This window comes from Micromonospora sp. NPDC004336 (assembly GCF_053602615.1).
Map to the genome: position 1 here is coordinate 1 of NZ_JBSGDY010000009.1, position 56,266 is coordinate 56,266.

52 protein-coding genes, 1 tRNA gene and 2 pseudogenes (1 of these 55 cut by a window edge) are annotated in these 56,266 nt (G+C 75.1%); 36 read left to right on the plus strand and 19 right to left on the minus strand.

All coding sequences use genetic code 11. The features are described 5' to 3' along the window. Both ACWENR_RS03770 and ACWENR_RS03775 read right to left on the minus strand, forming a co-directional pair. Nucleotides 1-797: pseudogene (locus ACWENR_RS03770) on the minus strand (hypothetical protein); the annotation flags it as partial. Next, nucleotides 787-1,965 (minus strand): sensor histidine kinase, encoded by a 1,179-nt coding sequence (locus ACWENR_RS03775; RefSeq protein WP_452275525.1) that lies wholly within the window; start codon nt 1,963-1,965, stop codon nt 787-789. The pseudogene ACWENR_RS03770 and the gene ACWENR_RS03775, both read right to left, overlap by 11 nt. A 267-nt stretch (nt 1,966-2,232) precedes the next feature. Between ACWENR_RS03775 and ACWENR_RS03780 the strand changes: the two genes are divergently transcribed. From ACWENR_RS03780 to ACWENR_RS03795, 4 genes are all read left to right on the plus strand, one after another. Further along, complete coding sequence (locus ACWENR_RS03780; RefSeq protein WP_452275526.1) at nt 2,233-2,856, plus strand: hypothetical protein; 624 nt, start codon at nt 2,233-2,235, stop codon at nt 2,854-2,856. A gap of 116 nt (nt 2,857-2,972) precedes the next feature. Next, nucleotides 2,973-3,302 (plus strand): PadR family transcriptional regulator, encoded by a 330-nt coding sequence (locus ACWENR_RS03785; protein ID WP_452275527.1) that lies wholly within the window; start codon nt 2,973-2,975, stop codon nt 3,300-3,302. Next, nucleotides 3,296-4,291, plus strand: coding sequence for a hypothetical protein (locus ACWENR_RS03790; RefSeq protein WP_452275528.1), 996 nt, complete (start codon nt 3,296-3,298; stop codon nt 4,289-4,291). Before ACWENR_RS03785 ends, ACWENR_RS03790 begins: the two co-directional genes overlap by 7 nt. A gap of 32 nt (nt 4,292-4,323) precedes the next feature. Then, the gene (locus ACWENR_RS03795; protein ID WP_452275529.1) at nt 4,324-5,511 is read left to right on the plus strand and encodes an MFS transporter; all 1,188 of its coding nucleotides are present in this window, start codon (nt 4,324-4,326) and stop codon (nt 5,509-5,511) included. A 124-nt stretch (nt 5,512-5,635) separates the two neighbouring features. Here ACWENR_RS03795 and ACWENR_RS03800 read toward each other — a convergent pair. After that, a tRNA-Arg gene (locus ACWENR_RS03800) sits at nt 5,636-5,708 on the minus strand. Between the two features lie 166 nt (nt 5,709-5,874). On the opposite strand from ACWENR_RS03800, the gene ACWENR_RS03805 reads away from it, so the two are divergent. Beyond that, nucleotides 5,875-6,573: a hypothetical protein gene (locus ACWENR_RS03805; protein WP_452275530.1), complete on the plus strand. Its 699-nt coding sequence runs from the start codon at nt 5,875-5,877 to the stop codon at nt 6,571-6,573. Nucleotides 6,574-6,592: 19 nt separating this feature from the next. Here the strand turns inward: ACWENR_RS03805 and ACWENR_RS03810 are convergent, their stop codons facing one another. Together ACWENR_RS03810 and ACWENR_RS03815 are read right to left on the minus strand one after the other, a co-directional pair. Continuing rightward, the gene (locus ACWENR_RS03810; RefSeq protein WP_452275531.1) at nt 6,593-7,630 is read right to left on the minus strand and encodes an alpha/beta hydrolase; all 1,038 of its coding nucleotides are present in this window, start codon (nt 7,628-7,630) and stop codon (nt 6,593-6,595) included. Nucleotides 7,631-7,830: 200 nt separating this feature from the next. Next, entirely contained in the window at nt 7,831-8,259 is a 429-nt protein-coding gene (locus ACWENR_RS03815) for an HPF/RaiA family ribosome-associated protein (RefSeq protein ID WP_452275532.1), read from the minus strand. Between the two features lie 343 nt (nt 8,260-8,602). On the opposite strand from ACWENR_RS03815, the gene ACWENR_RS03820 reads away from it, so the two are divergent. The 3 genes from ACWENR_RS03820 to ACWENR_RS03830 all read left to right on the plus strand — a co-directional run bounded on the left by ACWENR_RS03820 (nt 8,603) and on the right by ACWENR_RS03830 (nt 12,355). After that, a complete protein-coding gene (locus ACWENR_RS03820) occupies nt 8,603-9,373 on the plus strand; it encodes a single-stranded DNA-binding protein (protein ID WP_452275533.1) in 771 nt (256 codons plus the stop codon). Between the two features lie 439 nt (nt 9,374-9,812). After that, on the plus strand, nt 9,813-10,817 hold the full coding sequence (locus ACWENR_RS03825) for a cobalamin biosynthesis protein (RefSeq protein ID WP_452275534.1): 1,005 nt from the start codon (nt 9,813-9,815) through the stop codon (nt 10,815-10,817). Next, on the plus strand, nt 10,814-12,355 hold the full coding sequence (locus ACWENR_RS03830) for a cobyric acid synthase (RefSeq protein ID WP_452275535.1): 1,542 nt from the start codon (nt 10,814-10,816) through the stop codon (nt 12,353-12,355). The genes ACWENR_RS03825 and ACWENR_RS03830 overlap by 4 nt, the downstream gene beginning before the upstream one ends. A 184-nt stretch (nt 12,356-12,539) precedes the next feature. Here the strand turns inward: ACWENR_RS03830 and ACWENR_RS03835 are convergent, their stop codons facing one another. Then, complete coding sequence (locus ACWENR_RS03835; RefSeq protein ID WP_452275584.1) at nt 12,540-12,941, minus strand: rhodanese-like domain-containing protein; 402 nt, start codon at nt 12,939-12,941, stop codon at nt 12,540-12,542. A gap of 6 nt (nt 12,942-12,947) precedes the next feature. On the opposite strand from ACWENR_RS03835, the pseudogene ACWENR_RS03840 reads away from it, so the two are divergent. From ACWENR_RS03840 to ACWENR_RS03855, 4 genes and pseudogenes are all read left to right on the plus strand, one after another. Next, nucleotides 12,948-13,836, plus strand: a pseudogene (locus tag ACWENR_RS03840) (uridine kinase family protein); the annotation flags it as partial. After that, the gene (locus ACWENR_RS03845; RefSeq protein ID WP_452275585.1) at nt 13,829-15,181 is read left to right on the plus strand and encodes a M20/M25/M40 family metallo-hydrolase; all 1,353 of its coding nucleotides are present in this window, start codon (nt 13,829-13,831) and stop codon (nt 15,179-15,181) included. The pseudogene ACWENR_RS03840 and the gene ACWENR_RS03845, both read left to right, overlap by 8 nt. Before the next feature lie 77 nt (nt 15,182-15,258). Next, nucleotides 15,259-15,465 (plus strand): hypothetical protein, encoded by a 207-nt coding sequence (locus tag ACWENR_RS03850; protein ID WP_452275536.1) that lies wholly within the window; start codon nt 15,259-15,261, stop codon nt 15,463-15,465. Nucleotides 15,466-15,524: 59 nt separating this feature from the next. Next, the gene (locus ACWENR_RS03855) at nt 15,525-17,108 is read left to right on the plus strand and encodes an ATP-dependent DNA ligase (protein WP_452275537.1); all 1,584 of its coding nucleotides are present in this window, start codon (nt 15,525-15,527) and stop codon (nt 17,106-17,108) included. Nucleotides 17,109-17,204: 96 nt separating this feature from the next. On the opposite strand, the gene ACWENR_RS03860 is transcribed toward ACWENR_RS03855, so the two are convergent. Next, a complete protein-coding gene (locus ACWENR_RS03860) occupies nt 17,205-18,005 on the minus strand; it encodes a hypothetical protein (RefSeq protein WP_452275538.1) in 801 nt (266 codons plus the stop codon). Between the two features lie 181 nt (nt 18,006-18,186). Beyond that, entirely contained in the window at nt 18,187-19,008 is an 822-nt protein-coding gene (locus ACWENR_RS03865; protein ID WP_452275539.1) for an SURF1 family cytochrome oxidase biogenesis protein, read from the minus strand. Nucleotides 19,009-19,373: 365 nt separating this feature from the next. Between ACWENR_RS03865 and ACWENR_RS03870 the strand changes: the two genes are divergently transcribed. Both ACWENR_RS03870 and ACWENR_RS03875 read left to right on the plus strand, forming a co-directional pair. After that, nucleotides 19,374-20,765, plus strand: a complete 1,392-nt coding sequence (locus tag ACWENR_RS03870; RefSeq protein ID WP_452275540.1) for a cobyrinate a,c-diamide synthase — start codon at nt 19,374-19,376, stop codon at nt 20,763-20,765. Next, nucleotides 20,762-21,331, plus strand: coding sequence for a GNAT family N-acetyltransferase (locus ACWENR_RS03875; RefSeq protein ID WP_452275541.1), 570 nt, complete (start codon nt 20,762-20,764; stop codon nt 21,329-21,331). The genes ACWENR_RS03870 and ACWENR_RS03875 overlap by 4 nt, the downstream gene beginning before the upstream one ends. A 138-nt stretch (nt 21,332-21,469) precedes the next feature. Here ACWENR_RS03875 and ACWENR_RS03880 read toward each other — a convergent pair whose 3' ends face one another. Further along, nucleotides 21,470-23,602 carry a transglycosylase domain-containing protein gene (locus tag ACWENR_RS03880; protein ID WP_452275542.1) on the minus strand — a complete coding sequence of 711 codons (2,133 nt, stop codon included), beginning with the start codon at nt 23,600-23,602 and terminating at the stop codon, nt 21,470-21,472. Between the two features lie 121 nt (nt 23,603-23,723). Between ACWENR_RS03880 and cobC the strand changes: the two genes are divergently transcribed. From cobC to cobA, 3 genes are all read left to right on the plus strand, one after another. Continuing rightward, nucleotides 23,724-24,920 carry an Rv2231c family pyridoxal phosphate-dependent protein CobC gene (gene cobC, locus ACWENR_RS03885; RefSeq protein ID WP_452275543.1) on the plus strand — a complete coding sequence of 399 codons (1,197 nt, stop codon included), beginning with the start codon at nt 23,724-23,726 and terminating at the stop codon, nt 24,918-24,920. Beyond that, a complete protein-coding gene (cobT, locus tag ACWENR_RS03890; RefSeq protein WP_452275586.1) occupies nt 24,920-26,014 on the plus strand; it encodes a nicotinate-nucleotide--dimethylbenzimidazole phosphoribosyltransferase in 1,095 nt (364 codons plus the stop codon). The genes cobC and cobT overlap by 1 nt, the downstream gene beginning before the upstream one ends. Nucleotides 26,015-26,081: 67 nt before the next feature. Further along, entirely contained in the window at nt 26,082-27,323 is a 1,242-nt protein-coding gene (gene cobA, locus ACWENR_RS03895) for a uroporphyrinogen-III C-methyltransferase (protein ID WP_452275544.1), read from the plus strand. A 174-nt stretch (nt 27,324-27,497) separates the two neighbouring features. On the opposite strand, the gene otsB is transcribed toward cobA, so the two are convergent. Further along, nucleotides 27,498-30,059 carry a trehalose-phosphatase gene (gene otsB, locus ACWENR_RS03900; RefSeq protein WP_452275587.1) on the minus strand — a complete coding sequence of 854 codons (2,562 nt, stop codon included), beginning with the start codon at nt 30,057-30,059 and terminating at the stop codon, nt 27,498-27,500. Nucleotides 30,060-30,097: 38 nt separating this feature from the next. Beyond that, on the minus strand, nt 30,098-31,498 hold the full coding sequence (locus tag ACWENR_RS03905) for a trehalose-6-phosphate synthase (protein WP_436689105.1): 1,401 nt from the start codon (nt 31,496-31,498) through the stop codon (nt 30,098-30,100). Nucleotides 31,499-31,829: 331 nt separating this feature from the next. On the opposite strand from ACWENR_RS03905, the gene ettA reads away from it, so the two are divergent. From ettA to ACWENR_RS03925, 4 genes are all read left to right on the plus strand, one after another. After that, the gene (gene ettA, locus ACWENR_RS03910; protein ID WP_452275545.1) at nt 31,830-33,506 is read left to right on the plus strand and encodes an energy-dependent translational throttle protein EttA; all 1,677 of its coding nucleotides are present in this window, start codon (nt 31,830-31,832) and stop codon (nt 33,504-33,506) included. Between the two features lie 2 nt (nt 33,507-33,508). Next, a complete protein-coding gene (locus ACWENR_RS03915) occupies nt 33,509-33,955 on the plus strand; it encodes an acyl-CoA thioesterase (RefSeq protein WP_452275546.1) in 447 nt (148 codons plus the stop codon). Further along, a complete protein-coding gene (locus tag ACWENR_RS03920) occupies nt 33,952-34,665 on the plus strand; it encodes a hypothetical protein (RefSeq protein WP_452275547.1) in 714 nt (237 codons plus the stop codon). The genes ACWENR_RS03915 and ACWENR_RS03920 overlap by 4 nt, the downstream gene beginning before the upstream one ends. A gap of 149 nt (nt 34,666-34,814) precedes the next feature. Next, on the plus strand, nt 34,815-35,402 hold the full coding sequence (locus tag ACWENR_RS03925) for a YbjN domain-containing protein (RefSeq protein WP_452275548.1): 588 nt from the start codon (nt 34,815-34,817) through the stop codon (nt 35,400-35,402). 19 nt (nt 35,403-35,421) lie between these two features. Here ACWENR_RS03925 and ACWENR_RS03930 read toward each other — a convergent pair whose 3' ends face one another. The 4 genes from ACWENR_RS03930 to ACWENR_RS03945 form a co-directional block, all read right to left on the minus strand. Continuing rightward, nucleotides 35,422-35,811 carry a globin gene (locus tag ACWENR_RS03930; protein WP_452275588.1) on the minus strand — a complete coding sequence of 130 codons (390 nt, stop codon included), beginning with the start codon at nt 35,809-35,811 and terminating at the stop codon, nt 35,422-35,424. Nucleotides 35,812-35,901: 90 nt separating this feature from the next. Further along, nucleotides 35,902-37,317, minus strand: coding sequence for an MFS transporter (locus ACWENR_RS03935; protein ID WP_452275549.1), 1,416 nt, complete (start codon nt 37,315-37,317; stop codon nt 35,902-35,904). Between the two features lie 232 nt (nt 37,318-37,549). Continuing rightward, nucleotides 37,550-38,602, minus strand: coding sequence for a mechanosensitive ion channel family protein (locus tag ACWENR_RS03940; protein ID WP_452275550.1), 1,053 nt, complete (start codon nt 38,600-38,602; stop codon nt 37,550-37,552). A gap of 348 nt (nt 38,603-38,950) precedes the next feature. Further along, on the minus strand, nt 38,951-39,589 hold the full coding sequence (locus tag ACWENR_RS03945; protein ID WP_452275551.1) for a LysE family translocator: 639 nt from the start codon (nt 39,587-39,589) through the stop codon (nt 38,951-38,953). A 304-nt stretch (nt 39,590-39,893) separates the two neighbouring features. On the opposite strand from ACWENR_RS03945, the gene ACWENR_RS03950 reads away from it, so the two are divergent. Next, nucleotides 39,894-40,427 (plus strand): HNH endonuclease, encoded by a 534-nt coding sequence (locus tag ACWENR_RS03950; protein WP_091108032.1) that lies wholly within the window; start codon nt 39,894-39,896, stop codon nt 40,425-40,427. A gap of 28 nt (nt 40,428-40,455) precedes the next feature. Here the strand turns inward: ACWENR_RS03950 and ACWENR_RS03955 are convergent, their stop codons facing one another. The 3 genes from ACWENR_RS03955 to ACWENR_RS03965 form a co-directional block, all read right to left on the minus strand. Beyond that, nucleotides 40,456-41,307 carry a class F sortase gene (locus tag ACWENR_RS03955; RefSeq protein ID WP_452275552.1) on the minus strand — a complete coding sequence of 284 codons (852 nt, stop codon included), beginning with the start codon at nt 41,305-41,307 and terminating at the stop codon, nt 40,456-40,458. A gap of 12 nt (nt 41,308-41,319) precedes the next feature. Then, nucleotides 41,320-41,841, minus strand: a complete 522-nt coding sequence (locus ACWENR_RS03960; RefSeq protein ID WP_452275553.1) for a hypothetical protein — start codon at nt 41,839-41,841, stop codon at nt 41,320-41,322. Between the two features lie 89 nt (nt 41,842-41,930). Continuing rightward, nucleotides 41,931-42,389 (minus strand): Lrp/AsnC family transcriptional regulator, encoded by a 459-nt coding sequence (locus ACWENR_RS03965; protein ID WP_452275554.1) that lies wholly within the window; start codon nt 42,387-42,389, stop codon nt 41,931-41,933. 171 nt (nt 42,390-42,560) lie between these two features. On the opposite strand from ACWENR_RS03965, the gene ACWENR_RS03970 reads away from it, so the two are divergent. The 14 genes from ACWENR_RS03970 (at nt 42,561) to ACWENR_RS04035 (ending at nt 55,699) form a co-directional block, all read left to right on the plus strand. Beyond that, nucleotides 42,561-43,460, plus strand: coding sequence for a tryptophan 2,3-dioxygenase (locus ACWENR_RS03970; protein WP_452275555.1), 900 nt, complete (start codon nt 42,561-42,563; stop codon nt 43,458-43,460). Nucleotides 43,461-43,480: 20 nt separating this feature from the next. Next, nucleotides 43,481-44,788: a kynureninase gene (gene kynU / locus ACWENR_RS03975; protein WP_452275556.1), complete on the plus strand. Its 1,308-nt coding sequence runs from the start codon at nt 43,481-43,483 to the stop codon at nt 44,786-44,788. Beyond that, nucleotides 44,785-46,122, plus strand: coding sequence for an FAD-dependent oxidoreductase (locus ACWENR_RS03980; protein ID WP_452275557.1), 1,338 nt, complete (start codon nt 44,785-44,787; stop codon nt 46,120-46,122). The genes kynU and ACWENR_RS03980 overlap by 4 nt, the downstream gene beginning before the upstream one ends. Before the next feature lie 23 nt (nt 46,123-46,145). Next, nucleotides 46,146-47,627, plus strand: a complete 1,482-nt coding sequence (locus ACWENR_RS03985) for a 2-hydroxymuconic semialdehyde dehydrogenase (protein ID WP_452275589.1) — start codon at nt 46,146-46,148, stop codon at nt 47,625-47,627. A 67-nt stretch (nt 47,628-47,694) separates the two neighbouring features. After that, on the plus strand, nt 47,695-48,489 hold the full coding sequence (locus ACWENR_RS03990) for a 2-keto-4-pentenoate hydratase (RefSeq protein ID WP_452275558.1): 795 nt from the start codon (nt 47,695-47,697) through the stop codon (nt 48,487-48,489). Beyond that, nucleotides 48,486-49,499 carry an acetaldehyde dehydrogenase (acetylating) gene (locus tag ACWENR_RS03995; RefSeq protein ID WP_452275559.1) on the plus strand — a complete coding sequence of 338 codons (1,014 nt, stop codon included), beginning with the start codon at nt 48,486-48,488 and terminating at the stop codon, nt 49,497-49,499. The genes ACWENR_RS03990 and ACWENR_RS03995 overlap by 4 nt, the downstream gene beginning before the upstream one ends. After that, the gene (dmpG, locus tag ACWENR_RS04000; protein ID WP_452275560.1) at nt 49,496-50,551 is read left to right on the plus strand and encodes a 4-hydroxy-2-oxovalerate aldolase; all 1,056 of its coding nucleotides are present in this window, start codon (nt 49,496-49,498) and stop codon (nt 50,549-50,551) included. The genes ACWENR_RS03995 and dmpG overlap by 4 nt, the downstream gene beginning before the upstream one ends. Before the next feature lie 58 nt (nt 50,552-50,609). Continuing rightward, nucleotides 50,610-51,383 (plus strand): 2-keto-4-pentenoate hydratase, encoded by a 774-nt coding sequence (locus ACWENR_RS04005; RefSeq protein WP_452275561.1) that lies wholly within the window; start codon nt 50,610-50,612, stop codon nt 51,381-51,383. After that, nucleotides 51,380-51,811, plus strand: coding sequence for a RidA family protein (locus ACWENR_RS04010; protein ID WP_452275562.1), 432 nt, complete (start codon nt 51,380-51,382; stop codon nt 51,809-51,811). The genes ACWENR_RS04005 and ACWENR_RS04010 overlap by 4 nt, the downstream gene beginning before the upstream one ends. Then, nucleotides 51,808-52,332 (plus strand): 3-hydroxyanthranilate 3,4-dioxygenase, encoded by a 525-nt coding sequence (locus tag ACWENR_RS04015; protein ID WP_452275563.1) that lies wholly within the window; start codon nt 51,808-51,810, stop codon nt 52,330-52,332. Before ACWENR_RS04010 ends, ACWENR_RS04015 begins: the two co-directional genes overlap by 4 nt. Beyond that, entirely contained in the window at nt 52,332-53,360 is a 1,029-nt protein-coding gene (locus ACWENR_RS04020; RefSeq protein ID WP_452275564.1) for an amidohydrolase family protein, read from the plus strand. The genes ACWENR_RS04015 and ACWENR_RS04020 overlap by 1 nt, the downstream gene beginning before the upstream one ends. Nucleotides 53,361-53,480: 120 nt before the next feature. Further along, nucleotides 53,481-54,944 carry an amidase gene (locus ACWENR_RS04025; protein ID WP_452275565.1) on the plus strand — a complete coding sequence of 488 codons (1,464 nt, stop codon included), beginning with the start codon at nt 53,481-53,483 and terminating at the stop codon, nt 54,942-54,944. Nucleotides 54,945-54,999: 55 nt separating this feature from the next. Then, nucleotides 55,000-55,305 (plus strand): aa3-type cytochrome oxidase subunit CtaJ, encoded by a 306-nt coding sequence (ctaJ, locus tag ACWENR_RS04030; RefSeq protein ID WP_452275566.1) that lies wholly within the window; start codon nt 55,000-55,002, stop codon nt 55,303-55,305. After that, on the plus strand, nt 55,292-55,699 hold the full coding sequence (locus ACWENR_RS04035; RefSeq protein WP_452275567.1) for a DUF5130 family protein: 408 nt from the start codon (nt 55,292-55,294) through the stop codon (nt 55,697-55,699). Before ctaJ ends, ACWENR_RS04035 begins: the two co-directional genes overlap by 14 nt. A 191-nt stretch (nt 55,700-55,890) precedes the next feature. On the opposite strand, the gene pepN is transcribed toward ACWENR_RS04035, so the two are convergent. Further along, nucleotides 55,891-56,266, minus strand: the 3' portion of a protein-coding gene (gene pepN / locus ACWENR_RS04040; protein ID WP_452275568.1) for an aminopeptidase N. Its footprint extends 2,174 nt past the window's final position; 376 of the gene's 2,550 nt are visible here — the last part of the coding sequence; its start codon lies beyond the right edge, outside the window; its stop codon occupies nt 55,891-55,893.

Here is a 56,266-nt window from a genome sequence, read left to right on the forward strand (position 1 = left end):
CGCACGGCCCGCCGCTGCACGTCCGCGTCCGCCGGGTCGGCCCGCCCGTCGGCCAGCTCGGCGAGCACCTCCCCGGCGGCCCCGCTGACCAGCGCGAGGCGCTCGCGCCGTTCCCGCCGGGCCAGCTCGGCGGCGTCCCGCTCGGCGGTCGCCGCGTGGGCGGCCGAGGCCGCGGCGGCCCGCTGCCGGGCCAGCGTGGCGATCGTCGTGGCGCCGACGAAGACCGCCACCGGCAGCGTCGCGGTGCCGTAGACGTACATCGCGTACCGGGCCAGGTCGGCGGGGGCCGTCGCGCCGTGGGCGAGCACCGCCGCCAGCGCGATCGCCGAGTGCGCGCCCAGCAGGGCGAGCAGCCCGGCCACCCGCCGGCCCCAGACCGCCAGCACGAAGAACCAGCCGAGCGTGCCCCACACCCAGTTCGCGGCGGCGAAGAGCTGCCGGTCGCCGGCCGCGCCGAAGACCGCCGCGTCGACGGCCAGCAGCAGCGCGGCCACCGGCCAGGCCGGCAGCGGCGCGTCGCGCAGCAGCCGCACGCCGGCCAGCACGCCGACGGCCGCGACGAGCAGCCAGCCGGCGAGGACCACCGCCGGCGCGGCGAACTCCGTCCGGGCCCCCAGTGCCGCGGGCAACGCGATCGCCGCGTGCCACGCCAGCGCGATGACCACCGCGACGACCCGGGCGCCGCGGTCGGAGGCGTCCGCGACGGCCGCCGCCGCGTCCGCCGGGGGTCCGCCGTTTCCGGGGGTACGCGGTGCCGGCACCGCCGTGGCCGGCGGCGCCGTCGTCTCAGTCGCCACCGGGCCACTCCAGCCGGATCCGGGTGCCCGCCCCGGGGCGCGAGCTGACCACCGCCCGCCCGCCCACCGTGGACATCCGGCCGCGTACCGACTCGCGCAGCCCGTACCGGTGCGCCGGGACGCCCGCCGGGTCGAAGCCGGGGCCGTCGTCGGCGACCTCGACCACGACGGCGCCGTCGATCCGGGCCAGCCGCAGCGCGGCGGTCGCGCCGGGCGCGTGCCGGGCCACGTTGGACAGCGCGGCGTAGGCGCTCTCGGCGAGCGCCTCGGCGACCGGCGCCGGCACCGCGCAGGGGGTCAACTCGGCGGCGACGGGCAGCTCGGGCAGGCGTGCCCGCACCGACCGCAGCCGCTCGTCCAGCGGCACCGGCCCGTCGGCGGGCGTCGACCGCGCGTCGGCCAGCGCGGCGAGCGTACGCAGGTCGGCGGCGCACCGCCCGCGCAGCGCCGCGGACGGGCCGGCGACCGCGCCCAGCCCGACCATGGTCAGCGTGGCCAGCACGGTGTCGTGCAGGTCGCGGTTCTGCCGGCGCTCCGCCTCCCGGGCGGTACGCGCGATCAACGCCTCCCGGGTGAGCCGCTGGTCGGCGCCGAAGGCGGCGTCGGCCCGGCCGATCCGCCGGCGCATGATCGCGGTCATCGCCGCCGCGCAGCCGGTCTGCACCAGCAGCGTCGCCGCGTGCGCGGTGGCCTCGTCGGGGTTGCCGGCGGCGTGCGCCCCGACCGCGTACGCGCCGGCCACCAGCAGCCCCGCCGGCACCGACCAGCGCGCCGGGGCGGTGGCCTGCGTGTTGATCACCGTGGTGCTGGCGAGCACCGCGATCCAGCTCGCCTCGCCGGGGAGCACCTCGGGCGCCACCAGCACCGGGATCGCCAGGCACGTGGCCGTGGTGGCCGCCACGTCGCCGGCCACCAGCATGCCACCGACGCCGTGCCGCAGCGCGCGGTACGCGTACCAGACCGACCAGGCGGTCAGCGCCCCGACGGCCGGCAGGAGCAGCGCCGGCTCGACCGGCGGGGTGCGCACCGACAGGGCCACCACCGCGCCGACCAGGCCGCACGTCAGGCGCAGCAGCGCCGGCAGCCGGGTGAAGATGAGGGCGAACGCGCCGCCGGCCGGCGTGTCCAGCGTGGTCGGCGACGTGCTCGGGGCGGCAACGGCCGGCATCGGAAGAGGCGTCCTTCTGCGACAACGACCCGGTCCGGGTCCGCGCGGCGGAGATCGACGCCGGAGAATAACACGAGGGCCGGCTCGGGATCACCCTCGGTGCGCGCCGTGTCGCCGATCGGTCAACGCGGCCGGGTCGCCGACCGGTCGCCCCGGCCAATTCGCCGACCGGTCGCCCCGCCGGTCGCCGGAGAGTGACCGGCACCGTCCGTTTCGACGTCGGTGCTACGTTCACGGCATCGCCGTACTCACCCGCCGGGAGCGACCGTGAAGAGGTACGTGGGTCTGCTGGGTGTCGTCGTGGTGACGGCGGGCCTCGCCGTCGTGGGCGCCCTCGGCGGCGCCTACCTGGCCGACCGCGGCGCGTCCCGGCAGGCCGACTCCACCGCCGTCACCGGCCGCCCCGCGACCGGGTCCGGTGACGCCGGTCCGGGCCCCACCGGGTCGGCGGCCCGGCCGGAGTCGCCGGCCACGTCCGGGGCGCCGACCCCGTCCGAGTCGTCGGGGGAGCGGCGCGCGCCGCGGACGTACCGGCTCGACGAGGTCATCTACGACCGGGCCTCGATGAGCGTCACGCTGGTCAGCGCGGAGACGACCGACGGCAAGCTGCGGCTGAACATCAGGTACCGCAACGATTCGCCGGTGGGGTGGCCGGTGAGCTGCCCGACCGCCGCCGTCGACCTGGTCTCCTCCCAGGTCACCCTGTCGGACGGCCGGGCCGTGCGCCCCGAGCGGACCTGGTGCGCCGCCACCCGGGCCGGCGAGTCCTTCAGCATCAGGCCGGGCGAGCAGGTGGACAGCTGGGCCGTCTACCCGGTGGTCCCGCCGGCCGGATCGTCGTTCGCGCTGACCTGGTACGACTTCCCCGAGCTCGACGTCCGGCTCCGGTGACCGTCCCGCGAGTGTCGTAGCCGTCGCGGCCCGCCCTCGCCGCCGCCGTTCCGGCGTGGCCGCTCGGGTTCACCCTATGTAGACTCTCGGCCCTGGGGCTATGTAGAGTTCCGAGTATGGGAGTGAGAATCACCGTTCCGGTGGCCAAGGTGCTCGCCGTGCTGCTCAACGAGCCGAGCGGCGAGCACTACGGGTTGCGACTGATGCAGCAGACGGGGGTGGCCAGCGGGACGCTCTATCCGGTGCTCGCCCGGCTCCAGGACGCGGGCTGGCTGACCGCCCGGTGGGAGGAGGAGGACCCGGCCGAGGCGGGCCGGCCGGTCCGGCGCTATTACCAGCTGACCGCCGAGGGCGTCACCCACGCCCGGGCGGCGCTGGCCGAGCTGCGCGCCACCACCACCATCGCGGACACCACCGCATCGGCCCAGGCGAGGCCGGCGTGGTGACCGTCGACCCGCTGGCCCACTGGCTGCTCCGCCTCGCGGCGCGGCGGTGGCCGGCGGAGCAGCGCGCCGACCTGATGCGCGAATGGTCCGCCGAGGTCGCCACCATCGCCCGGGACGACACCGCCCGTCCCGTCGTCCGCCACTGGCGCATGCTCGCCTTCAGCGGGAGCCTCGCGGCCGCCCCGGGCACCGTCGCGTACGCGCCGTTCGGCGCGAGACGGATCGTCGCGGTCGCGGCGGCGTTGTCGGCGTACCTGCTCGGCCTCGCCATGATCCAGCGGGCCTGGTACGGCGTCTACCAGGCGCAGGCCGAGGGCGAGCGGCCGATCATCGACGACGGCGGCCTGACCGCCCGGCTCCTCATCGGCGCCGTCGCCCTCGTCCCCGTCGTCGTGGCCGCGCTCGCCGGGTGGCTGGTCGGCCGGCGGTCCACGTCGGCGGTGCGGCCGATGTCGTTGGGCCTGTGCCTGATCGCCGTGGTCGCGGCCTGGGCGGGCGTCGGCTTCCTGCTCGACGCCGTGGGCGGCAGTCATGCCGTGTCCAAGATGGGCTACGAGTTCGGCAGCCAGCCCTACGGCATGGTGGCGAGCTGGGTCGCCTGGCTGCTCTGCTTCGCCGCCGTCGCCGGGCTGCTGCGCGGGGCCGTCCGTCGTCGCCTGGTCCTCGGGTTCCTCGGCGCGGTGACGGTTGCCGCAGTGGCGGTCACCGCCGGCACGTTCGCGCAGTTCGGCTCGGCCACCGCCCCGCGTACCGAGGCGTGGAAGTGGTTCGTTCAGTGGCTGGTGCCGTCCCACCCGTTCGAGACCGCCGTCGACGCGGGAGCGGACAGCTTCCACTCCGCCCGCGGGGTGATCTTCTTCGTCAGCTCCTACCCGCACGTCCTGCTCGCGGTCGCCGCGTTCGGCGTGGCGTTCCTCCTCGCCGGCAGGCGGGCCGGCCACCGGGGCGACGTCCACGGCGTGGGGACCGCCGACCCGCAGCCCGCTTGATCGGTCGTGCGGAAGCCTGCATCCTCGGTGGGATGACGGCCTACTCCGTGTTGTGGCGCAGCCCGGGGGCGGTCACGGTCACCGTCGCGGGCCTCGTGGGTCGGCTGCCGATAGCGATGGTCTCCCTCGGCATCGTCCTGCTGGTGCAGTCCCGGTCGGGATTTGCCGACGCCGGCGTCGTCGCCGGGGCGTACGTCTTCGCGGGCGCGGTGGCGACGCCGGTCCTCGGCCGGGTCATGGACCGGGCCGGCCAGCGCCGCGTCCTGCCGGTCCTGCTGGTCGGCTATCCGGCCGCCCTGGTCTGCCTCGTCCTCGCCGCGGTCGGCGGCGCGCCGGTGGCCGTCCTGATCGGCTGCGCCGCCGTGGCGGGGCTGCTGATGCCGAACGTCGGGGCGATCGTGCGGTCCCGGTGGAGCCACCTGACCACCGGGGCCGTACGCCAGTCGGCGTTCGCCTGGGAGTCGGTGGTCGACGAGTTCATCTACGTCGTGGGGCCGATCGTCGTCACGTCGGTCGCGGCGGCGATCGCGCCATCGGCGGGCGTGCTGATCGCGGCGGCGCTGGCCGCCGCCGGCCTGTCGGTCCTGTGGTCGCACCGGAGTTCCACGCCGCCCGTGGTGCGCCGGGCGACGGGCCAGGCGTCGGCGGACTCCGTGTCGGGGGTGTGGCCGGTGCTGCTCGCCCTCCTCGGCATCGGCGCGCTCCTGGGCGCGGTCGACGTGGCGACCCTCGCGCTGGCCGAGAATGCGGGGCGGGGCGCCTGGGCCGGCCCGCTCCTGGCGGTCCTCGCCTTCGGCAGCCTGATCGCCGGCCTCGGCTACGGTGCACGGTCGTGGCGGGCGCCGGTCGGCCACCGGCTGGTGATCGGAGCGGCCGGGCTCCTCGCGGGCTGCGCGTCCCTGACCGTCCTGCCCTTCCCGGCGCTCGCCGTCGGGCTGCTGGTCACCGGTCTCTTCCTCGCCCCCAGTTTCGCCACCGGCTTCACCCACGCCGCGGACCTGGCTCCCGCGTCGCGTCGCACCGAGGTACTGACCTGGGTGTCGAGCGCGGTCGGTCTCGGCGGCACCATCGGGGTCGCCACGGGAGGCTGGGTGAGCGAGCACCACGGGCCCCGGGTCGCCTTCGCGACGGCGGCGGGCTTCGCGCTGGTCTCGGCCGCCGCGGCGCTGGTCGTAGCCGCCGGTCAGCGCGGCGCACGGGTGGTCGAGGGCGACGGCTGAGCTTCCGGGCCGGGCGGCGCGTGGTCAGACCGTCGGCGCCATGGCTGACCACCAGGGACCACGCGGCGCGTTCAGGCACGCGAGATCGAAGTACGGCCTATCGTTCGGTCGGAAGAGGTGTCTGTGCGCCCGGCAGGATTCGAACCTGCGGCCTTGGGATTAGAAGTCCCCTGCTCTATCCGCTGAGCTACGGGCGCGCGGCGTACGTGTCGCGCCAGAAGGGTACCGCCGCCCACCGGGTGACCGGTGGAACGGGTGGTGGCGTCCCACGTCGACGATCAGGGTCGCACGCACGCCCGCCGGTGGTCACCCCGGTTCCGCCGTCCGCGCGGCCGCCGGACCGGCGGGTCGTACCCTCGGCTGGTGCTGCTTGACCCCGACACCGAGAACGACGTCGCCTACGAGCTGTGCCAGCTCCTCGGCCGCGCGATCCTGCCCATCCGCCGGACCGACGGCGAGGCCGCCGACGGCGGCCGGGACGAGGGCACCGCGTTCCTCTTCAGCGTGCAGGGACGGGAGTACCTGCTGACGGCCGGCGCCCTCACCCACGCCCCGGTGGGGGAGATCGGGCTGCGGGCCAGCGTGACCGAGCCGGCCGGGGTGGCCGGCGACGCCGTGGCGCTGCCCGACTTCGCCGCCCGCTGGCGGCACCGGGCGGACCTCGGCGTCGCGATCATGCCCACCGGCGGCCTGCACGAGTATGCCGACTCGGCGGGCTGGCGCTGGCGTACCCAACAGGTGCCGGATCCGGTCGCGGCCGACCGGGACGCGATCGCCCGCGTCGGCGCGGAGCCGGGTTCCGCCATCGTCCTCGCCCACGGGGTCGGCGCGGGCGGCGCCCGGCCGCTGGAGGTGGCGATCGAGCGGGTCGCGCGGGTGGGCGACGGCGTCCGGATCACCACCGGGCTGCCCCTCGGCTACGTCGGCGCGCCGGTCTTCGGCGTCCAGACCGGCGACGGCGAGGCGGGGCTGCGGTGCCTCGGCCTGGTCCTGCCGGCCCGCGACGGCGGTCACCCGCTGGCCACCTTCGACCGCATCCGCGAGGTCGTCGCCGCCGGCTGAGGCCGCGTCGGCGGGCGGCTCAGCCGCCCTGGGCGGGGGCGCCCGCCGGGTCGACGTCGTCGGCCGGCCGCCGGCTCGCCGGTGGGCGCCCCCCGTCGAGGGTCGTCGGCCCGGCGTCGAAGAACGCGTCGGCCCAGCGCCCGACCTCCTCGAAGACCCTTTCGCGTACGGCGGGGCCGGAGAGCGTGAGGTCGTGCATGCCGCCGTCGAAGCGCGCGACGGTGACGTGCCGACCGAGGCGGGGCGCCCAGCGCACCATGTGCTCGACGTCGAGGACGGCGTCGGCGAGGGCGGCCGACTCGTGCCACCTCGTGCCCTTGAACGACCGGGTCGAGCAGGCGAGCAGGACCGGCACCTGGATGTCCAGCCCGGCGCGGAGCTGTCGCTGGGCGGCGCGGATGGCGTTCAGCCAGCCGGCCCGGACGGGGAACCCGGCGAGCGGCTTCCAGGTCAGGTCGTAGTCCCATTCGCCGTGGTGCTCGGCGTGGATGCTCTGGCTGTAGACGGTGCCGAGCCCGAACGGCAGGACGCGCCGGGGCGCGCGGCGGCCCAGCGGCGCGACGAGGGCGGCGAGCGGCCGGCGGACGGCCCAGGGGGCGTTGATGTCGAAGAAGGGGCTGTTCAGGAAGAGCCCGTCGATGATGCCGGCGTCACGGCGCGCGTGCGCCCAGAGCGGCATGATCAGGCCGCCGGTGGAGTGGCCCATCGCGAGCAGGACGTCGTGCCCGTCGTCCTCGCGGACGATCTTCGCGGCGGCGTCCAGCTCGGGGAAGTAGTCGCTGACGTCGCGGCAGAAGTTCGGGGTCTGGTGGGGCAGCAGGCTGCGGCCGTACTTGCGCAGGTCGAGGGCGTAGAAGTCCCACCCCCGCTCGGCGAAGAAGTGGCCGAGGTGGGCCTGGAAGAAGTAGTCGGTGAAGCCGTGCGTGTAGAGCACGGCCCGCCTGGTCGGGCGGTCCGCCCGGCGACGGACCAGGGTGGCGACCACCGGTCCCTCGTCGTCGGTGCCCAGGTCGATCGTCTGCCGCTCGTACGGCGGGCCCAGCACGTCGGGTTCCACGAACCGACCGTACGCCCGCAAGCTACCGGACGGTAGCCCCGGCGTGTCCGGCTCCTCGCGCCGCCCGGCTCCTCACGCTGCCCGGGCTTCCCTCGCTGCCCGGCCTTCCTTCCCCGGCCTGTCGGCTTTCGGGTGTCCGGCCTGCCGGGTGCCCGGCCCCGCCCGCCCGCACCCGGCGGACGGGGCCTCGGGCGTACGTCTCAGACCGTCTCGGCCTCGGCGCGGGCCGGGTCGGTGTCCGGGTCGGTCCGCGTCTCGGCCTCGGGGGCCGGCGGGCTGACGTCCCGCAGGTGCTTGTTGTGCCGCGGCTCCTGCTTGGTCTTCGCGTCGTTGAGCCGGCGCCGCAGGTCGTCCCGGACGTCGTTGAGCGCGGCGTGCAGGTCCTCCTCGGCGGAGGTGGTGACGATCTTCTGCCGGCCGGCGATCCAGCACTCCAGGGTGACCTTCTGGCCCTTGGCCTCCCGGTCCTTGACCGACACCTCCAGCTCGGTGGCGTCGGCGTGGAACCCGGCGAGCCGGGCGTCCAGCGTGGCGAACTGCTCCGCGATCCAGTTCCGGTCGCCCTGGGAGAACCCGGCGCCGACCCGCAGGCACTCCGCGACGGTGGCCGGGTTGGCGACGGCGCTCATCGCCGCACCTGGCCGAAGACGGATGCGGTTGCGGTGGTGGTCATCATCATGATCGCTGACCCTCTCGTTCGTCGTGCTGTCGGCGGTGCGGTTGATCGAATCCATACCCCGCCGCCTTCCGTCCGGAACGTGACCTCTCCGGCATCCCGATCATGATCCGGTCGCCGTACGCGGCCCAGGGCCGCTCGGCCCTAGCACACCGGGACCTTGATCAGGGGTTTGTCCACAGGCGGTCCGGTTGTCCACAGGTCGGCGGCCGGGGGTGGCGCGGGCTCCGTCGGGGGCCGAGGCTCGGTGCCGAGTCGACTCGCGATGGCAAGCCCGATCTCCCCCTGGAGGGACGATGTTCGACACCTACGTCACGATCGTGGGCAACGTGCTGACCGCCCCGGAGTGGCGCCGCACCACCCAGAGCAACACGCTGGTGGCCAACTTCAAGGTCGCCTCGACGGCCCGCCGGCTCGACCGCGACAGCGGCCGCTGGGTCGACGGCAACAGCCTGCGCGTCCGCGTCAACTGCTGGCGCAAGCTGGCCGAGGGGGTGGCCGCCTCGGTGATGGTCGGCGATCCCGTGGTGGTCTGCGGGCGGCTCTACACCCGCGACTGGACCGACGACGCCGGCAACCACCGCACCCTCTACGAGCTGGAGGCGGTCGCCGTGGGGCACGACCTGTCCCGGGGGCGGAGCCGGTTCGTCCGCAACCGGCCGAGCATGACGACCAGCACCGTGGAGGACGCGGAGGCCGAGCACCGCGTGCACGGCGAGACCACCGAGCCGGTGCCGGACGGCGAGGCGCCCGCCCTGCCCGACGACCGCCCGCTCGACGAGGAGTTCGAGCTGCCCGACTTCGGGGCGTCCCGGCCCGGCCGTGGGCTGCCGACCGACGCCGCGTTCGACGGCTCGCTCGATCCCTTCGACGACCCGGCGGACGGCGCGTCCGACGACCCCGGATCCGACGACTCGGGGTCCGCCGACCCCGGGTCCGACGAAGGCGACCCGACGCCGGCAGAGGAGGTCGACGCGGCGGGCCCGCGTACGGGGCAGACGGAGGCCGGCGCGGCCCCGAACGGGCGCGGTCGCCGGAGCCGGGGCCGGGTGCCACAGCCCGCCTGACCGCCTGACCGCCTCGGCCGAGGGCGACACGACGGGGGCGGGGTGGCGCCGGCCGCGCCGGTCGTCACCCCGCGTGTCTCCCTCGGCCCGCCCCCGGCGCCGACGGTCACCCCACTTCGCGGCTGCCGACGACCGGCGGCCCGCGCGGGGCGGCTCGCGCGGGGCGACCGACGCCGGGCGGCCCGTGCGGAGGGCGGCCCGTGCGGGGCGACCGGTGCTGGGGGACCGGCGGCGGGCGGCCCGTGCGGAGGGTGGCCTGTGCGGAGGGTGGCCTGTGCGGAGGGTGGCCTGTGCGGAGGACGGTCTGTGCGGAGGACGGTCTGTGCGGAGGGCGGCCTGCACGGGGTGGCGCTCGCCGAACGGCTCCCGTCGAACGGGGCGCTCCGGCCGGGGCCGGGGGAGCCGCTCGGCTAGGCTGGCCGGCCGGAGGTGGTGGCGGGTGCGAGAGGCGACGCCGGTGGCGACCGCGGCGGGACTGGTCGCGGGGTACGCCCTCGACGCGTTGCTCGGTGACCCCCGTCGGTATCACCCCGTGGCAGGTTTCGGCCGTGCCGCCGCGGCCCTGGAACGGCGGATCTACCGCCCGGACCGGGGCGCCGGCGCCGCGTTCGCCGCGCTGGCGGTCGGTGCGCCGGTGCTGCTCGGCGCGGCCGCGACCCTCGCCACCCGACGCCGGCCGGTGGCCCGGGCGGTGCTGGTCGCCGCGGGCACCTGGACCGTGCTGGGCGGGCGCACCCTGCGGCACGAGGCCACCGTGATGGGCCGCGCCCTGCGCGACGGCGACCTGCCGGCGGCGCGGCGGCGGCTCGGTCACCTCTGCGGCCGGGACCCGGCCGCGCTCGACGAGCCTGAGCTGGCGCGGGCGACCGTGGAGTCGGTCGCCGAGAACACCTCTGACGCCGTCGTCGCCCCGCTGGTGTGGGGGGCGGTCGCGGGCCTGCCCGGCCTGCTCGGTTACCGGGCGGCGAACACGCTCGACGCGATGGTGGGGCACCGCTCGCCCCGCTACGCGCGGTTCGGCACGCCGGCCGCCCGCCTCGACGACCTGCTCAACCTGGCGCCCGCGCGGCTGACCGGGCTGCTCACCGTCGCGGTCGCGCCGGTCGCGCACGGCGACCGGGACCGGGCCTGGCAGGTGTGGCGCCGGGACCGCAACGACCACCCCAGCCCGAACGCCGGGCAGTGCGAGGCGGCCATGGCGGGCGCCCTCGGCGTGCGGCTCGGCGGGCGCAACGTCTACTTCGGGCGCTCCGAGGTGCGTCCGTTCCTCGGCGACGGCCCCCGCCCCGAGGCGCGGCACCTCAAGCGGGCCGCCCGGATCTCGGGCGCCGTCGGGCTGGCCGCGCTCGGCCTCGCCGCCGCCTACCCGCTGACCGTCGGCCGGGTGGTGAACTCCGTCGTCCGCCGCGCCCTCGCCCCGGGGGCGCGGGTGAGCGGCCGGTGAGCGGCGGGCTGCTGGTCGCCGGTACGACCTCCGACGCCGGCAAGAGCGTGCTCACCGCCGGCATCTGCCGCTGGTTGCACCGGCGCGGCGTCAAGGTGGCGCCGTTCAAGGCCCAGAACATGTCGAACAACTCGGCCGTGGTCGTCGGGGCGGACGGCCGGGGCGGCGAGATCGGTCGGGCCCAGGCGATGCAGGCGGCGGCCTGCGGGCTCGCCCCCGACCTGCGGTTCAACCCGGTGCTGCTCAAGCCCGGAAGCGACCTGGCGAGTCAGGTGGTGCTGCTCGGCGAGGCGGTCGACACCGTCACCGCCGGCAACTTCCGCACACTGCGGCCCCGCCTGGCCGAGACGGCGTACGCGGCGCTCGCCGAGTTGCGGGCGGCGTACGACGTGGTGGTCTGCGAGGGGGCGGGCAGCCCGGCGGAGATCAACCTGCGGGCCGGCGACTACGTGAACATGGGCCTGGCCCGGCACGCCAATCTGCCCACGATCGTCGTCGGTGACATCGACCGGGGCGGCGTGTTCGCCTCGATGTTCGGCACCGTCGCACTGCTGGATCCGGCCGACCAGGCGCTGATCGTCGGCTTCGTGATCAACAAGTTCCGGGGCGACCTCGGGCTGCTCCAGCCGGGGCTGGACATGCTGCGCCAGGTCACCGGGCGGCCGACGTACGGGGTGCTGCCCTGGGCGCTCGACCTCTGGCTCGACGCCGAGGACTCGCTCGCCTACGGGCGCGTGCTCGGCCGGCCGGCCGCCCCGCGCGGCACCGAGTGGCTGGACGTGGCCGTGGTCCGGCTGCCCCGGATCAGCAACGCCACCGACGTCGAGGCGCTCGCCACCGAGCCCGGCGTACGCGTGCGGCTGACCGTCGAGCCGGCGGAACTCGCCGCCGCCGACCTCGTCGTCCTGCCCGGGTCGAAGTCGACGGTGGCCGACCTGGCCTGGCTGCGGGAGACCGGGCTCGCCGACGCCGTGCTGGCACACGCGGCGGCGGGCAGGCCGCTGCTCGGCATCTGCGGCGGCTTCCAGATGCTGGGCCGGGCCATCCACGACCCGGTGGAGAGCCGGCGGGGGAGCGTGCCGGGGCTGGGCCTGCTGCCGATCGAGGTCACCTTCGACCCGCGCAAGACCGTCCGGCAGTCGGTCGGCACCGCCGGCGACGTCCCGGTCCGTGGCTACGAGATCCACCACGGGTACGTCTCGCACGCCGACCCGGCGCTGACCCCGCTGCTGACCCGCGCCGACGGCAGCGGCGAGGGAGCGGTCGTCGGCGCCGTGCACGGCACCCACTGGCACGGGGCCTTCGAGTCCGACGGGTTCCGCCGGCGCTTCCTGACCGAGGCGGCCCGGCTGGCCGGCCGGACCGGCTTCCGGGTCGCGCCGGACACGTCGTTCGCCGCCGCCCGCGAGCGCTCCCTGGACCTGCTCGGCGACCTCGTCGAGGAGCACCTGGACACCGACGCCCTCTGGCGCCTCGTCGAGACCGGCCCGCCGGCCCGCCTCCCCGTCATCCCGCCCGGCGCCCCCGCCCTCCCCTGACCCGGCCCGCACCCGATCCTCGCGGCGGGGCAGGTCCCGCCGGCGCCCACACCGCCCCCTGACCCGGTCCGCACCCGATTCTCGCGGCGGGGCTGGTCTCGCCAGCGCCCGCACCGCCCCCTGACCCGGCCCGCTGCCCGATTCCCGCCGCGGGGCGGGTGGCGGTCGAGGCCGTGGGGTGGGATCAGTGGCGGACGTCGGCCGGCCGGTCCGACATGGGCAGCCCCGCCTCGCGCCACGCCTGCACGCCGCCGATCATGTCCGTCGCGCGGTGCAGGCCGAGCGCCCGCAGGCTCGCCACGGCGAGACTGGAGCTGTAGCCGTGCCGGCAGACCACGACGATCCGCAGGTCGTATCCGGTGGCCTCGGGGATGCGCCAGGCGCTGGCCGGGTCCAGCCGCCATTCCAGCACCGACCGGTCGATCACGATGGCGCCGGGTAGGTCGCCCTGTTCCCGGCGGTGCGCGTCGGTGCGGGTGTCGACCAGCAACGCGCCGGTGCGGACCGCCTCGACGGTCTGGTGCGGGGTCAGCCGGCGTACCCCGGCGCGGGCCTGTTCCAGGAGGGCTTCGACGCCCGGACTCATCACGCTGTGGGACACCAGCCGATCATCCCGCCCGGTCCCGGCCGCCGCCGGCCGAACGCCCCGGCCCGCCCGACGACCGCTCGTTCGGGCGACCCCCGAACGGTGTGCCCGCCCGGCTGTCGCCTCCGACGGGCCAGGACACCGGGCCGGGGCGCCGGGCCGGTCCGGGTCGCCCGCTACCGTCGGCCCGTGGTGGTGGCGGTGGTCGAGGCGTACGACCGGCTGGCCCGGCGGGTGCTCGCCGGCCCGGCGCGGTTGGGGCGGACCCGGCTGGTGGCGGTGGACGGGCCGAGCGGCGCGGGCAAGAGCGTCTTCGCGACCAGGCTCGCGGACGCCCTGGCCGGCCTGCCCGGCGGGGTGTGCCCGCCCGTGGTGCACACCGACGACCTGCTCGACGGGTGGGACGATCAACTCACCTTCTGGCCCCGCCTCGAGGAGTGCGTGCTCGCGCCGCTGCGCGCCGGGCGACCGGGGGCGTACCGCCGGTACAGCTGGGTCCGTCGGGCGTTCCTGCCCCGGCCGGTGCCGGTACCGGTCGCGCCGGTCCTGCTGGTCGAGGGGGTCAGCGCGGCGCGGGCAGCGGCTGCGGCGGACCGTACGATCGCGGTCTTCGTCACCGCCCCGGCGCCGCTGCGGCTCGCCCGGGCCGTGCGGCGCGACGGCCCGGAGATCCTGCCGGAGCTGCGCCGCTGGCACCTCGGGGAGCGGGCGCACTTCGCCGCCGACCGCACCGAGGCCCGGGCCGACGTGGTGGTCGACGGGGCGCCGACGCTGCCGCACGACGCCGACCGGTACTACGTGCGGCGGCCCTAACCAGGATGGGCGCGGCCTCGGGCGGTGCGGTCCGGTAAGGCCGGCATACGATGCCGGTCATGACCACACCGATCATGTCCGAGTCCGAGGTCCGGGCCGCCGTCGAGCGGGAGATGCCCGGCGTCCGGGCCGACCTGGAACGCCTCGTCCGCATCCCCGGCATCGCCTTCGAGGGCTTCGACCACTCGCACGTGGAGCGCTCCGCGGAGGCGGTGGCCGAGCTGCTGCGCGGCTGCGGCCTCGACGTCAAGATCGTGCGCTCCGGCGGTCAGCCGGCGGTCATCGGCAGGAAGCCCGCCCCGCCCGGCGCGCCCACGGTGCTGCTCTACGCCCACCACGACGTCCAGCCGGTCGGCGACCTGTCGCTGTGGGAGTCGGACCCGTTCGAGCCGGTGGAGCGCGACGGCCGCCTCTACGGTCGGGGCGCCGCCGACGACAAGGCCGGCATCATGGCGCACATCGCGGCGCTGCGGGCGTTCGGTGACGCGCTGCCGGTGGGCGTCGTCCTGTTCATCGAGGGCGAGGAGGAGTACGGCTCCGACTCGCTGGAGCGGCTGCTCGCCGAGCACCGCGACGAGATCGCCTCGGACGTCATCGTGATCGCCGACTCCGGCAACTGGGACGTCGGCGTGCCGGCGCTGACCACCTCGCTGCGGGGCATCGTCAACTGCTTCGTGGAGGTGCGCACCCTCGACCACGCCGTGCACAGCGGCATGTTCGGCGGCGCGGTGCCCGACGCGTTGACCGCCCTGGTCCGCCTGCTGGCCACCCTGCACACCGACGCCGGCGACGTGGCCGTCGACGGCCTGGTCGGCCGGGAGGGCGCGAGCGTCGACTACCCGGAGGGCCGGTTCCGGGCCGAGGCCGGGCTGGCCGAGGGCGTGCAGTTCATCGGCACCGGGCGGATCACCGACCGGCTCTGGACCAAGCCGGCCCTCGCCGTGCTCGGCATCGACGCCCCGGCCACCGGCGAGGCGCCGAACGCCCTGGTCCCGGCGGCGAAGGCCAAGCTGAGCGTGCGGCTCGCGCCGGGCGACGACCCCAAGCGGGCGTACGCGGCCCTGCGCGCCCACCTGGAGAAGCACGCGCCGTGGGGCGCGCGGGTGACCGTCACCTTCGAGCACGACGGCGACCCGTGCGTCATCGACGCGTCCGGCCCGATGTTCGACGCCGCCCGTTCGGCGTTCCGGACCGCCTGGGACGGCACCGACCCGGTCGACATCGGCGTCGGCGGCTCGATCCCGTTCATCGCCACCTTCCAGGAGATGTTCCCGCGGGCGGCGATCCTGGTGACCGGCGTCGAGGACCCGAACGCGCGGGCGCACGGCCCGAACGAGAGCCTGCACCTCGGCGAGTTCGCCCGGGTCTGCCTCGCCGAGGCGCTGCTGCTGAAGAAGGTCGCCGAGGCCGCCGCCGACGGGCGTTAGGTGTCGGAACCGTAACTTCCCGACCGATGTGGGAGTTTGCGGTGTGTCGGGCGCGGGCTTGTTATAGCCTCTCGAACATGCGTACGAACGAGGTGATGGGCCGGCTCGAAGCCGCCGTCAGCGCTCTGGGGGACGTCGATGTCTCCGCGTGGTCCGAGGACACGCTCAAGGAACAGCTCGGCGAGCTCTCCGCCGCCCTGGTCGCGCTCGACACGGTGCTCTCCCGGGTCGCCGATGAGGTCCGCGCCCGCGGGCTCCGCATCGAGGAACCGGTCTCGGCCTGACACCACCCGGGCACGGCAATGCCCGGGTGGTGTCGGGGGTGGCTGGCAGGATGGGGTCCGTGCGGTTCCTCGATCTGGCAGCCACCTCCGCCGCCGTCGGCGCCACCCGTGCCCGCCGGGCCAAGGTGGAGCTGCTGGCCGAGGCGCTGCGGGCGCTCGACCCCGACGAGGTTCCCGCCGGCGCGGGGTGGCTGGCCGGCGAGCTGCGCCAGCGGCAGACCGGGGTGGGCTGGGCCAGCCTGCGTGACCTGCCGCCGCCGGCGGCCGAGCCGACCCTGACCGTGGCCGCTGTCGACGCGGCCATCGACGAGATCGCGGCCGTGCGTGGGCCGGGTTCGCAGGCGCGCCGCCGGGAGTTGCTCGGCGCGCTCTACGCCGCAGCCACCGCCGACGAGCAGCGGCTGCTGACCGGCCTGTTCAGCGGCGAGCTGCGGCAGGGCGCCCAGGCGGGGCTGCTCGCCGACGCGGTGGCCCGGGCGGCCGACGTGCCGGTCGCCGCCGTACGCCGGGCCCTGCTGCTCGCCGGCGACCTGCGGGCGGTCGCGGTCGCCGCGCTCGACGGCGGCGCGTCGGCGCTGGCCGCCTTCGGTCTCCAGGTCGGCCGCCCGCTCGCGCCGATGCTGGCCCAGAGCGCGCCCTCGGTCGACGAGGCGCTGGCGGCCACCGGCACGCCCGCCGTGGTCGACGTCAAGCTCGACGGCATCCGGATCCAGGTGCACCGCTCCGGCCACGACATCGCCGTCTTCACCCGCAGCCTCGACGACATCACCGCCCGGGTGCCCGAGGTGGTCGCCGCCGTGCGCGCGCTGCCCGCCCGTGAGCTGGTGCTCGACGGCGAGGCGATCGGGCTGGACGCGACGGGCCGGCCGCTGCCGTTCCAGGAGACGTCGAGCCGGGCGGCCCGGCGCACCACGCCGAGCACCACCGGCCGCGCCCCGGTCGCCCCGGCCGTGCTCGCCGCCGCCGAGACCACCGGCGAGCCGGTGCTGACGCCCTACTTCTTCGACCTGCTGCACGTCGACGGCGACGACCTGATCGACCTGCCCGGCCGGGAGCGCTGGGCGGCGCTCGCCGCGGCGGTCGACCCGCCGCTGCTGGTCGGCCGGATGGAGGTCGACGGCCCGGAGCGGGCCGGCGAGGCGTTCGCCGCCGCGATCGACGCCGGCCAGGAGGGGGTCGTGGTGAAGGCGCCCGACGCTCCCTACGACGCCGGCCGCCGGGGCGCCGCCTGGGTGAAGGTCAAGCCCCGGCACACCCTCGACCTGGTGGTGCTCGCGGTCGAGTGGGGCAGCGGCCGGCGCCAGGGCTGGCTGTCCAACCTGCATCTGGGCGCGCGCGACCCGCGCACCGGCGACTTCGTCATGCTCGGCAAGACGTTCAAGGGCCTCACCGACGAGGTGCTGCGCTGGCAGACCGAGCGGTTCCTCTCCCTCGCCGTCGAGCGCGGCGACTGGGTGGTGCGGGTCCGTCCCGAGCAGGTCGTCGAGATCGCGTTCGACGGGGTGCAGACCAGCTCCCGCTACCCGGGCGGGGTGGCGCTGCGCTTCGCCCGGGTGGTGCGCTACCGCGACGACAAGACGGCGGCCGAGGCCGACACCATCGACGCCGTACGCGCCATCCACGCCGGCCGGGTCACGGGCTGACCACCGGCCGCCCCGTCACGCGCCGCTCCGGCCGCGCCTCCCCGGTGGCGGGCCCCGGCCACGCCGGCCGGGAGCGTGACGGGGCCGGCCGCCGGGTCACATGGTCGACAGCGAACGGGCGTAGTTGACCTGGTTGTTGATGTGCTGCACCTGCGCCTGGTCGGTGACCGGGATCCGCGCCACGTACTGCTGGGCGCCGTTCATCACGCTGACCTGGACCGTGCCGTGGTGCCGGGTCTCCTTGATCAGCAGGAAGAGCAGGCTGAAGATCGTCAGGCAGAAGAAGCCGACGATCGCGCAGACGATGGCCCACTGCGCGGTCTTCTCCTCCTTCTGCCAGTAGTCGGTGACGTGCCAGGACGCACCGGCGAGCGGCAGCACGCCGGCCGGCGTACGGATCACCGGTGGGCTCACCAGGATCTCGCCGATCTGCACCGCCACCGCGCCCTGCGGCGGCGGATAGCCGCCCGGCAGCGCCGGCACGGGCGCCATCACCGGCGGGTGCGGCCCGGGCCGGGCGAGCGCTGCGCCGGGCGGGGCGGAGTAGGGCGCGCCGGGCGGGGCGGAGTAAGGCGCGCCGGGCGGCGCGGAGTAGGGCGCGCCGGGCGGGGCCGAGTAGGGCGCGGTGACCGGCGGGGCGGAGTACGGCGGCGCGGGGAACTCCGCGGTGGCCGGCGGGGCGGAGGGCTGACCGGTGGCCGGCGGCGCGAAGGGCTGACCGGTGGCCGGCGGTGCGGGGAACTCCGCGGTGGCGGGCGGCGCGGGACGGTGCGCCGGCGGCTCCGCGTAGGTGGGCGGGGGCGGGGCGGCCACCCAGGGGTCGGTCGAGGGGACCGGCTGCGTCACCGGCTCCGGCGGCGGCATCGTGGAGTCGGGGGTCACCGCGACCCCCCACACGCGTTGATCATGTGGCGGACCCTACAACCTCGACCGGCCCGACCGATGCCCCGCAGACCGTCCGGATCCGGATCGGAACGTCCCGGGCGGGGCGTCCGGAAGAACGGACCGCCGACCGTCAACCACCCGGCCGCCGGCCGCCGATCGCAGACCGCCCGGGCGGGTGCCGGCCGCGACGGGGTCAGGCGGTGGCGTGCGAGGCGGGCTCGGCGGCGCGGTCGGTGGGGCGCTCGGACCCCACGCCCGCCAGCCGGCGGGCCTCCCGCCGGGCCACCCAGCCGTAGCCGAAGAGGGTCATCACGGCGAAGATCCACCACTGCACGACGTAGCCGAGGTTCTGCCAGTTGTTCGCGTGACCGACCGGCACGTCCTTGAAGACCGGATCGGCCGCCGGGGCCTGCTCGTCCAGCAGCAGGTACGCCCCGTGCACGGGGTAGGGCAGCTCACGCGCCAGCCGGGGCACGCCGATCCGCCGGGTCTCCAGCTTGCCCTCGCGCCGCGAGACGCCGACCGAGCCGCTCTCGCTCAGGTGCACCCGGCCGGTCACGGTGACCTCGCCGGTCGGGGTGGCCGGCACCTCCGGCTGGACGGTGGCGTCGCCGCCGCGGGCCGGCGGGATCCAGCCGCGGTCCACCAGCACCGCCGTGCCGTCGGCCAGGACGAGCGGGGTCACCACCTCGAAGCCGACCTTGCGGTCCACCGAGCGGCCCCGGACCAGGACGATGTTCGCCGGGTCGTAGCGGCCGGTCACGGTGACCCTGGTCCACGACCTCTCCTCGGCGGGCGCGGGACCGGCCGTGCCGCTGCCGCCGGTCGGGGCGGGCAGCACGTCGCGCAGCGGCACCGGGTCCATCCGCAGGCCGGCGTCGATCCGCTCGTTGATCTCCGTACGCCCGTGGTAGCGGTCCAGCTGCCAGTTGCCGAGCAGCACCATCACGGCCGAGGCGACCAGGGTCAGCGCGAGGATGCCCAGCCAGCGCGGCGTCAGCAGGAACCGGTACACGACAACGAGGCTACCCCTGTGCTCCGGGCCACTGGCCTCGACGGCCCCGGTAGGCGCCGAACCGACGATCGGAGCGACCGGCCCACGCCGGCCGGTCCGGCGCGAGGCGGGGCGGTCGGGTCGGCGGCTGCGCCGGTCCGGCGGGCGCGAGGGGCGAGGGCTGCGCGGGTCCGGCTGGCGCGAGGGTCGGCGGCTGCGCGGGTCCAGCGCGGGCGCGAGGGGCGGGGTCGGTCGGGTCGGCGGCTGCGCCGACAGGCCCGCTCGGTGGCGGCCACCCAGCCTCGGGTTGGGCTATCGTCACGCGGGCGGACCGCGCGGTCGGCCCACCGCAGGGTTTCCCCCCGTCGCCCCGCAGGGAGTCGATGATGACCGACGTGCCGCGCCTGGTGCTCAGCGCGCCGTCCTCCGGCCACGGCAAGAACGCGCTGGCGATCGGGCTGCTCGCGGCGCTCGCGGACCGGGGCGTCGACGTCGCCGGATTCAAGGTCGGTCCGGACCACGTCGACGCCGCGTACCTCGGGCTGGCCGCCGGCCGCCCCGGCCGCACCCTCGATCCCCGGCTGGTCGGCGCCGACCGGGTCGCCCCGCTGGTCGCCCACGGGGCGCGCGGCGCCGGGCTCGCGCTCGTGCAGGGCAGCATGGGGCTGTACGACAGCCTCTCCGGCCGGCCGGAGAGCGAGTCGACGGCCGCCGTGGCGACCGCGCTGCGCAGCCCCGTCGTGCTGGTCGTCGACGTCGCCGCGATGGGGCAGTCGGTGGCCGCCCTGGTGCACGGCTTCCGGGCGTACGACGAGCAGCTCTGGCTCGGCGGGGTGATCCTCAACCGGGTGGCGTCGGCGCGGCACGAGGAGCTGCTGCGCGCGGCGCTCGACGACATCGGCGTGCCGGTCTACGGGGTGCTGCGCCGTCACGACCTGCCGGCGGTGCTGCCGTCGCGCCGGCACGGGGCGGCGCCCGCGCTCGCCCGCACCGGGGAGGCCACCCGCGCGGTCCGCCGGCTCGGCGAGGCGGTCGCCGCCGCAGTCGACCTGGACCGGCTGCTGGGGCTGGCCCGCTCCGCCCCGCCGCTGCCGGTGACCCCGTGGACGCCCGAGGCCGACCGGCCCGCCGCCGACCCGCGCCCGGTCGTCGCGGTCGCCGGGGCGGCGGGCGGCAGCTACGGCCACGTCGAGGCCACGGAGCTGCTCCGGGCGGCCGGCGCGGAGGTGGTGACGGTCGATCCGCTGCACGACGAGGCGCTGCCCGCCGGCGTCGGCGCGCTGGTCGTCGGCGGCGGGCTCCCCGAGGCGTACGCCGAGCAGCTCTCCGCCAACCGCCGGCTCTGCATCGCCGTCGCCGAGCTGGCCCGCACCGGACGGCCGGTCGTCGCCGAGGGGGCCGGCCTGCTCTGGCTGGCCCGGGAGCTGGACGGGCTGCCCATGTGCGGGGTGCTCGACGCGGTGGGGACCAGCCGCGACGGCCTGGTCGTCGGCTACCGGGAGGCGACGGCGCTGACCGACAGCGTGGTGGCGTCGGCGGGCGCGGTCGTGACCGGGCACAAGGAGCACCGCGCCGTGCTCACCCCGCGTGCCGGGGCGCGGCCGGCCTGGAGCTGGGCCGGCGGCGCGCCCGAGGGCTTCGTCTGGCGGGGCGTGCACGCCTCCCAGCTCACCGTGCACTGGGCGGCGTACCCGCAGCTCGCCGCCCGGCTGGTCGACGCGGCGGCGCGGGCGGCGGCCGACCCCGAGACCGTCCGGCCGGGCGGGGTGCCCGCGTGATCGGTCAGGTGGCGGTGCGCCGCTTCCCGTCGCTGACGGTCTCCACGCCGCGCATCGAGGTGCGCGCGCTGACCGCCGCCGACGCGAAGGCGGCCGACGAGGTCTTCGCCGACCGGCAGACCCAGCGGTGGCTGCCGCTGGTCGACACGTCCGGCCAGATCGACGGGCTGGCCTGGTGCACCGACCTGGCGCGGCAGCGGCGCGACAGCGGCGACGGCGACCACTACGCGGTGGTGCGCCGGGAGGACGACCGGGTGGTCGGCTGCCTGTGGACCCGGCGCACCGACTGGGGCGCCCGGTGCACCGAGGTCTCGTACGCGATGGCGCCGCACGCCCGGGGCTTCGGCCTGGCGGTGGAGGCGGTCGACGCGCTCGCCATCGCGCTGATCCTCGAACACGACTTCCAGCGCGTGGAGCTGCGCGTCGCCCCCGGCAACCTGGCGTCCCGGCGGGTCGCCGAGAAGGCCGGCTTCAGCTACGAGGGGCTGCTGCGCAACGCCGGCTTCGTCCGGGGCGGCCGGGTCGACCTGGAGGTCTGGTCCTTCGTCGCCGCCGACCTCCGCTGAGACGGCTCCGGCGGGTCGGTCGGATCCGACGGCGTTCGGCGGAAGCCGGCGGCGCTCGGCGGGTCGGCCGGATCCGACGGCGCGGGGGCGCCGGTGCGGCCGGCCCCCACCCCGGCACGGGGGCGGGGGCGGGTGGCGTCAGCCGACCATGCGGTCCGACGGCGGGGTGAACTGCCGGGTGGGTTGGCCCTTGAGGGCGTCCCGCAGCGTCTGGGCCACCGCCTGGATCGGAATCTGTGACTGGCCGTCGCCGACGGCGTTGAACGGGTTGTCCGGGTCGGAGATGAAGCTGGCCGCCGCCAGTTCCGGGGTGTAGCCGACGAACCAGGCCGACCGGGTGCTGTCGGTGGTGCCCGTCTTGCCCGCGACCGGCCGGCCGACCGTCCCCCGGACGCTGTCGGCGGTCGACCAGCCGCCGCAGCCGCCCCGGGCCGGGGTGTCGCCGGTCGGGCACCGGGCGGCGTCGGTGGCGGCCCGGGCGGCGTCGGCGTTCACCACCTGCCGGCAGCGCGGCTTGGCGACCTCGCGTTCGATGCCGGAGGCGGTCTTCCAGGTGGTCGGCGTGCCGTCCCGGTTGTAGATCGCCTGCACCGGGATCGCCTCGCAGTACCGGCCGTCGGCGGCGATGGCCGCGTACGCGTTGGCCATCTCCAGCGGCGTGGCGTCGGAGACGCCGAGGGTGAACGCGCCCCACTTCTTCACCTTGGACGGGGACGCCTGTTCCTTGTCGACGTCCGTGCGCCAGCGCAGCCCGAGCTGCTCGGCGAGGTGGACCGCCTTGTCCGCGCCGACCTGCTCCTCCAGCCACACGAAGTACGTGTTGACCGACTTGCCGAAGCCGGACCACATGGTCTGGGTGCCGGTCATCGCGCCGCTGGCGTTGGACGGCGCCCAGCCGTCGTAGACCTCGGAGCGGTAGCGGTACGGGGCGTTGAACGAGGTGGACAGCGGCATGCCCGCGTCGAGCGCGGCGAGCATCGGGAACATCTTGAACGTCGAGCCGGCCTGGTAGCCCGGCAGGTCGCCGCCGCCCAGCAGGGGCGCCACCGTGTTGGGATAGTTGGCCTTGACGTTGGGCCCGGCCTCGGGGTTGGAGCTGGGCCCGTTCTCCTCCAGGTCCAGCGAGTACGTCCGGTTGACCGCCATCGCCTTGACCCTGCCGGTGCCGGGCTCGGAGACCACGATGCCGTTGGCGAAGGGGCTGCCCGTGTTCTCCTTGGTGCCGACGTTCTTCTCGGCCGCCTCCTGGATCTTCGGGTCCATGCTGAGCACGATCCGGTAGCCGCCCCGGCGCAGCTTGTCCATCCGCTCCAGGCGGTTCTCCCCGAACGCGGGCTGCGCGCTCCACCAGTTCTTCAGGTAGTCGCAGGCGAAGCCCCAGCTGTTCCACTTCTCCGGCACGGAGGCGCAGTCGTTCGGCGGGTAGGTCAGCTTGAGCCGGATCGGCTCCGTCCTGGCCTGCGCCGCCTCGTCCGGCGAGAGGTAGCCGAGCTGGGCCATCCGGTCCAGCACGTAGTTGCGCCGGCCGGTGGCTTCCTTCTGGTCGGAGCTGGCCGGGTCGTACTCGGACGGGGACTTCACGAGCCCGGCGAGGGTGGCCGCCTCGACCGGGGTGAGGTCCTTCGGGGGCTTGGAGAAGAAGATCTCGCTGGCCGCGTAGATGCCGTACGCCCGGTGCCCGAAGTAGGCGGAGTTGAGGTAGCGCTCCAGGATCTGCTCCTTGCTCATCTCCTTCTCCAGGTCCAGCGCCATCCGCATCTCCCGGACCTTGCGCAGGCTGGTCTGCTGGGTCGCCTCCTGCACCTCCTTCGGCGTCTTCGCGCTGTCGCGCAGCGCCATCCGGACGTACTGCATGGTGAGGGTGGAGGCGCCCTGGGAGACGCCGCTGGAGCGGGCGTTGGCCACGAAGGCGCGGGCGACGCCCTTCGGGTCGACGCCCCGGTGCTGGTAGAAGCGGTTGTCCTCGGCGGCGACGATGGCCTGCTGCATGCTCGGCGAGATGTCCGCCAGCTTCGTGTACTGGCGGTACTCCTCGTAGAACATCGTCAGCACCGTCTTGCCGTCGGGCGCGTAGACGTACGACGTCTCGGCGGGCAGGGCGGTGGTGAGGATCTTGGTCTTGTGCTCCATGGCGTGCGCCGTGACCTTGGCGCCGAGGCCGGTGGCGGCGGCCACCGGATAGGCCACGGCGGCGACCACGATGCCGGCGATCAGCCCGGCGCGGAGAAGGGGGACGAGACGACCAGCGGCAGCAAGGGGTCGGTTGCTCACCCGCTCAAGTTATGACATTTCCGATTCATACCTGAGAAATATTCATAAACTCCGGCGTGGTGACGCGGCCCACGCCGCGATCCGCTGTCCCGTACGCCGGCTTCCCGGCAGGATCGCGGACATGCGTGGTCAGCCGACCGAGACCCTGCCCGACGGGGCGCCCGAAGCCGGGCACGCGGGGGCCGCACGCGGTCCAGCCGGGCCCGAGCCCGGCGACGGTCCCCGTGCCGACCCCGCCCCGCCCGGGGCCGACGGCTCCCGACCCGGCCCCGCCGGCCCCGACCTCGCCCATCACGGCGACGCCGAGGTGGGCGAGGGGCTGGTCGACCTCGCCGTCAACGTGCGGCGCGACGCCATGCCGGACTGGCTGGCCGACCCGGTCACCGCCGCGCTCGGCGACCTCGCCGCCTACCCCGACCCCCGGCCGGCGCGGGCCGCCGTCGCCGCCCGGCACGGCCGCCCGCCGGCCGAGGTGCTGCTGACCGCCGGCGCGGCCGAGGGCTTCGTGCTGCTCGCGCGGGCGCTGACGGGCGTACGCCGCCCGGTGGTGGTGCACCCGCAGTTCACCGAGCCGGAGGCGGCGCTGCGCGCGGCGGGGCACCAGGTGGAGCGGGTGCTGCTCGACGCGGCCGACGGCTTCCGGCTCGACCCGGCCCGGGTGCCCGCCGACGCCGACCTGGTCATGATCGGCAACCCGACCAACCCGACGTCGGTCCTGCACCCCGCCGCCGACCTGGCCGCGCTGGCCCGGCCCGGCCGGGTGCTGGTGGTCGACGAGGCGTTCGCCGACACCACCCTCGCGCCGGGGGTGCCCGGGGAGCCGGAGTCGCTGGCCGCCCGGCGGGACCTGCCCGGCCTGCTGGTCGTCCGCAGCCTCACCAAGACCTGGGGGCTCGCCGGCCTGCGGATCGGCTACCTGCTCGGCGAGGCCCCGCTGCTGGAGCGGCTGGCCGCCGCCCAGCCGCTGTGGGCCGTCTCCACCCCCGCCCTGGCCGCCGCGTCGGCCTGCGCCACGCCCGTCGCGGTCGAGGCCGAGCGCGCCATCGCCGCCCGGCTCGCCGCCGACCGCGACCACCTGGTGGCTCGCCTGTCGGCCCTGCCCGGCGTACGCGTCGCCGGCCGGCCCGCCAGCGCGTTCGTGCTCGTGCACCTGCCCGGGGCCGCCGAGGTGCGCACCGCCCTGCGCCGGCGCGGCTGGGCGGTGCGCCGGGGCGACACCTTCCCCGGTCTCGGCCCGGACTGGCTGCGCGTCGCCGTGCGCGACCCGGCCACCACCGACGCGTTCACCGAGGTACTGGCGGAGATCCTGGAGGCATGATGCTGGAGACCACGATCGCGGCGATCCGGCCGCCCGACGAGCCGGCGATGGCCGCCGCCCGGGAGTTGCAGGGGCGGTTGACCAAGCCCGCCGGTTCGCTCGGCGCCCTGGAGGAACTCTCCGTACGCCTCGCCGGCCTGGCCGGGCACTGCCCGCCGCCGGTGCCGGAGCCGGCGGCGGTCGCGATCTTCGCGGGCGACCACGGCGTGCACGCGCAGGGGGTGACGCCCTGGCCGCAGGAGGTGACCGCGCAGATGATCGGGAACTTCCTGGCCGGCGGCGCGGTGGTCAACGCGTTCGCCCGGCAGGCCGGCGCCTCGGTCACCGTGGTCGACGTCGGCGTGGCCACCCCGCTGCCGTTCGCCGCCGACCGGACGGACGCCGTCGACGCCCGGCCCGCCCGCGACGTGCCCCGGCTGGTGGCGGCGAACGTCCGGGCCGGCACCCGGGACCTGGCGGTCACCGCCGCGCTCACCCGCGACGAGGCCCGGGCGGCGGTGGAGACCGGCATCCGGACGGCCGGCGAACTGATCGACGCCGGCGCCGGCATCCTGCTCACCGGGGACATGGGCATCGGCAACACCACCCCCGCCGCCGCCCTGGTCGCGGCGTTCGCCGGCCTCGACCCGGCGGAGACGACCGGCCGGGGCACCGGGGTCGACGACCCGACGTACGCCCGCAAGGTGGCCGTGGTGCGTGCCGCGCTGCACCGGCACGCCCCCGACCCGGCCGACCCGCTGGGCGTGCTGGCGGCGGTCGGCGGCCTGGAGCACGCGGCGCTGGCCGGGCTGATCCTGGGCGCCGCCGCCCGGCGGACCCCGGTGCTGCTGGACGGCGTCATCGCGGTCTCGGCGGCGCTCGCGGCGGCGGCCTTCGCGCCGCACGCCGTGGCCGCCATGGTGGCCGGGCACCGCTCCGCCGAGCCGGGCGCCACGGTCGCGCTGCGCCGGCTGGGGCTGGAGCCGCTGATCGACCTGGGGCTGCGCCTCGGCGAGGGCACCGGCGCGCTGCTCGCCCTGCCGGTGGTCACCGGCGCGGTCCGGGTGCTGCACGAGGTCGCCACCTTCGACTCGGCGGGGGTGGCCGAGAAGTGAGCGGGCGGATCCTCCGGCGCGCCGGCGGGCCACCCCGCCCGGCCGGGAAGCGGCGCGGGGCGAACGCGTGACCGGCAACCCGTACCCCCTCGGCCTGCGGCTCGCCGGCCGGCGGGTGGTCGTGGTGGGCGGGGGAGCGGTGGCCACCCGCCGGGTGCCGGCGCTGCTGGACGCCGGCGCGGACGTCCTGCTCGTGGCCCCCGAGCTGACCCCGGCGCTGCGGGCCCACGTCGACGCCCGGCGGCTGCGCTGGGAGCCCCGCCGGTTCGCCCCCGACGACCTGGACGGAGCCTGGCTGGTCCAGGTCGCGGTGGACGACCGGGTCGCCGCCGCGTCGGTGAGCGCGGCCGCCGCCGAGCGCCGGATCTTCTGCGTACGCGCCGACGACCGGGCCGCCGCCACCGCCTGGACCCCGGCGGTGACCCGGCACGGGCCGGTGACCGTGGCGGTGCTGGGCGGCGGCGACCCGCGCCGGGCGATGGCCGTCCGCGACGCGATCCGCGACCTGCTGAGCCTGCGCACGGGCACCCTGTCGCCGCCGGCGGTGGCGGAGGGTCCCCTTCCGCACGCGCGGGGCGGGCGGGTCGCGCTGGTGGGCTCCGGGCCCGGTGACCCGGAGTTGATCACCGTCAAGGGCTGGCGACTGCTCACCGGCGCGGACGTGGTCGTCGCCGACCGGCTGGTGCCCGGGCTGCTCCTCGACGAGCTGCGCCCCGACGTCGAGCTGGTGGACGCCTCCAAGATCCCGTACGGCCCCTCCCGCACCCAGGAGGAGATCAACCGGATCCTGGTGGACCGGGCCCTGGCGGGGAAGGTCGTGGTCCGGCTCAAGGGCGGCGACCCGTACGTCTTCGGCCGGGGCGGCGAGGAACTGCTGGCGTGCGCGGCGGCCGGCGTGCCGGTGACCGTGGTGCCCGGCGTGACCAGCGCGATCTCCGTGCCGGCGGCGGCCGGGGTGCCGGTCACCCACCGGGCGGTGGCGCACGAGTTCACCGTCGTCTCCGGGCACGTCGCGCCGGACTCGCCCGCGTCCCTGGTGCGCTGGGAGGCCCTCGCCGGCCTGCGCGGCACCCTGGTCGTGCTGATGGGGCTGAAGAACCTCGCCGCGATCGCCGGGACCCTCGTCGGGCACGGCAGGGATCCGGCCACCCCCGTTGCCGTGGTGCAGGAGGGCACCACCGGCGCGCAACGCGACCTGCGGAGCACCCTTGGGGCGGTCGCCGCCGACGTGGCCGCGGCCGGCCTGCGCCCGCCGGCCGTCGTGGTGATCGGCGACGTCGTCACCGCCCTCGACGGCGCCGCCGAATGACCCCGCCCCGGGGCCGGTGCGACGGACGGCGGCCCCGGGCCGGGTGACCCGGAAGACGCGGCGGCGGCCCGGGCAGGGGATCTGTGAGACGCGGCGACGGCCCGGCCGGGGGGCCCGGGAGACGCGGCGGCGGCCCGGGCCGGGTGGCTCGGGCCGCCGTCGGCGCCGGTCAGGTCACTGCTTGAGCATGTTGTCCAGCAGCAGGGCGCAGCGGATCAGCCCGAGGTGGCTGTAGGCCTGCGGGTGGTTGCCCAGCCCGCGCTCGGCCAGCGGGTCGTACTGCTCGGGGAGCAGGCCGGTCGGGCCGGCGGTGTCGACCATCTGGTGGAACAGCTCCTCGGCGTCGGTGCGCCGCCCGGTGCGCAGGTACGCCTCGATCAGCCACGCCGTGCAGATGTGGAAGCCGCCCTCGCGCCCGGGCAGGCCGTCGTCCCAGTGGTAGCGGTAGACGACCGGGCCGCTGCGCAGGTCCGCCTCGATCCGCAGCACCGTGGAGAGGAAGCGCGGGTCGTCGCCGGGGAGCAGGCCCGACAGCCCGATCCACAGCGACGAGGCGTCCATGTCCTCGTCCCCGTACGCCACGCTGTACGCCTCGACGGTCTCGTGCCAGCCGTACTCCAGCACGTTCGCGCCGATCCGGTCGCGCAGCTCCACCCACTCCGGCCGGTCCTCGCCGCCGTGCTGGCGCACCACGTGCAGCGCCCGGTCGACGGTCATCCAGCACATGACCTTGGAGAAGATGTGGTGCCGCGGAGGGAGGCGCGCCTCCCAGATGCCGTGGTCGGGCTCGTGCCAGCGGCGACGGACCGCCTCGACCATGTTCTCCAGCACCCGCCACTCGTCCTCGCGGACCGAGCCCCGGGCGTCGGCGACGGCGGCGATCAGGTCCGCGATGGGGCCGAAGACGTCGAGCTGGAGCTGGTGGTTGGCGAGGTTGCCGACGCGGACCGGCCGGGAGCCGGCGTAGCCGGGCAGGGTGTCGATGACCGCCTCGGCGCCCAGCTCGTAGCCGTCCACCGTGTAGAGCGGGTGCAGCCGCTCGGGGTGCCCGCCGGTGCGCTCCACGCAGCCGTCCACCCAGCGCAGCAGCGCCTCGGCCTCCTCGGTCGAGCCCAGGTCGACGAGCGCCCGCGCGGTCATCGCCGCGTCCCGCAGCCAGCAGTAGCGGTAGTCCCAGTTGCGGACGCCGCCCAGCTCCTCGGGGAGCGAGGTGGTCGCGGCGGCGAGGATCGATCCGGTGGCCTCGTGGCAGAGCCCTCGCAGCGTCAGCGCGCTGCGCGCGACCAGGTCCCGCGCGGTGCTCGGCAGCCGGAGCGAGGCGACCCAGTCCTTCCACGGCTGCTCGGCCAGGGCCTGCCGCTCGTGCACGGGCAGCCGGTGGTGTTCCAGGCTGTGCGTGCCGAAGCGCAGCTCCAGCACGACCTGCCCGCCGGCGGCGGAGAGGTCCACGACCGCCTTGGCCGTTTCGTAGCCGCCGTCGTTGCTGACCTGCCACTCGACCCCGGGGGAGTAGAGCGCGACCGGCTCGTTGGAGCCCAGCACCAGCAGGCCGTCGCCGAGCGGCTGCAGCTGCACCGCGACCTGGCCGAACTCGGGGCGGGGCGCGAACTCCAGCCGGGCCCGGCCGGAGCCGGTGAGCACCCGGACCAGGGTGGAGTCGCCGGTGATGACGCCCGGGCCGTCGGGCGTGGTCTCCCTGGCCGGCTTGTCCAGCCAGTCGGTGACGGTCAGGCCCGACCACCGGGTCTCGACGGTCATCGTGCCCGAGCGGTAGCGCTGGCCGAGCGGGATGCCCCCGCGTTCCGGGGCGACGCTGAAGTGCCCGGCGGGGCTGCCGCCCACGAGGTCGGCGAAGATCGCCGCCGAGTCGGGCTTGGGGTGGCAGAGCCAGGTGACCTTGGCCTCGGGGGTGAGCAGGGCCACCGTCCGCCCGTTGGCCAGCATCGAGTGCCGCTCGATGGGCACCGCCCGCTCGCCGAAGAGCCAGTGCCGGCGGGTCTCCAGCAGCAGGCCGAGGGCGCGGGCGGCCTCGATCGGGTCGGCCACCCGGTAGCCGGCCCTGGTGTCGCCGGGGCCGATCTTGATGCCGACGTCCGGCCCGTGCAGGTTGCCGAAGGCGTTCTCGTCGGTGACGTCGTCGCCGATGAAGAGCACCGCGCTGGCGGAGAGCTGGGTGCGCAGCTGGTCGACGGCGGTGCCCTTGTGGGTCGCCACCACGGAGAGCTCGAAGACCTCCTTGCCCTGGGTGACGGTGACGTCGTCCCAGGTCGCGGGGCCGTTGCGGACCGCCTCGATGGCGGCGGCGGCGACCTGCGGGTCGACCCCGCGGGTGTGCACCGCGACGCTCGCCGGCTTGCGTTCCAGCCGGATGCCGGGGTGGGCCGAGGCGATCTCGCGCAGCGCGTCGCGCAGCCGGGTGCGGACGGCGATCAGCTCCGGGGAGAGCCGCTCGACGAAGCCGATGTCGAACTCGGAGCCGTGGCTGCCCACGAGGTGCACCTCGCTGGGCAGCCGGGAGAGCGCCGCCAGGTCGCGCAGGGCCCGCCCGGAGACCACCGCCACGGTGGTCTGGGGCAGGGCGGCCAGCGCCCGGACGGCGGCCACCGACTCCGGCAGCGGCACCGCCTTGCTCGGGTCCTCCACGATCGGCGCCAGGGTGCCGTCGTAGTCGCAGGCGATCAGAAGCTGGGGCACCCGGGCGATCCGGCCGATGGCCGCGCGCAGTTCCGGGTCCATCGTGCCGGCCGCCGGGGTGACGACGTCGGTGGCGGCGTTCACGCGTCCTCCGCTTGGGGCACACCGAGCTCGGTGAGGAAGGACTTCGCCCAGTGCCCCACGTCGTGGGTGCGTAGGTGGCGTTGCATTGTCCGCATTCTGCGGCGGGCCTCCGGCTTCTCGACGTGCACGGCCCGCAGCAGGGCGTCCTTGACCGCGTCGGGGTCGTGCGGGTTACACAGGAACGCCTGACGCAGCTCGGTGGCGGCGCCGGCGAACTCGCTGAGCACGAGTGCACCGCCCTGGTCGGCGCGCGATGCGACGTACTCCTTGGCTACCAGATTCATTCCGTCTCGCAGCGGGGTCACCATCATCACGTCGGCGGCGGCGTACATCGCGGCCAGTTCAGTGCGACTGTACGACTGATGCAGATAATGCACCGCCGGCACGCCGACCCTGCCGAATTCGCCGTTGATCCGACCCACCTCGCGCTCCACCTTGACGCGGAGGGCCTGGTAGTGCTCCACGCGCTCCCGGCTGGGCGTGGCGACCTGCACCATCACCGCGTCGGGGACTGTCAACTTTCCGTCAGCGAGCAGCTCGCGGAAGGCCTTGAGCCGCAGCTCGATGCCCTTGGTGTAGTCGAGCCGGTCGACGCCCAGGATGATCGTCTTCGGGTTGCCCAGCTCCTCGCGGATCTCCTTCGCGCGGGCCTGGATCGCCGGGTCGGCGGCGAGCCGCTCCATCTCCTTGGTGTCGATCGAGATGGGGAACGCGCCGGCCTTCACCTGGCGGCCGTCGACCTGGATCATCTGCCCCTCGTAGCGCAGCCCGAGCAGGTGCCGGGCCAGCCGGACGAAGTTCTGCGCGGCGAGCCGCTGCTGGAAGCCGACCAGGTCCGCGCCGAGCAGGCCGCGCAGGATCTCGGTGCGGAACGGCATCTGCATGAACAGCTCGATCGGCGGGAACGGGATGTGCAGGAAGAAGCCGATCCGCAGGTCCGGCCGCAGCTCGCGCAGCATCGCCGGGACGAGCTGGAGCTGGTAGTCCTGCACCCAGACCGTCGCCCCCTCGGCCGCGACCTCCGCCGCGGCCTCCGCGAAGCGGGCGTTGACCAGGCGGTACGCCTCGCGCCAGCGGCGCTTGTAGGCCGGCGTCTCGACGGCGTCGTGGTAGAGCGGCCAGATCGTCGCGTTGGACTGGCCCTCGTAGTAGCGCTCCAGCTCCTCCGCGCTCAGCGGCACCGGGTGCAGCCGGATGCCCTCCAGGTCGAACGGCTCGGGAGCGGCGCCGGTGCCGCCGGCCCAGCCGACCCAGGTGCCCTGGTGCTCGGCGAGTACGGGGTGCAGGGCGGTCACCAACCCCCCTGGGCTGCGGCGCCACTGCCGTCCCTCGGGTGTGCTCACCTCGTCGACCGGTAGCCGGTTCGCCACTACGACAAAGGAGCTGCGGACGGTCACGTTCGGCCACCTCCGGGTGCTGACGGGTCAACCGCGAATGAGCGTACTGAGCGTAGCTGCGGCGTCTGGGGCCCCGTGCCGGAGTCACCTACCCGTCCCACGATGGTCCAACCTCCGGCGTGATCTTGTCGACACCCCTTCCCGGAAGCAGGGGTGTCGCGGTGCGTCCGGTGCGTCGGGGCGGGGTGATGTGGGCGCGGCGGCGCGTACCTGTCAGGATTGACGACGGCGTGCGTGCGGCCGGCCGGCGGCCGGCGGCGACGGGCGGAGATCGCAGCCCGCGCCCGCGCCCGCCGACCCCCAGCCGCAACCTACGGAGGTAGCCCACACCGTGGCCCAGTACATCTACGTCCTGGAAAAGGCGCGCAAGGCGCACGGCGACAAGGTCGTGCTCGACAACGTGACGCTGAGCTTCCTGCCGGGGGCCAAGATCGGTGTGGTCGGCCCGAACGGCGCCGGTAAGTCCAGCCTTCTCAAGATCATGGCAGGCCTGGACCGGCCGAGCAACGGCGACGCCCGGCTGATGCCCGGCTACACCGTGGGGCTGCTCGCCCAGGAGCCGCCGCTCAACGACGCCAAGACCGTGCTCGGCAACGTCGAGGAGGCGGTCGCCGAGACCAAGGCCAAGCTGGAGCGGTTCAACAAGATCGCCGAGCAGATGGCCACCGACTACTCCGACGAGCTGATGGAGGAGATGGGCAGGCTCCAGGAGGAGCTGGACCACCTCGACGCGTGGGACATCGACTCCAAGCTCGAACTGGCGATGGACGCGCTGCGCTGCCCGCCGCCGGACGCCGACGTCACCCAGCTCTCCGGCGGCGAGCGGCGCCGGGTGGCGCTGTGCAAGCTGCTGCTGGAGGCGCCCGACCTGCTGCTGCTCGACGAGCCCACCAACCACCTGGACGCGGAGAGCGTCTCCTGGCTGGAGCAGCACCTGGCCAAGTACGCCGGCACCGTCATGGCGATCACCCACGACCGCTACTTCCTCGACAACGTCGCCGGCTGGATCCTGGAGCTGGACCGCGGCCGGGCCGTCGGCTACGAGGGCAACTACTCCACCTACCTGGAGAAGAAGGCCGCCCGGCTGGCCGTCGAGGGCCGCCGCGACGCCAAGATGAAGAAGCGCCTCACCGAGGAGCTGGAGTGGGTCCGCTCCAACGCCAAGGCGCGGCAGACCAAGTCGAAGGCCCGCCTCGACCGCTACGAGGAGATGGCCAGCGAGGCGGAGAAGACCCGCAAGCTGGACTTCGAGGAGATCCAGATCCCGCCGGGCCCGCGCCTGGGCAACACGGTCATCGAGGCGCACAACCTCACCAAGGCCTTCGGCGACCGCGTGCTGATCGACAACCTGTCGTTCTCGCTGCCGCGCAACGGCATCGTCGGCATCATCGGCCCGAACGGCGTCGGCAAGACCACCCTGTTCAAGACCATCGTCGGGCTGGAGCAGCCGACGAGCGGCGACGTCAGGGTCGGCGAGACCGTCTCGCTGTCGTACGTCGACCAGAACCGGCAGGGCCTCGCCGGGGACAAGACGGTGTGGGAGGTCGTCTCCGACGGGCTCGACCACCTGATGGTCGGCAAGGTCGAGATGCCGTCGCGGGCGTACATCGCGGCGTTCGGCTTCAAGGGGCCGGACCAGCAGAAGCCGACCAAGGTGCTCTCCGGCGGCGAGCGCAACCGGCTCAACCTGGCGCTGACGCTGAAGATCGGCGGCAACGTCATCCTGCTCGACGAGCCGACCAACGACCTGGACGTGGAGACGCTCTCCAGCCTGGAGAACGCGCTGCTGGAGTTCCCCGGCTGCGCCGTGGTCATCTCCCACGACCGGATGTTCCTCGACCGGGTCGCCACGCACATCCTGGCCTGGGAGGGCGACGACGAGAACCCGGCGAAGTGGTTCTGGTTCGAGGGCAACTTCGAGGCGTACGAGAAGAACAAGGTCGACCGGCTCGGCGCCGAGGCGGCCCGCCCGCACCGGGTGACCTACCGCAAGCTGACCCGCGACTGATCGTGGCGGACCGGTTCGTCTACCACTGCGCCCTGCGGTGGTCAGACCTGGACGCGTACGGCCACGTCAACAACTCGCGCTTCCTCACCCTCTACGAGGAGGCCCGGGTGGCGTTGATGTTCGCCGGCGGCCGGGCGTGGGGAGTGGGCTCGTTCGCCGACGGGGTCGTGATCCGTCGGCACGAGGTCGACTACCTGCGCCCGGTCGACTACGCCCTCGGCCGGGCGAGCGCGGAGGCCGCCCCCGCCGTGCGCGTCGAGCTGTGGGTGGAGGAGATCCGGGCCGCCTCCTTCACCGTCGCCTACGAGCTCTACGACGGCGAGGTGCTGGCCAGCCGGGCCCGCTCGGTGCTGGTGCCGTTCGACCTGACCCGGCAGGCGCCGCGCCGGGTCACCCCGCAGGAGCGCGAGTTCCTGCTCTCGTACGCGCCGCAGGGCGGGCCGGCGTGACGGCGCCCGGCGGTCCGGCGCGGGTCCCGGTGGATCCGGCCGGCGGCGCGCACGGGATCGCGGACGTGGCCGACGCGGGCGCCTTCCTGGCCCGCCTGGTCCGGCTGGATCGGGACGCGCCGGTGCGGCTGCGGCCCACCGGCGCGGCGGGCCGTACCGCCCTCTGGGGGCGCCTGCCGTGGGGCGTGCTGGTGGTGCGCACCGTGGCCGGCGAGGGCGCCGGCGACGTCACCGTCGCGGCCGGCGAGCTGCTCGGCGAGCTGGCGGCCGGTGGCGGGAGGCTGCCCCGGCGTCGGGACGAGCGGTGGCGCTGGCCGCTGCCGCCCGGGGCCGGCCGCCGGGTGGAGACGCTGCCGGCGGGGGAGCTGCGGCGCATCGCCGACGCCGCGGCGGGCACCCTGCGCGACGCCGCCGCGCACGGCGTGGCGGGCCGCGCCGTCGGCCAGCGGGTGCTGCGCGACGCGCTGCTCGACCACGTGCCGGTGGTGGTCATTCCCGACGACGCGCCCGGCGAGCCGGTCGAGGTCACCCAGCGGCTGGTCCAGGGGGTGGTCCGGATGGGCTTCCTGGGTGCCGCCGAGGCGGGCCCCGGCGCCGCCGGGGCGGGCGATGTCCAGGTGCGTACGGTCGGTCGTTGGGTCGGACTCGTGGGACCTTACGGAGCGGCCTGGTCGCAGACGGCTACGGATCTTGCCGTAAGGCCCCTCTGAGGTCATCCGTTCGGATGACCCGTGGTCATTCTTCTGTCCTGGGGCTGTCGTTGGGGGGGTGCCTCAACCCGGCTGTCCGGGTACCGTCCATCCTCGGATCCAACGCACCGTAGGCGTCTGGATCCGCTGGGGAGTGAGGTGCGCGAACGATGCCGTGGTGGTCATGGCGCCCCGGTCCCGCCAACGGCGGCGGCGATCCGGAAAGTCGGAGCGGGATCACAGTGGAGGGCACCGTCCGGGTCGGACCACCGGCCCCCCGTCAGCCGGGCGACGACTGCCCACCGGTCGAGCGGCCGGTGATGGCGGACATGCCGGCCACCGTCGAGCCGGTCACCCTGCGTCGCGTCTGCGACGCCCTCGACCTGCTCGACGTCCGCTACCTGGCGGACGGCGACGGAAACCTGCTGGCCATGTGGGAGCGGCACGCGGTGCTGGTCACCCTGGAGGGCCCCGAGGACGAGATCCTGGTGATGCGGGCACGTCCACACGCCACGGTGCCGCCCGACTGGGCCGACCGGGCCTACCGGGTGGTCAACGAGTGGAACCACACCCGCCGCTTCTGCAAGGCCTACGTCGGCGACCCGACCGAGCGCGGCCAGCTGCCGATCTACGCGGAGCTGCAGGTGCCGTTCGGCGCCGGGGCGCACGACGCGCTCCTGGTCGAGATGCTCGACTGCGGCGCGGCCGTGGCCACCAGCTTCGTGGACTGGCTGCACGACGAGGGCGCCCTGCTCTGAGCCGGCCGCCCGTCGCGCGTCAGGCCGGCCCGGCCGGATCCTCCATCACGTTGACCATGAAGTACGCGGCCCGCTCCAGGTAGTCCCAGAACGCGGCGGCGATCTCCGGCGGCAGGTCGAGACTGTCGACGGCGCGGCGCATGTGGAGCAGCCACGCGTCCCGCTCGGCGACGCCGATCCGGTACGGCGCGTGGCGCATCCGCAGCCGGGGGTGCCCGCGCTGGGCGGAGTAGGTGTGCGGGCCGCCCCAGTACTGCATGAGGAACAGCGCCAGCCGGTCCGCGGCCGGGCCGAGATCCTTCTCCGGATACATCGGGCGCAGCAGCGGGTCGGCGGCGACCCCCGCGTAGAACTCGTCCACCAGCTTGCGGAAGGTGGGCTCGCCGCCTACCGCTTCGAAGAGGGTCATCGACGCGTCGGGACGGTCGGACTCACCTGCGGCATTCACCGTTCCATCCTGCCAGGTGCCGCCCCCGGCGCGGGGGGCGGCGGCTGTGGGTCAGCTCACCGCGTGCCGCTGGTGGCCGGCCTCGCCGCCCGGCCGGCCGCCCAACGGGTCGTCGTCGGGATCGCCCGACGGGCCGTGCCGGTCGCGCCCGGCCGGGCCCGGCCCCGCCGTGCCGGCCCGCAGCGCGGCCTCGTTCGCCGTCTCGGCGGCCTCGATCGCCGCGTCGACCGTCGAGCGGCTCGGCCAGCGCAGGCCGGCGAGCGCCATCAGCAGGACGCCGACCGCGCTCCACACCCCGACCACGACCGGGATCGGGTAGCGCTCGGACAGCAGGCCGGTGACCAGGACGGCCAGGCCCTGGATCACCTGGATGCCGGTGGCCATCACGCCGAAGGCGCGGGCCCGGAAGCCGGTGGGCAGGGCCCGGACGAAGAGCCCGTTGGCCACCGGGAGCATGCCGGCGACCGCGAATCCGCTGGCCGCGGCGAGCAGCGCCACCACCAGCGGCGGCGGGTCGAACAGGGCGGGCACCAGGGCCAGCGGGGAGAGCACCGCCAGCGGCCGCATCAGGCTCAGCCGCCGGTCCGGCCCGAAGGCCCGGCTGACGACCAGGCCGCCGACGATGAAGCCGACGGGGCTGGCGGCCATGATGATGGCCTGGGCGGCCCCGGCGTCCAGGCCGCCGGCGTGCTCGTTGGCCCACGCGGCGGCCAGGCCCTCCGGCACCACCGAGAAGAGCATGGCGGTGAAGACCAGCACGGCGATGGCCCGCAGCACCGGGGTGCCGAACACGATCTGGAAGCCCTGCGCGGTCTCCCGCAGCAGGTGGCTGCGGTGCGCGGCGGTCATCGCCGGCGGCCGGTCGGCAACGCCGAAGCGGACGAGCGCGGCCGACAGGGCGAACGTCGCGGCGTTCACCAGGAGCGCGACCGTCGGGTTGAAGGCGGCGATGGCGGCGCCCGCGAGGTAGCCGACCACCTGGGCCGCCTGGCCGACGCTGCTGTTGATCGACAGCCCCAGCACCAGCCGGTCCCCGGTGAGGATCAGGGGGATCAGCGCGGACTTGGCCGCCTGGCTGGGGGGATTGGCCAGGGTGGTGACGAAGAGCAGCGCCAGGATCAGCTCGACGGGAATGCCGGGGATGGCGATGCCCACCATCATCGCCATCCGCACGAGGTCGCAGGCGACCATGACCTGCCGGTAGCGGTGCCGCTCCGCGAGCGTGGCGAGCAGGGGCCCGCCGACCAGCCAGGGCAGGTAGCTCACCGCGAAGGCGGCGGCGGAGAGCGCGACCGAGCGGGTCTCCTCGTAGACCAGCAGGGTGACCGCGGCCTTGGCGATGTAGTCGCCGATCCAGGAGAGAGCGCTCGCCGAGAAGACGGCGCGGTATTCGCGATCGGCGAACACCTCGCGGAAGGTTGCCGGGCCTTCCGGGGATGGTCGCTCGTCGGGCACCGTCGCCTCCATCGTTCCCCTGGGCGGGCCACTCGTGATGGACGGGCCGGGGAACCGTCGTCAGATCTACGGATCAGCGAGGACGTGATCACGCTCCGGGGGGAGCGCGTGCACCGGATTCTGCCCGATCGTCTGACAACTGGCTAGGGCGAACGGATTGATCGTCGCATCCCCGACTGAACGAACGGACGATACCCGAGGGGCCACCCGGACCGCGACCCCCGCCTATGTCGGACCGGACCGCTCAGGTCGCGCCGCCCTGTCCCGTCTCGCCGGGGGCGTGGACCGGCACGCCGGGGTAGAGCCGGGCGGCGGCGATCTTCGCGGTGATGCCCGAGTTCTCCAGCGCCTCGGCCAGCCGGCGGCGCAGCTCCCGGCCGACCGCGAACTGCCCGTCGGCCGTCGTCTTGACCACCGTGCGGATCACCGCGCCCTCGACCGTCATCTGCTCGACGCCGAGCACCTCGGGCGGCTCGACGATCTCCGGCGACAGTTCGGGATCCACCGCCAGGGAGGCCGCGGCGGTACGCAGCACCGCCGTCGCCTCCTCCGTGCCGGCGAAGCCGATGGGCAGGTCGACCACGACCAGGGCCCAGCCCTGGCTCTTGTTGCCCACCCGGACGATCTCGCCGTTGCGGATGTACCAGAGCACGCCCCGCCCGTCGCGGACGGTGGTGACCCGCAGCCCGACCGACTCGACCACGCCCGTCGCCTCGCCGAGGTCCACCGTGTCGCCGACGCCGTACTGGTCCTCGATCAGCATGAACAGGCCGGCGATCAGGTCCTTGACCAGGCTCTGCGCGCCGAAGCCCAGCGCCACGCCCGCGATGCCGGCGCTGGCCAGCAGCGGGGCCAGGTCGAAGCTGAACTCCTTGAGCACCATCAGCACCGCGATGCCGAAGATGAACGCCGTGCTGAGGCTGCGCAGCACGGAACCGATCGCCTCCGCCCGCTGGCGGCGCCGCTCCGGGACGAACTCACCCGGCTCGGCGGCGGCGGTGGGGATGCGCTCCCGCAGGGGGCGCAGCATGGTGGGCACGCCCGCGTCGCTGGTGGTACGCACGAGCCGGCGGATCGTCCGGTGCACCAGCCAGCGGGCGGCGACCGCCAGCAGCAGGATCATGACGATCCGCAGCGGCTTGAGCAGGATCCAGTAGCTGCCCTCGGCGAACCACACCGAGCCGGTCATGTCGTAGACGCTCTTGCAGAGCGCGTCGTCCAGGCAGGTCGGCGACGGGTCCGGCTGCGGCGCCTCGACGGCGGGCAGGGCGGGCGGCGGCAGGCTGGCAGCGGTCACCTTGTCTTCGTACCGCACCCGGCGGGCCGCCCTCCCGCCGACCCTCCGGGCCGTGACGCGGGCCCGCGGCGAGCCAGCACAACCAGGGCACGACCTGGCGCGGATCTTGGTCCGCCGCCGAAGGGGTCGCCTCGGATACCGAGCGGCGTGGTCACCCGGTTGCCGACTCGCGGTGACCGCTCACCCTGGCAGGGACGCCGTCGGGGCCGCCGTGGCCGTCATCAGGTGGCTGGGCGTGGCCGAGGTGGGACTGCCGAGCTGTTTGACCCACGTGCCGCCGGCGACCTGCCCGACGTCGCGCCAGACCCGGGAGAGTCGCGCGACGAGGTCCCCGCCCGACTACGCGACCTACTCCTTGCGGCCGCTGACGGCCAGGCTGACGCCGAGCCCGACCATCGTGAGACCCGCCGCGCCGCCAACCAGGTCCAAGCGCCGCGCCGAGCGGGCGAACCAGGACCGGACCGCACCCGCTGCCAGGCCCCATACGGAATCCATCGCCAGGGCGATCGCGGCGAACACCGCGCCCAGGACCACCATCTGAAGGCTGGCGTGCCCGGCGGACGGGTCGACGAACTGCGGCAGGATCGCCGCGAAGAACACCACCGTCTTCGGGTTCGTCACGCCGACGACGAAACCCTGCACCAGCGTGCGCCCGCCACCGATCGGGGCCGCCTGCGCCTCGAACGCCTCCCGCAGCGCCCGACGGTGCCGGAACGCCTGGACGCCGAGGTAGATCAGGTATGCGGCGCCGGCAAACTTGATCACGGTGTAGATCACGGCGGAGGTCTGGACGATGGCGCCCAGACCGATGGCGACGGCGATGGCGACGGTGAAGCTGCCAACCGCCCCACCGACGACGGTCGTCAGCGCGACCCGTCGGCCGTACGCCAAGGCGCGGCTGATCGCGAACAGCACGGCGGGGCCCGGGATGAGGATCAGTGCGAACGATGCTAACGCGAAGGCGGCCAGACGATCAGGCGATGGCATGCGGCCAGGCTAAACGATCAGGCACCTGCCCGGTAGGGCGCTCGATCCGGCACGACTGAGATCGAAGACGGGTCTGAACGTCGAGAGGTTCTGAGGGGTCAGGCCCTGCGCAGGGGCCAGAGCTGCCCGTTTCAGGGTGATGCCCGATCGGCTTCCGACATTAGTACGTGCAATCCGGGGTCCGATCAGGGACGATGGGCGCACGGACGTCGGTGATCCGGCCGGCGTCGGCCGTGGTGGGTCGCTGTGCCCGTTCCGGTCGGCGGTGGCGAGTAGGAGCCGCTGAACCGGAAGGGTGACCACGATGCCTGACATACGACCCACGGTGGGCTCCGGTGCGCTGGTCCTCAACGCCACCTACGAGCCGCTGTGTGTCGTGTCCGTGCGTCGTGCCGCGATCCTCGTGCTCTCCGCCAAGGCGGTCTGCGTCGCCGACGGCGACGGCGTCCTGCACAGCGCCCGCAACGCGCTGCCGGTGCCGTCGGTCGTCCGGCTCACCCGCTTCGTGCGGGTGCCCTACCGCACCCACGTCGGCCTCTCGCGCCGGGCGATATTCGCCCGGGACGGCTGGCGCTGCGCCTACTGTCGGGGCCCCGCGGAGACCATCGACCACGTCTTCCCCCGCAGCCGCGGCGGCCGGCACGCCTGGGAGAACGTGGTCGCCGCGTGCGCCCGCTGCAACCACACCAAGGGCGACAAGACGCCGGCCGAGCTGGGCTGGCGGCTGCACGCGCTGCCGGCCGCGCCGAAGGGCGCCGCCTGGCGGGTGCTCGGCCACCGGGCGCCCGACCCGCGCTGGGCCGACTGGCTCGACCTGCGCGAGCCCGAGGCCGCCTGACCGCCCCACCCGCCCGCGCGGGCGCGGGTCACGCGGTGCGGGCCCGGACGAGGGACGCGAAGACCACCACGTTGTCGGCGTAGCCGGTCTCCCCGCCCACCCAGCGCCCGCCGCAGGTGATCAGGCGCAGCCGGGGACGGCTGAAGTCGCCGAACACCTCGTCGACGGGCAGCCGCTCCTTGGCGAAGCGCTCGACCGAGTCCACCTCGAAGACCGCCACCGAGCGGTCGGAGCGGGTGACCTCGATGCGGTCGCCCTCGCGCAGGTCCCGCAGCCGGTGGAAGACGGCCGGCCCGGTCGTGGTGTCGACGTGCCCGACGATGACGGCGGGGCCGTACTGGCCGGGGGTCGGGCCCTGGTCGTACCAGCCGGCCTCCTGGGCGCGGGCGGCGTCCGGCACCGCGATGCTGCCGTCCGGGGCGATCCCGACGCCGTGCACGCGGGCCCGGAGGTCGATCGGGTCGATGGCGATGTCGACGGGGCGGCTGGCGGGCAGCACCGGGAACTTCTTCGGCGGTGGCCGCAGCCCCGCGATGAACCGGTCCGGCAGCACGCTCACCCCGGCGACCCGCTCCACCGCGAACATCGCGATGATCAGCACCATCAGCATGCCGATCACGAGGACCGGGAACCCGGGACCCCGACCGGGTCCCGCCCGGCGGCGGCCGGCCGGCACCCAGCGGTGCCGGGGCCGGGCGGGCAGCGGCCCGGTCGCCGGGTCCGTGGTGGCGACGCTGGCCGACACCGCCTCCCCGGCCACCCGGCGCAGCCGGCGGGCGGCGGCGAGCGTCGCCCGGCGGGACGCCCGCAGCGCCCGCCGGGTGCTCGCCCGGACCCGGCCCGGTGCGGACCGCCTGGTACGCCTGTGAGAGCGGGCCATGGCGACGGCGGGTCAGGAACCGGTCCCGGTCCGACGACGGTTGCCGAAGAATCCGAAGCCGACGGCCAGGGCCACCGCGGCGAGACCGCCCACCAGCAGCATCGAGCCGGTGCCCGTGCCGCCGGCGGTGCCGCCGCCACCGGTCGCGGGTCCCTTGCTCGGCTGCTCCATGTTCAGCACCGTGAGCGTCGTCGTCGCGGTGTTGCCGTTGTCGCAGCGCAGGTCCACCGGGTAGTCCCCGGGCTCCTTGCTGCCCGGGATGGTGACCTGCCCGGTCAGGAAGCCGTTGTCGGGCCGGAGCACCACCCGCCCGAACGCGTCCGAGTGCACGGTGGCCTGGCGGTTGTTGGTGTTGTCGCAACTGGCCCGGATGCTGACCCGGGTGCCGGCCTGCGCGCTGTTGGGCACCACCTCGACGAAGGTGTTCTCCCCGGCCCGCGCGGGCGCGACGGTCATCAGGACGAACACCCCGACCAGAGCCAATACGGACAGGACGCTGGTCAGGGCACGTGTGAACGCTGTGAGCACCGGCATGATCCCCCCTTCCGGTGACGATCACCGGAATCCTCCCCGGGCAACAGCGCCTGCTTTCCCGCTGGCCGGTGGGCAAACCCGGATCGGGGTCAGCGGGGGCGGGGGGAGGCGGAGGGCAGCGGGGTGACGGGGTGCCAGTCCAGCGGGGTGGACAGGACCATCGTGCTCGACGGCTGGCCGTACGGGGCGAGGCGGTCGATGACGGCCTCGAACTCCCCGATCGACCCGGCCGCCACCTTCAGCATGCTGCACGCGTCGCCCGTGATGCGGTGGATCTCCAGGATCTCCGGCCACCCGGCCACGTCGGGGTCGTGCAGGATGCAGCGCGAGCCGTAGCAGGACATCCGGATCAGCGCGACCACCGTGCGGCCGGCCCGGGTCAGGTCGACGTGGGCGTGGTAGCCGGTGATGATCCCGGCCTCCTCCAGCCGGCGCACCCGCTCGGCCACGGCCGGCGGCGACAGGTGCACCCGCCGGGACAGCTCGCTGAAGGAGAGGCGCGCGTCGGCCTGCAGTTCGCGCAGCAGCGCCCAGTCCATGTCGTCCATGAGGCGACCTTACTTTCTCGAAGCCGAAACGCGCTCGCGCCTTTCGCGGCGCAGGTCAGATGGCCTAAGCGCCGTTGATCCGGCATTCCATCCGCCCGTTCCGCCGCGAGATCATGTCGGTCACCCGGCTCGGCCGACGGCCGCGCACCCGATGAGAGCAGAGGAGGAGCGGTGGAGCAGACGGACCTGCGGGCGCCCACCCGGGCGGCGGTACGCCCGGTCACCCCACGGCAGCGCGCGGCCCGCGCGGCCCGCAACGGCGGCGAGCCGACCCTGGAGTTCGCCGAGCGGGTGCCGTACGACGCGTACGTGCAGGCCAGCACCCTGCACCGGTTGCAGCGGCCGCTGAGCGACGACCCGGGCGAGATGTCCTTCCTGATGGTCAGCCAGATCATGGAGCTGTACTTCGGGCTGACCTGCCACGAGCTGCGCGAGACCCAGCGGCTGCTGCGCGCCGACCGGGTGTGGGACGCGCTGGCCCCGCTGCGTCGCGCCGCGCTGCACCTGGAGGCGCTCAACGCCGCCTGGAAGGGGCTGCGCTGGATGACCCCGGCCGACTTCAACCGGTTCCGCAACCTGCTGGGCGAGGGCTCCGGCTTCCAGTCGGCGATGTACCGGCACCTGGAGTTCCTGCTCGGCCTCCGCGACTCCGCGCTGATCCGGCCGTTCCGCCGGCAGGCCGACGTGCACGCCGAGCTGTGCGCCACCCTGGCGGCGCCGAGCGTCTGGGACGACGTGCTCGCCCTGCTCGCCCGGCACGGCCACGACCTGCCGGCCGAGCTGCTCGACCGGGACGTCGCCGTCGAGCACGAGCCGCACGCCGCGGTCGAGGCGGCCTGGGTGCGGATCTACGCCGCCCCGGGGCCCGACAACCACCTGCGGATGCTGGGCGAGGCGCTCACCGAGGTCGCCGAGCAGTTCGGCGACTGGCGGCAGCACCACGTCAAGGCCGTGCAGCGCACAATGGGCGCGAAGGTCGGCAGCGGCGGCTCCGCCGGACTGGCGTGGTTGCAGCGCAGCATGGCCCGGGTGGTCTTCCCCGAGCTGTGGTCGGCCCGGACCGCGATGTGACCGGAGAGCGAGACACCCCGATGAGCACCCCCGCAACCGGGTCGTGGCGGTCGGCCGCCGGCGAGGCCGAGGCCCGCCGCCGCGACGACGCAGACCCCGGGCACCGCCACCTGTTCCACGTGCCGCCGGCCGACGGCGGGCGCTACCCGGAGGCCGCCTACCTGGCCGGCAACTCCCTCGGCCTGCAACCGCGCGCCACCCGCGGCGAACTCCTCGCCGACCTGGACGAGTGGAGCCGGCTGGGCGTCGAGGGCCACCTGGAGGCGGAACGCCCCTGGCTGCCGTACCACGAGCTGCTGACGGCGCCCGCCGCGCGACTGGTCGGCGCGGCCCCGGCCGAGGTCGTGGTGATGAACTCCCTGACGGTCAACCTGCACCTGCTGATGGTCAGCTTCTACCGGCCGGCCGGGGAGCGCACCCGCATCGTCATCGAGGACAGCGCCTTCCCCTCGGACAGCTACGCCGTGCGCAGCCAGGCCCGCTTCCACGGCCTCGACCCGGACGCCACCGTCGTGCGGCTGCGCCCCCGCGACGGCGAGGACACCCTGCGCACCGAGGACGTGACCGACTACCTGGCCGCCGAGGGCGCCCGGGTGGCGCTGGTGCTGCTGGGCGGCGTCAACTACCTCACCGGCGAGCTGATGGACATCCCGACGATCACCGCCGCCGGCCGGGCGGCCGGCGCCGTGGTCGGCTGGGACCTGGCGCACGCCGCCGGCAACGTGCCGCTCGCGCTGCACGACTGGGACGTGGACTTCGCCGCCTGGTGCTCCTACAAGTACCTCAACTCCGGGCCGGGCGCGCTGGCCGGGGTGTTCGTGCACGAGCGGCACCTCGGCGACCCGGGCCTGCCCCGCTTCGAGGGCTGGTGGAGCACCGACGCGGCGACCCGGTTCGAGATGACCCCGGTCTCCCGGCCGCCGGCCACGGTGGAGGCCTGGCAGGTCTCCAACCCGCCGATCTTCGCGATGGGCCCGGTGCGGACGTCGCTGGAGCTGTTCGACTCGGTCGGCATGCCGGCGCTGCGCGAGCGCAGCCTCCGGCTCACCGGCTACCTGGCGGGGCTGCTCGACGAGGTGACCGCCGACCGCCCGCTGACCGTGGTCACCCCGCGCGACCCCGAGCGGCGGGGCTGCCAGCTCTCGGTGCGCATCGGCACGGGCAGCGCCGCCGGGCTGGCCAAGCGGCTGCGCCACGAGCACGGCGTGATCGCCGATGCCCGGGAGCCGGACGTCGTACGGTTCGCGCCGGTGCCGCTCTACTCCACGTTCCACGACTGCTGGCGGGTCGCCGACGCGCTGGCCGCCACGGTGGAGGTGACCCGATGACGGGCGAGCGCGACGAGATCGCGGTCGTCGGCGCCGGCCTGGCCGGCTGCCTGCTGGCCTGCTTCCTGGCCCGCCGCGGCTACCCGGTGGCGCTCTACGAGCGGCGGCCCGACCCGCGTACCGGCACCGTCGAGCGGGGACGCTCGATCAACCTGGCGCTCTCCGAGCGGGGCCTGGACGCGCTGCGCCGCATCGGCCTCGACCGGCAGGTGCTGGCGGACGCGCTGCCGATGCGCGGCCGGATGATCCACCCGGTCGCCGGCGAGCCGCAGTTCCAGTCGTACAGCGCCTCCGGCGACCGGGCGATCAACTCGATCAGCCGGGGCGCGCTGAACAACGCCCTGCTGGACGCGGCGACCGCCCTGCCCGGGGTGCGGGTCGCGTTCGACCACCGGCTCGTCGGGCTCGACCCGGCCACCGGCGACATGACCTTCGAGACGCCGACGGGCAAGGTCGCGGCCACCGCGTCGGTCGTCCTCGGCGCCGACGGCGCCGGCTCGGCGGTGCGCGGGCAGCTGCTGGCGTACGGGCTGCTGACCGAGAGCCTGGACTTCCTCGACTACGGCTACAAGGAGCTGACGATCCCGCCGCTGGGCGGGGACTTCGCCCTCGACCCGGACGCGCTGCACATCTGGCCGCGCGGCACCTCGATGATGATCGCGCTGCCGAACCCGGACCGCTCGTTCACCTGCACGCTCTTCTGGCCCACCCACGGCACCGCCAGCTTCGCGTCGCTGGGCAGCCCGGCGGCGATCGAGCGGCACTTCGCCGAGCACTACCCGGACCTGCCGCCGCTCGCCCCGAACCTGGTCGACGACTACCAGCACAACCCGGTGGGCGTGCTCGGCACCGTCCGCTGCACGCCGTGGCAGGCCAACGGGCGGGTCGGCCTGCTCGGCGACGCCGCGCACGCCATCGTCCCGTTCTACGGCCAGGGTGCGAACTGCGCGTTCGAGGACGTGGTCGAGCTGGACCGCTGCCTGGCGGAGTGCGCCGACGACTGGTCGGCGGCGCTGCCGCTGTTCCAGCAGCGCCGGCAGGCCAACGCCGAGGCGATCGCGCGGATGGCGCTGGCCAACTTCGTGGAGATGCGGGACAAGGTGGCCTCCCCGCTGTTCCAGGCCGGCCGGAAGGTCGAACACGCCCTGGAACGGGCGCTGCCGGGCCGGTACGTTTCCCGGTACGAGCTGGTGTCCTTCTCGACCACCCCGTACGCCGACGTGGTCCGGCGCGTCCGCAGGCAGCACCGGCTGCTCGCGGCGGTGGCCGGCGGCGCGGCGGCCCTGCTGGCCGGGGCGGTCGGCGTGGCGATCAACCGAGGGAGGCGTCGATGACCGTCACCTGGGATCCCCGGCTGATGGCCGGGCGGGCGCCCGACGGCCCGGGCCTGCTGCGCAACTTCGTCGGCGGCGAGTTCGTCGAGGGCGGGCGGCGGTTCACCAAGCGCAGCCCGGTCACCGGCGAGCCGGTGTTCGAGGTCGCGGAGGCCGACCGGGCGTGCGTGGACGACGCGGTCGCCGCCGCGCGGGCCGCGCTGCGCGGGCCGTGGGGCCGGATGGGGGAGCGCGAGCGGGCCGAGGTGCTGCGCCGGGTCGCCGACGAGCTGGAGCGCCGCTTCGACGACCTGGTCACCGCCGAGGTCGCCGACACCGGCAAGGCCATCTCGCAGGCGCGGACGCTGGACATCCCGCGCGGCGCGGCGAACTTCCGCGCCTTCGCGGAGATCGTGGCGACCGCGCCGACGGAGTCCTTCACCACCGTCACCCCGACCGGCGGCCGGGCGCTGAACTACGCGGTCCGCAAGCCGGTCGGCGTGGTCGCGGTGATCGTGCCCTGGAACCTGCCGCTGCTGCTGCTCACCTGGAAGGTCGCCCCGGCCCTGGCCTGCGGCAACGCGGTGGTGGTGAAGCCCAGCGAGGAGACCCCCGCCTCGGCGACCCTGCTCGCCGAGGTGATGGCCGCCGCCGGCGTGCCCGACGGCGTGTTCAACCTGGTGCACGGCTTCGGGCCCGACTCGGCCGGGGAGTTCCTCACCCGCCACCCGGGGGTCGACGCGATCACCTTCACCGGCGAGTCGGCCACCGGCGGCGCCATCATGCGGGCCGCCGCCGACGGCGTGAAGGCCGTCTCCTTCGAGCTGGGCGGCAAGAACGCCGGGATCGTCTTCGCCGACGCCGACCTCGACGCGGCGGTGGCCGGCTCGGTGCGGTCCAGCTTCACCAACGGCGGGCAGGTCTGCCTCTGCACCGAACGCGTCTACGTGCAGCGCCCGGTGTTCGAGGAGTTCACGGCCCGGCTGGCGAAGCGGGCCGGGGAGCTGCCGTTCGGCTGGCCGGCCGACGAGGCCACCGTCAACATGCCACTGATCTCGCACCAGCACCGGGCCAAGGTGCTCGGCCACTACGAGCTGGCCCGCACCGAGGGCGCCGAGGTGCTCGCCGGGGGCGGCACGCCGGCCTTCGGCGACGCCCGCGACGGCGGCGCGTACGTGCAGCCGACGGTGCTGACCGGGCTGGGCCCGGACGCCCGCACCAACCGCGAGGAGATCTTCGGCCCGGTGGTGCACGTCGCCCCGTTCGACGACGAGGACGAGGCGTACGCGCTGGCCAACGGCACCGAGTACGGCCTGGCGGCGACGGTGTGGACCCGCGACGTCGGGCGGGCGCACCGGGCCGGGGCCCGGCTCGACGCCGGCATCGTCTGGGTCAACACCTGGTTCCTGCGCGACCTGCGCACCCCGTTCGGCGGGGTGAAGGCGTCGGGGATCGGGCGCGAGGGCGGCGTGCACTCCCTCGACTTCTATTCCGAACTCACCAACGTCTGCGTGGACCTGACATGAGCGAGCGGATCGACAGGCGCGGCGCGGGGCGGCCCCGTGGCGGCCGCGCGCGCGGCGAGGAGCCGACATGAGCGTCGACTACGAGGCAGCGGCCAGGGAGCTGGTCGACGCGCGGGAGAGCGGCAAGCCCTGCCCGCCGCTGCGCGGGCGGCTGCTGCCCGAGGGGGACGTCACCTCGGCGTACGTCGTCCAGCAGCTCCAGGTGCGGCAGTGGCTCCAGCGGGGCCACCGCCGGGTCGGCGCCAAGATCGGCCTGACGTCGCGGGCGGTGCAGGAGAGCTTCGGCGTCTTCCAGCCCGACTTCGGGGTGCTGACCGACGAGATGGCGGTGCCCGACGGCGCCGAGGTGGCCGTCGGCCGGCTGCTCCAGCCCCGGGTGGAGGCGGAGGTCGCGTTCGTGCTCGGCGCGGACCTGCCCGACGAGCGGATCACCACCGCCGACCTCGTCCGCGCGGTCGACCACGTGCTGCCGGCGATCGAGATCGTCGACTCGCGGATCGCCGGCTGGGACATCTCCATCGTGGACACCGTCGCCGACAACGCCTCCAGCGGCCTCTTCGTGCTCGGCACCACGCCGCGCCGGCTCGCCGACGTGGACCTGCGGCTGTGCGGGATGGTCCTCGAACGGGCCGGGGAGCCGGTGTCGGTCGGCGCGGGCGCGGCCTGCCTGGGCAACCCGCTGCACGCGCTGGAGTGGCTGGCGCGCACGACGGCCCGCTCCGACGACCCGCTGCGCGCGGGCGACGTGGTGCTCTCCGGGGCGCTCGGCCCGATGGTGCCGGTGACCCCGGGCGCGGCGTACGAGGCGCGGATCTCCGGCCTCGGCTCGGTCCGGACGTGTTTCTCACAGGAGGCGTCATGAGTGTCGGGGTGGCGGTGATCGGGTCGGGCAACATCGGCACCGATCTGATGATCAAGGTGCTCCGGCTGAGCGGCGATCCTGATGGGTCGCGACTGCGGGACTCCGCTTCGCTGCGTTCCTCGCGCTCCCCGGGGAGCCTCCGGATGGTGGCGATGGCCGGCATCGACCCGGCCTCCGACGGCCTGGCCCGGGCCCGGCGCCTCGGCGTCGCGACCACCGCCGAGGGCGTCGACGGGCTGGTCGCGATGCCCGAGTTCGCCGACGTGGAGCTGGTCTTCGACGCCACCTCGGCCGGGGCGCACCGGCACAACGACGCCGTGCTGCGCGCGCACGGGCGCACCGTGGTCGACCTGACCCCCGCCGCGATCGGCCCGTACGTGGTGCCGCCGGTCAACCTCGACGAGCACCTGGGCGAGCGCAACGTCAACATGGTGACCTGCGGCGGCCAGGCCACGGTGCCGATCGTCGCCGCCGTCGGCCGGGTGACCCCGGTGGCGTACGGGGAGATCGTCGCCTCGATCGCCTCGAAGTCGGCCGGCCCGGGCACCCGGGCAAACATCGACGAGTTCACCGAGACCACCGCCCGGGCGATCGAGGTGGTCGGCGGCGCCGAGCGCGGCAAGGCGATCATCGTGCTGAACCCGGCCGACCCGCCGCTGCTGATGCGGGACACGGTCTACTGCCTCTGCCCCGACGCCGACGCCGACCGGGCCGCGATCGCCGACTCGGTGGCGCGGATGGTGGCGACCGTCCAGGAGTACGTCCCCGGCTACCGGCTCAAGCAGGACGTGCAGTTCGACCGGGTCGACACGTACGTGCCGTCGCTGGGGCGGCACCTGACCGGGTTGCAGGTCTCGGTCTTCCTGGAGGTCTCCGGCGCCGGGCACTACCTGCCGGCGTACGCGGGCAACCTGGACATCATGACCTCGGCCGCCCTGCGCACCGCCGAGCGGCTGGTCGCCCTCCGCGCGGCCGCCACCGGCCGGGACGCCGTGGAGGTGACCGCATGACCGACCTGTACATCCAGGACGTGACGCTGCGCGACGGCATGCACGCCATCGCCCACCGCTACACCGTCGAGCAGGTGCGCGCCATCGCCGCCGCGCTGGACGCCGCCGGGGTGGCCGCGGTCGAGGTGGCGCACGGCGACGGGCTCGCCGGCTCCAGCGTCAACTACGGCCACGGCGCGGCCAGCGACGCCGAGTGGATCTCGGCGGCGGCCGAGGTGATGACGAACGCGAAGCTGACCACCCTGCTGCTGCCCGGCATCGGCACCATCGCCGACCTGCGGGCGGCGAAGGCGCTCGGGGTGACCAGCGTGCGGATCGCCACGCACTGCACCGAGGCCGACATCTCCGCCCAGCACATCTCCTGGGCCCGGGAGAACGGCATGGACGTCTCCGGCTTCCTGATGATGTCGCACATGAACGACCCGGCCGGGCTGGCCGCGCAGGCCAAGCTCATGGAGTCGTACGGCGCGCACTGCGTCTACGTCACCGACTCCGGCGGCCGGCTGCTGATGTCCGACGTGGCGGAGCGCGTCGACGCGTACCGGCAGGTGCTGGAGCCGCAGACGCAGATCGGCATCCACGCGCACCACAACCTGTCGCTGGGGGTGGCCAACAGCGTCGTCGCCGTCGAGCACGGCCGGATCCTCGGCGACGGGCCGGTCGGCTCGCCGCACGGCCGGACGGTGCGGGTGGACGCCTCGCTGGCCGGCCAGGGCGCCGGGGCCGGCAACGCGCCGCTGGAGGTCTTCGTCGCGGTCGCCGAGCTGCACGGCTGGAAGCACGGCTGCGACGTCTTCGCGCTGATGGACGCCGCCGACGACGTCGTCCGGCCGTTGCAGGACCGGCCCGTGCAGGTCGACCGGGAGACGCTCTCGCTCGGCTACGCCGGGGTCTACTCCAGCTTCCTGCGGCACGCCGAGCGGGCCTCGGCGAAGTACGGCGTGGACGTCCGGTCGATCCTGGTGGAGCTGGGCCGGCGCCGGATGGTCGGCGGGCAGGAGGACATGATCGTCGACGTGGCACTGGACCTGGCGGGAAAGGAGACCCGGTGAGCGCGAGGAGTGAGCCGGGTCTGCGAGCCCCGCAGTCGCGAACGGAAGGTGGCGCAGCGTGATCGGGCCGGACACCGCGGGGATCGCCGAGCGGCTGGACGCGGCGGCCGGCACCGCCACCGCCATCCCGCAACTGGCCGCCGAGACCGGCCTGGACGTCGACGCCGCGTACGCGGTGCAGACCGCGCTGGTGCAGCGCCGGATCGACCGGGGCGAGCGGCTGGTCGGGCTCAAGATGGGGCTGACCAGCCGGGCGAAGATGGCCCAGGTCGGCGTGGACGAGGTGATCTGGGGCCGGCTCACCGACACCATGCGGGTGCCCGACGGGGGCGCCGTCGACGTCGGCGACTACATCCACCCCCGGGTCGAGCCGGAGGTGGCGTTCCTGCTGGACCGGCTCCCCGAGCCCGGCGAGCCGGTCGGCGACTTCACCGACGCGGTCCGGGCCGTCGCCCCGGCCCTCGAACTGATCGACTCCCGGTACGCGAACTTCACCTTCTCGCTGCCCGACGTGATCGCCGACAACACGTCGGCCGCCGCGTTCGTGGTCGGCCCGTGGTGCCCGGTGCCGGACGGGCTGGACAACCTCGGCGTGCTGCTGGAGGTCGACGGCCGGGTGGCGCAGGTCGGCTCGACCGCCGCCATCCTCGGCGACCCGCGCCGGGCGCTCGACGAGGGCATCCGGCTGGCCGGCCGGCACGGGGTGCGGCTGCGCGAGGGCTGGGTCTTCCTGGCGGGGGCCGCGACGGCAGCCGTGCCGCTGCGTCCGGGCGCCCACGTCCGGGCCGTGGTCGAGAAGCTCGGCACCGCCTCGCTTCGGGCGTCGTCGTGAGCGGGGCCCAGGCGCGCGTCGTGGCGGGCAAGGCCGTGCCGCGCGGGGCGTTTCCGCACGTCAAGGTGGCCGGTGGGTTCGTGTTCGTCTCCGGTACGTCGTCGCGGCGGCCGGACAACAGCTTCGCCGGCGTCGAGGTGGACGAGTTCGGCACCACCAACCTGGACATCCGGGTGCAGACCCGGGCCGTGATCGGGAACATCCGGGACCTGCTGCGGTCGGTCGGCGCGGACCTCGCCGACCTCGTGCAGGTCACCACCTATCTGGTCAACATGAACGACTTCGGCGGCTACAACGAGGTGTGGGCCGAGTTCTTCGACGCCACCGGGCCGACCCGCACCACCGTCGCCGTGCACCAGCTGCCGCACCCGCACCTGCTCATCGAGATTCAGGCCGTGGCCCTGCTCCCCTCAGGAGGTCAGTCGTGAGTGAGATCGCCGAGCCGTTCAGCTTTCCGGGGTGGATCGCGGAGAACCAGCACCTGCTGAAGCCGCCGGTCGGCAACAAGGAGATGTTCCCGGGCGGGGACGACTTCATCGTGATGGTCGTGGGCGGGCCCAACCAGCGCACCGACTTCCACGTCGACCCGTACGAGGAGTTCTTCTACCAGGTCAAGGGCAACATGCACATCAACCTGATGCTCCCGGAGGGGCCGCGTACGGTGCACGTGCGCGAGGGTCAGATGTGGATGCTGCCGCGCGACACCCCGCACTCGCCGCAGCGCCCCGAGGCCGGCTCGATCGGCGTGGTCGTGGAGCGGGTCCGCGAGGAGGGCACGCTGGAGAAGTTCCAGTGGTACTGCCCCGGGTGCGGGCACAAGGTGCACGAGGTCGAGCTGCAGGTCCGCGACATCGCCGCCGACCTGCCCCCGGTCTTCCAGGCGTTCTACGCCGACGAGGCCGCCCGCACCTGCGCGAACTGCGGCGCGCTGCACCCGGGCAAGGGCTGATGCCCGCCGGGTCCGCGCCGGCGCGGCTTCCGGTGGTCGACGTGCACACGCACGTCGTACCGAAGGGATGGCCGGACCTCGCCGCGGCGTGCGGCGGGTCCGGCTGGCCCTGGCTGCGGGTCGACTCCGAGCGCGCGGCCATGATCATGGTGGGGGAGACGGAGTTCCGCCCCGTCGGGGCGGAATGCTGGGACGCGCCGACCCGCCTGGCGGACATGGCCGCCGACGGGGTGGACGTGCAGGTGGTCTCGCCGACCCCGGTCTTCTTCTCCTACGATCGCCCCGCCGACCAGGCGGTGAAGGTGGCGCGGATCTTCAACGACCTGACCCTGGAGGTCACCGCCGCCGGCGGCGACCGGCTGGTGCCGTTCTGCCAGGTGCCGTTGCAGGACCCGGACGCGGCCTGCGCGGAGCTGGACCGCTGCCTCGCCGCCGGGCACGCCGGGGTGGAGATCGGCAACCACGTCGGCGACCGCGACCTGGACGACGCCGGCATCGTGCAGTTCCTGACGCACTGCGCCGAGGTGGGCGCGCCGGTCTTCGTGCACCCCTGGGACATGCCGGGCGGCCCCCGGCTCGACCGGTGGATGGCCCGCTGGCTCACCGGGATGCCCGCCGAGACGCACCTGTCGGTGCTGGCGCTGATCCTCGGCGGCGTCTTCGACCGGGTGCCCGACACGCTGCGGATCTGCTTCGCCCACGGCGGCGGCAGCTTCCCGTTCTGGCTGGGCCGCGCCGACAACGCCTGGCACCGCCGGGGCGACCTGGTACGCGGCGCCTCCACCGCCCCGCCCAGCTCCTACGTCGACCGGTTCCACGTCGACTCGGTGGTCTTCTCCGCGCCGGCGCTGCGGCTGCTCGTCGACACGATGGGGGTCGACCGGGTGCTGCTCGGCAGCGACTACCCGTACCCGCTGGGGGAACGGCCGGTCGGCCGGGTGGTGCGCGAGGCGGACTTCCTCACCGCCGAGCAGCGCGGCATGCTGCTCGGCGGCAACGCCCTCCGCTTCCTCGGCACCCGCCCGTGACCCGCCCCGCCGGGCCGCGCCGCCGGGCGGGGGCGGCGCTCGGCCCCGAGTGCGACGACACCGGGGCCGGCCGGCCGTGTCGCGCGGCGCGGCGGCGGCCCGGGCGGGCAGGATGAGGGGATGGCCGAACCGCACGACCTGACCGCGCTGGAGCAGGCCGCCGCGATCGCCCGCGGCGAGCTGTCCAGCGTCGAGCTGGTCGAGCACCACCTGACCCGGGTCGACGCGCTCGGCGACACGGTCGGCGCGTTCGTCACGGTCACCGGCGAGCGGGCCCGCGCGGCGGCCCGCGCCGCCGACGCCGCCCCCGCCGACGGGCGCGGCCCGCTGCACGGCGTGCCGACCGCGATCAAGGACCTCACCCTCACCGCCGGGGTGCCCACCACCTTCGGCTCGGCGGCGTTCGCCGACTTCGTGCCGCCGGTCGACGCCGACGTGGTCCGTTTCATGGCGGCGGCCGGGCTGGTCAACCTCGGCAAGACCACCACCTCCGAGCTGGGCTGCTCGCTCTACTCGGAGGGGCTGGTCGCGCCGCCGGCCCGCAACCCGTGGGACCTGGCGTACACGGCCGGCGGCTCCAGCGGCGGGGCGGCGGCCGCCGTCGCGGCCGGGCTGGTGCCGGTCGCCCAGGGCTCCGACGGCGGTGGCTCGCTGCGCATCCCCGCGTCGCTGTGCGGCCTGGTCGGCTACAAGCCCAGCCGGGGACTCGTCTCCGGCGGCCCGGTCGGCTTCGGCGGCTACGGCCTGCCGACCAACGGCCCGATCGGGCGGACCGTCGCCGACGTGGCGGCGCTGCTCGACGTGCTGGCCCGACCCGTGCCCGGCGAGCCCTACCTGGCGCCCGCCCCACCCGCCGGCGGCTGGCTGGCGGCGGCCCGGACGGCCGAGCCCGGCCGGCTGCGCGTGGGCCGGTTCACCGCCCCGATGCTCGCCGACGAGCCGGTCCACCCCGACTGCGTCGCCGCCGTCGACCGGGCCGCCGCGCTGCTCACCGCCGCCGGCCACGAGGTGGTCGAGGTCCCCGCGCCGCTCGGGCCCGCCGTGTGGCCGCTGTTCGAGATCGTCTGGTACGTGCTGGCGCTCGCGCCGGTGCCGCCGGAGCGGGAGGGCCGCCTGCTGCCGCTGACCCGGCACCTGCGGGCCCGGGGCGCCGAGATCTCCGCGGGCACCCTCACCGCCACGCTCGGCGAGCTCCAGGCGCAGGTACGCGTCGGCCTGCGCCGCACCGCCGGGTGCGACCTGCTGCTCTGTCCCACGCTCGCCGCCCCGCAGGCGCCGGTCGGCTGGTTCGCCGAGGGCGGCGACCCGGCGGCGGACTTCGACCGGCAACGCCGGTTCTCGCCGTACTGCGCGGTCTTCAACGTCACCGGCGACCCGTCCGTTTCGCTGCCGGTGGGCGTCACCGCCGAGGGGCTGCCCGTGGGGGTGCTGCTGACCGGCCGGTACGGCGAGGACGCGAGGCTGATCGCCACCGCTGCGCAACTGGAGAAGTCCAGTGGCGGGTGGGATCGCCACCCCGCAATCTGGCGGGCCGTGGGCTCCGCTAACGTGAATGGCAGCGGAGTCGGGCGGTCGACGCCATGATCGTCCACCCGACCCGGTCGATCGAGGTCTCTTCTTCCGCCTGGGGGCGTTGGGATTGTCTGTAACTGAGACGTTGCTGGTCTTCGTCGGCATCCCGGCGGCCGCGGTGCTGGTGATCGCCGGTCTGGCGTACGCCGGCAGCCGTGGCGGCGGCGGTGGCGGCGCCAAGCGCTACCGGCCGGGCCGGCCCTTCGACTTCACTCCGGTCTGGTTCCTGGGCCGCCCGGAGCAGCTGGCCGACTCGGCCGGCACCGCGCTGGCGGCGGGCGCGCAGGCGCCGGCGCTGACCAGCCACAAGCTTGAGCGGGCCGGCATCGAGCCGCCGGCCGGTGGAACCGGAGGCGCAAGTGACCGTTGGTGAGAAGCAGGCCGGCGCGGGCAACCCGCCCGAGGTGCTGGACGGGCCGTTCTCGACCCGCCAGCTGCTGCGCATCGACGAGGCACTGCGCCTGGCCGACCAGGGCACCGGGCTGGTCTTCTCGGTGTTCGTCGGCGGCCTCGACGAGCCGATCCGCGAGCACGCCGAGCGGCTGCACCGCCAGCTCGCCGAGCCCGACCGGTCGGTGCTGATCGCGGTGTCGCCCAACCAGCGGCAGCTGGAGATCGTCACCGGTCGGCACGCCCGCAAGCGCATCCCCGACACGTACGCCCGCCTCGCCGCCCTCTCCATGGTGGCGGCCTTCGGCGGCGGCGACCTGGCCGGCGGCATCATCAACGGCCTCGACCAGCTCGCCAGCCACGCCGGCCGGGGCTGACCCCTACCTCCACGACGACGACACCCGGTCCGCCTCGGCGGGCCGGGTGTCCGTCTTTTCGTGGCCCGCGCCGTCCGGCCGGCGCCGGGCCGGCGCTGCCCGGACGGCGGCGCGTGGCCGGCGCTGCCCGGACGCGGCGCGGGGCCGGCTACGGGCCTCCGCCCGCGCCGGCCCCGGCCGCATGCTCGTGGTCAGGCGCTCCGGGCGTCCTTCGCGCGGGCGGCGAGGGCGCGGACGACGCCGTCGCGGCCCTCGGCGACCAACCGGCGCAGCGGGCCCGGGTTGCCGTCGCCGGCCAGCCACGCGTCGGTGGCGGCCACGGTCTCGTCGTCCACGAGGAAGGCCGGGTAGGCCAGCTGCGCGAACTCCTGGGCCGGCTCGCTGTCCCGGCTGGCCCACACCTGACCCACCGCGGCGAAGTACTTCTCCCGGTACGGCGCGACCAGCTCGACCTGCGTCGGGTGGACGAAGCCCTGCAGCAGCGCCCGGTGCCGCCAGTTCGGCAGCGCCTCCGGGCCGGTCAGCTGCGCCCAGACCGCGGCCTTGTTCTCTGCCGTCGGCACCAGC

Excerpts from the sequence above, each read along its gene's own strand:
- ACWENR_RS03775 (WP_452275525.1), bottom strand. The coding sequence starts at position 1,965 with ATGCCGGCCGTTGCCGCCCCGAGCACGTCGCCGACCACGCTGGACACG.
- ACWENR_RS03785 (WP_452275527.1), top strand. The coding sequence starts at position 2,973 with ATGGGAGTGAGAATCACCGTTCCGGTGGCCAAGGTGCTCGCCGTGCTG.
- ACWENR_RS03795 (WP_452275529.1), top strand. The coding sequence starts at position 4,324 with ATGACGGCCTACTCCGTGTTGTGGCGCAGCCCGGGGGCGGTCACGGTC.
- ACWENR_RS03815 (WP_452275532.1), bottom strand. The coding sequence starts at position 8,259 with ATGAGCGCCGTCGCCAACCCGGCCACCGTCGCGGAGTGCCTGCGGGTC.
- ACWENR_RS03820 (WP_452275533.1), top strand. The coding sequence starts at position 8,603 with ATGTTCGACACCTACGTCACGATCGTGGGCAACGTGCTGACCGCCCCG.
- ACWENR_RS03835 (WP_452275584.1), bottom strand. The coding sequence starts at position 12,941 with ATGAGTCCGGGCGTCGAAGCCCTCCTGGAACAGGCCCGCGCCGGGGTA.
- ACWENR_RS03845 (WP_452275585.1), top strand. The coding sequence starts at position 13,829 with ATGTCCGAGTCCGAGGTCCGGGCCGCCGTCGAGCGGGAGATGCCCGGC.
- ACWENR_RS03850 (WP_452275536.1), top strand. The coding sequence starts at position 15,259 with ATGCGTACGAACGAGGTGATGGGCCGGCTCGAAGCCGCCGTCAGCGCT.
- ACWENR_RS03870 (WP_452275540.1), top strand. The coding sequence starts at position 19,374 with ATGACCGACGTGCCGCGCCTGGTGCTCAGCGCGCCGTCCTCCGGCCAC.
- cobC (WP_452275543.1), top strand. The coding sequence starts at position 23,724 with ATGCGTGGTCAGCCGACCGAGACCCTGCCCGACGGGGCGCCCGAAGCC.
- cobT (WP_452275586.1), top strand. The coding sequence starts at position 24,920 with ATGCTGGAGACCACGATCGCGGCGATCCGGCCGCCCGACGAGCCGGCG.
- otsB (WP_452275587.1), bottom strand. The coding sequence starts at position 30,059 with ATGGACCCGGAACTGCGCGCGGCCATCGGCCGGATCGCCCGGGTGCCC.
- ACWENR_RS03925 (WP_452275548.1), top strand. The coding sequence starts at position 34,815 with ATGCCGTGGTGGTCATGGCGCCCCGGTCCCGCCAACGGCGGCGGCGAT.
- ACWENR_RS03930 (WP_452275588.1), bottom strand. The coding sequence starts at position 35,811 with ATGACCCTCTTCGAAGCGGTAGGCGGCGAGCCCACCTTCCGCAAGCTG.
- ACWENR_RS03935 (WP_452275549.1), bottom strand. The coding sequence starts at position 37,317 with ATGGAGGCGACGGTGCCCGACGAGCGACCATCCCCGGAAGGCCCGGCA.
- ACWENR_RS03945 (WP_452275551.1), bottom strand. The coding sequence starts at position 39,589 with ATGCCATCGCCTGATCGTCTGGCCGCCTTCGCGTTAGCATCGTTCGCA.
- ACWENR_RS03950 (WP_091108032.1), top strand. The coding sequence starts at position 39,894 with ATGCCTGACATACGACCCACGGTGGGCTCCGGTGCGCTGGTCCTCAAC.
- ACWENR_RS03955 (WP_452275552.1), bottom strand. The coding sequence starts at position 41,307 with ATGGCCCGCTCTCACAGGCGTACCAGGCGGTCCGCACCGGGCCGGGTC.
- ACWENR_RS03960 (WP_452275553.1), bottom strand. The coding sequence starts at position 41,841 with ATGCCGGTGCTCACAGCGTTCACACGTGCCCTGACCAGCGTCCTGTCC.
- ACWENR_RS03965 (WP_452275554.1), bottom strand. The coding sequence starts at position 42,389 with ATGGACGACATGGACTGGGCGCTGCTGCGCGAACTGCAGGCCGACGCG.
- kynU (WP_452275556.1), top strand. The coding sequence starts at position 43,481 with ATGAGCACCCCCGCAACCGGGTCGTGGCGGTCGGCCGCCGGCGAGGCC.
- ACWENR_RS03980 (WP_452275557.1), top strand. The coding sequence starts at position 44,785 with ATGACGGGCGAGCGCGACGAGATCGCGGTCGTCGGCGCCGGCCTGGCC.
- ACWENR_RS03985 (WP_452275589.1), top strand. The coding sequence starts at position 46,146 with ATGGCCGGGCGGGCGCCCGACGGCCCGGGCCTGCTGCGCAACTTCGTC.
- ACWENR_RS03990 (WP_452275558.1), top strand. The coding sequence starts at position 47,695 with ATGAGCGTCGACTACGAGGCAGCGGCCAGGGAGCTGGTCGACGCGCGG.
- ACWENR_RS03995 (WP_452275559.1), top strand. The coding sequence starts at position 48,486 with ATGAGTGTCGGGGTGGCGGTGATCGGGTCGGGCAACATCGGCACCGAT.
- dmpG (WP_452275560.1), top strand. The coding sequence starts at position 49,496 with ATGACCGACCTGTACATCCAGGACGTGACGCTGCGCGACGGCATGCAC.
- ACWENR_RS04020 (WP_452275564.1), top strand. The coding sequence starts at position 52,332 with ATGCCCGCCGGGTCCGCGCCGGCGCGGCTTCCGGTGGTCGACGTGCAC.
- ACWENR_RS04025 (WP_452275565.1), top strand. The coding sequence starts at position 53,481 with ATGGCCGAACCGCACGACCTGACCGCGCTGGAGCAGGCCGCCGCGATC.